The organism is Pseudomonas sp. ML2-2023-6 (genome assembly GCF_037055265.1).
In the GTDB taxonomy this organism is placed as follows: domain Bacteria; phylum Pseudomonadota; class Gammaproteobacteria; order Pseudomonadales; family Pseudomonadaceae; genus Aquipseudomonas; species Aquipseudomonas kulmbachensis.
Genome location: NZ_CP146347.1, coordinates 3,561,937 through 3,616,756, shown reverse-complemented (window position 1 = coordinate 3,616,756; position 54,820 = coordinate 3,561,937). Strand labels below are relative to the sequence as shown.

Here is a 54,820-nt window from a genome sequence, read left to right as displayed (position 1 = left end):
GTCGGAGTTGATGCCGGTGATGCCGATTTTGCCGAAAATCGCCGTCATGGCGGCGAATACCGCCGAAAGCAGTGCCCAGAATGTCCAGCTTGAATAGAAAGACGAGCCCATAAATCTGCCTGGAAGGTAAGTGAAGGTGCTTTGGTGTCAGCGCAGGCCGGTGTTCAACCAGACCGAGACACATAGACCGCTGTGGTTGAGCTTATCCGAAAAATCCAGTTCAACCCTGGCGCCGATGCGTTCGGCAATCGCCTTGACGATTGAAAGCCCCAGCCCGGAGCCCGTCTCGCCGGAGCCCAGGCTGCGATAGAACGGATCAAAAATGCGGGCCTGCTCTTCGAGGGCAATGCCTGGCCCCGTGTCCTTGATCTGCAGGCGCGCGTTGCCCTGGATCAGGTCTACGCAAAGATCGATTTTGCCGCCTTCAGGGGTGTAGCGGATCGCGTTATCGGTGAGGTTTTTGACCAGGGTAAACAGATCCATTTCGTTGATCATGACTTGCACATCCTCCACGCCCTCCACCCCGATATCGAGTTGTTTGCGTTCGGCCAGCGGCAACAAATCTTCCAGTACCCGGCGATACACGGCATGCACTGAAACGCTGGTTTGCGGACGCTGCGAGGTAAATTGCGCGGCGGCCAGGCTGAGTAATTGGTCGATCAGTTGCCTGCTGCGTTCAATGCCCAGGGACAGCGGCTGCAAACGTTCGCGGGCTTGGGGCGGCATCTCGGTCGCGGCCAGTCGCTCGGCTTGCAGTGACAGCGCGGTCATGGGCGAGCGCAGTTCATGGGCAGCATCGGCGACAAACCGGCGCTGGCTGTCCATGGACAGCGCAACGCGTGCGAGCAGGCGGTTGATGGCCACCACAAAGGGGCGGATTTCGGTGGGTAGATGCTGCTCGTCAATCGGGTGCAGCTCCTGCTCGGCACGCTGGTCGATTTGCGCGGCGAGGGTCGCGATAGGGCGAAACAATTTGCGCACCAGATCACTGACTACCAGCAGCAGGACTGGAAACAGAATCAGAAAGGGCAACAAACTGCGCCAGGCACTTTCGCGGGCGTCCTTGTTGCGGGCGTCGACTTCCTGGGCAACGGCAATCCGTTCGCCCCGTGCGGTGGTCCTGACCAGTACGCGAAAGGCCTCGCCACCCACGTCTACCGTGGACAGGCCATCAGCCAGGGTGGTGGGCAATGGCAGCGGCAGGGTTTCATCGGTATTGGCCGAGGCGTTTCTACCGTCGATCAAGTATTGAATGACCACTCGCGATTCTTCGTTATCACCCGCTGGGTCTGGGCCATGGGGGTAGTGCAGGGTCAGTAGCTGCTGGCGAGGCTGCGCCGCAGTCGTAAAACCTAAGTGCCGGAATCTCCTGATACACCGCATGATCTGACTCTACGCCTGCTGCGCAGCCGGACGCAGCCTCGCTACGCTCCTCAGCGGCTACAAAGTAACAATTACGGGCTGAGGTTGTGACTCGAGGCGGCGGGTGTGTACTATCGGCACTGGCCGATGCTGCCCGCCGCTCGCTCCCGATGGGGAAGGTGAAAGCATTCCTTTTCAAGCCCTGTCGTATCTCTCTTGACGGTCGAGGTTTGGCAACGCGAGCACCAAAAGTCTTCGACTCCAGGAGCAGTCATGTTGTCAATCGAGAAAGCCAAACAGATGGCCAAGAGCTTGCGAGCCTCGCTGCAGGAGCGCAATCAGGAGGTCTCTCACTCCATCGCCCTTGAACTGGTCGCCCTGCAATTGGGTTACAAGGACTGGAATACCGCCTGCACCCGGCTCCCCCACGAGAGCACAGTGCCTGCTGTCACGTTCGACAAACCCATCCCCATATTGCGCATGTTCGACGAAGCCAAGGCACGGGAGTTCTATCTGGACTTTCTGGGTTTCAGTGTTGAGTTCGAGCATCGCTTTGAAGCGGATTTACCGTTGTATCTGGGGATTGGCCGCGCTGGTCTGCAATTGCATCTGTCGGAGCATCATGGCGATGCCAGCCCGGGCTCGACGGTATTTGTCCCGATGCACAATATCCAGCTGCTTCGCGACGAGCTGCTAGGCAAACGCTATGGGTATGGTCGACCGGAAATTGTCCAGCAAGGCTGGGGGCAGGTTCTTGAAGTCCATGATCCGTTCGGTAACCGGATTCGGTTCTGCCAGAGCTGATAACACTCCCCTTGATACGACTCAGCACAGTGACCGCTCATACGCAGCGGTCATGGTTTGCCAGGTTTGCGCGTCGGCCGGGATCAAGTGTTCGATACGCAATGAGGTCACGGTGATATCCAGCGGCATGCCGAACGTGGTGAAAGTGGACATAAAGTTCAGCTCGCCCTGGGGTGTTCTGATGCGGGTCAACACCAGCGGCGGCAACTCGCTGGCCATTGATGCGCAGTAGTCCGGGGCGGAGAGGGTTTGCAGAAGGCTGGCCAGTGTGGGGTTGTCCAGAGCTTCGCGAGTTGCTCTCTGCCAGGCCAGGCGTCTTATTTCTTCGGGGTTGATCAAGTGGTCGCCCAGACCACCGGGTTGCAGCAGCGTGGTCAGCAAATTCAATTCCTGTGCTGAATCCGTGGGCAGCCCGACCAAGTCGAACAACACACCGGTGCTGGCGTTGGCGGCCAGGACTTCCCAGTGACTGCCCAGCACAATCGCCGGGGCGGGGTTGTTGGCGTGCAGCACATGGCTAATGGCGTCACGCACCGCTGTCATTGCCGCAGAGGAGAGCTCAGTGGTCTTGTAGCGTGGCGCGTAACCCGCGGCCAGAAACAGGCTGTTGCAGTGTTCCAGCGGGACTTCAAGGGCCATCAACAGGTTATGCAATGTACCGGGGCTCGGTTTGGCCCGCCCGGTTTCAATGCAACTCAAATGGCGCTGGGAAATACCCGTGATCAAGGCCAGATCCAGCTGGCTCAATCGGGCCTGACGCCGCAATAATCGAAGCTGCGGGCCGGCAGTTATCGGGGGGGTGGTGCGGGGGAACGGTTGGATGCTCATGCGTTAACTCTGGCAGTGACACAGGGTTGAGTCCATGACCTGTGAGGTCATTGCTGATGGGGCAAAAGTATCACTTACTTATTGCCCGTACTCCTCAATCGGATAAGCCAATGAACCGACCTTATATCGCCCTCGCTGTACTGCTGGGCTTCTGTGCATACACGGCATTCACGATGCTGCAGGCCGACCAGTCGCTGATTGCGTTCGGGCTTGGGTTGATGTCGAGCCCGGACACGGCTCAAGTTGTCATCGATCTCTATTTGCTCGCGGTCATGGCCTGCATCTGGATGTACCGGGATGCACGTGCCAAAGGCCGATCGCTGGCATCGGTGCTGCCTTACTTGCTGGTGACGGCGGTTTTTGTGTCCATAGGGCCGTTGCTGTACATCGTGATTGATGGTTTCAGGCGCAAGCCGGATTCAATTCGATCGTGAGCAAGCCCACTCCCAGCAGCCCCGTGATGCAGCCAACACGATCTTTTTGAGTATGTGTGCACTCCAGGACCTTGACAGCGAAGCGTTTGCCGCGCGTAATAATGGAGCAAATGTTAACGTTAACTTAAATAAAAATAATTGGGGCATCACATGCAACTGACGGTCAAACGTGAGTACTGGCTTATTAGTGGTTTGCTGTTTTTTTTCTTTTTCGCGTGGTCTTCCAGTTACTCCCTTTTCTCTATATGGCTTCATCGAGTGATAGGCCTCAGCGGTACGGAAACCGGGTATGTGTTCGCCGCCAATGCCGTGGCGGCACTGCTGATTCAACCTTTCTATGGCGCACTTCAGGACCGGCTCGGGCTGTCGAAGAAGCTGCTGGTCTGGATTGGTATTCTGCTCTGTGCTTCGGCGCCGTTCGCAATTTACGTGTATGCCAATTTACTGGCTGAAAACGTAGTGTTGGGGGCGATTGTCGGCGCTGCTTTCCTGGCGCTTGCGATGCTCGCGGGCGTTGGCGTGATCGAGAGCTATACCGAACGCCTTTCACGGCATATGGGGTTCGAGTTCGGCACTACCAGAATGTGGGGGTCTTTAGGTTGGGCGGCGGCGACATGTGTAGTGGGCGTGGTCTTCAACATTGACCCTGACATCGCCTTTTACATGAGCAGTGCAGCCGGGATCGCTTTCTTGCTGATTTTGTCTCAATTGGATCTGAGCAGGTTTCATCAAAAGGGCGTGAATACCGGCGCAGCAGTGGCTCCGGTGCATCTGGATGATCTCTGGCAGTTGCTCAAGATGCCCCGTTTCTGGGCATTCAGCGTGTACCTGACCGGTGTTTGCGGGATTTACATGATCTACGAACAACAGTTCCCGGTGTATTTCTCATCCTTCTTTTCTACACCACAAGAAGGGACCAGTGCCTACGGTTATTTGAACTCAAGCCAGGTATTGCTTGAGGCGGCCTTGTTGTTGCTGGCGCCTTGGGTGGTCAGCCGTACCGGTGCCAAATACGGGTTGATACTGGCTGGCGCCATCATGTTTGTGCGCATTCTTGGCTCCGGGCTGGCCACAGACGTCTGGACTGTTGCGGCCTGCAAGATGATGCACGCCATTGAAGTACCGATCCTGCTGGTTTCGGTATTCAAATATATTTCGCTGAACTTTGATTCACGCCTGTCGGCTTCCATCTATCTGGTGGGCTTCCAGTTCGCCCAGCAACTGACGGCGATGCTGCTGTCGCCGCTGGTGGGTTTTGGCTATGACCAGTTTGGCTTTGCCAACGTTTACATTCTGATGTCCGGACTTGTCGGCATTTGTCTGGTGCTGTCCTGGACCTTGTTGCGCGCGGATCCGCTGCGCCCTGGAGAAAAATCCGCTGCCTTGCAGGTGCGGGAACTGCCCGCCATTGCTCAATCAGTCACCCGTTATGAACCTTAAGTAAGGACCAAGCCATGCACGCTGCACTGCTGGATCAAGCGCATCGCGCCATCGAAAAGAAATTGCCTGAACGAGGTAATGACTATCGCCTTGGCTATCACTTGTCACCGCCAGCGGGATGGATGAACGACCCGAATGGCCTGGTGTTTTTTCGCGGCGAATACCACCTGTTTTATCAACACCATCCCTATTCAGCGCAGTGGGGACCGATGCACTGGGGGCATGCCAAAAGCTCTGACCTGGTGCATTGGGAGCATTTGCCCATCGCCCTGGCGCCGAGTGAAGCTTACGATCGGGACGGCTGTTTTTCAGGTTCGGCGGTGGTGTTGGACGATACCTTGTACTTGATCTACACCGGGCACCTCTGGCTGGGGGAGGTGCGCGATGACGACAAGATTCGCCAAGTGCAATGCCTGGCCAGCAGCACGGACGGGATTAATTTCACCAAGCATGGCGTGGTCCTGCAAACGCCACCGGATCCCTCGGTCATGCATTGGCGTGATCCAAAGGTCTGGAACCGGGATGGCCAATGGTGGATGGCACTGGGTGCTCGCCAGGGCGATGACCCACAGCTTTTACTCTACCGCTCCCGGGATTTGCATGACTGGGAGTATCTGGGCTGCGCGCTGCAGGGGCAACGCGTTCCGGATGGCTATATGTGGGAATGCCCGGATATTTTTGAACTGGATGGGCGCGATTTTTTTCTATATTCGCCGCAAGGTCTGAAACCCGCCGGTTACGATAACTGGAACCTGTTTCAGAACAGCTATCGAACAGGCCAGCTGGATGACAGCGGCTGCTTCCATGTGCGCGGTGATCTGCATGAGCTGGATCACGGTCACGATTTTTATGCCGCACAGACCCTGTTGGCGCCAGACGGGCGCCGCCTGCTGTGGGCCTGGATGGATATGTGGGAGAGCCCGATGCCCACTCAGGCCGATCATTGGTGCGGGGCGCTATCGTTGCCGCGTGAGTTGAGCCGTGACGGTGAACGGCTGCGCATGCGTCCCGCCCGTGAACTGGCGGCGCTGAGGCAATCGCAGACCCTGTTGCAGAGCTGCGAGGTCAAGTCCGGTAGTTGTGTACTCGATGTGCAGGGCGCGCTTCTGGAGTTCGAGCTTGAACTCGACCTGACGGGCAGCAGCGCCGAGCGCTTTGGCTTGGCGCTGCGCTGTAGCGAAGACGGGAAGGAACGCACCTTGCTGTATTTCGATGCGATGGCTCGCCGCCTGGTACTCGACCGGCAAAGCTCGGGGGCCGGTGTGAGCGGTGTTCGCAGCGTACCGATTGCTGCGGAGCAAACCCGTATCGCGCTGCGGATTTTCCTTGATCGCTCGTCGATCGAAGTGTTTGTCGACGATGGTGCCTATACCTTGAGCAGTCGGATTTACCCGCGCCCCGACAGCCTGTTGGCCAGCGCTTTTGCCGTCAACGGAACCGGGTGTTTTAGTGACATATCAGTATGGCGTCTTGCCGATCTGAATATATGAACAAACCCGGCGCCTTTCTTGTGAGAGGCGCTGGTCTCTCGGTCATGCGCAGCACCAAACCCTCTGCAAATTCTTCAAGTACTGTGTCGGTTGTGGTTATTCGAAAGTCGAATCAGGCTCTAACACTTGTTGGCCTTTCTGGATTAAATTCGAACCCACAAAATGCTGGCAAAAAAGCAGCATGTCGAAGCACAAAGGAGATGATGTTTTGTTGAGTGCGGATAAACGCTCGGTCGAGCTGGATTGGAGCGAGGTATGGGATGGCTTCAAACAGCTCTTGCCCATATCCCTGTTTGTGGTGGTCTTCGGGGTAGCCTTTGGTCTTGCCGCTGCGCAGACCGGGCTGGACGATTCGTCGAGTCTGCTGATGAGCGCCCTGGTATTTGCCGGGGCTTCACAATTTGCTGCTCTCGATCTATGGGGCGCGCAGGTTCCTGTTGTTCCTTTGATCGTTACGGTGTTTGCGATCAATGCCCGACACCTTCTGATGGGTGCGACCTTGTATCCCTGGTTGCGCGAGCTTCCCGCTGCCAAGCGCTACGGGGTGATGATGGTGATCTCGGATGCCAACTGGGCGATGTCGATGCAATCGTTCAACAGCGGCAAATCAGGTGTTGGCCTGATTTTGGGCGGCGGCATTGCCCTGTGGGCGGCCTGGGTACTGGGCAGTTGGCTGGGCGTGTATTTCGGCAGCGAAATCCAGGACCCGGTAAGTCTTGGGCTGGACATGGTGATGGGCTGCTTTCTGCTGGCGATGGTGATCGGCGGGCAAAAGAGCCTGCGCATGCTGATTATCTGGTGCGTGGCAGCCGCCTCATCACTGCTGGCACACCGGTATTTGCCGGAAAATAGCCATGTAGTAGTCGGCGCATTGGCCGGTGGTGTGCTGGGTGCGGTCTGGATGGAGAAGAAGAAATGAGCATTGATAGCGCAGGCTACGGCGCATTTATCATCATCCTGATCATGGCCGTGGTGACTCTGGTCACGCGCCTGGGGGGCGTCTTCGTCATGTCCTTCGTGCCCATCAACTACCGGGTGCAGCAGTTTATCAGCGCCATGTCTGGCTCAGTACTGGTCGCACTCCTGGCGCCCTTGGCGCTTAACGGTGATAACGGCGCACGGCTGGCCTTGCTGACCACGGCAGTGGTAATGCTGCTGCTCAAGAAACCTCTGCCCGCGATTGCGGCAGGGGTCATCGCGGCAGCAGTATTCAGGCATCTGTGAATTGCCGGAATTTACCGTTACAGGGTGCTGATGCGGTCGAGTTCGCGCTTTAGTGCCGCGGGCTCAAGTTGGGCAAAGGGCAGGGCGAGGAACGCCCGGCAGCGCGTTTCGATGTGCGCCAGGGTGGCGTGAAAGGCGGCCGCGACGGTTGCCTCGTCGCCCTTGACCTCTGAAGGGTCTTCCAACCCCCAGTGGGCTTTGAGCGCGGGCCCGAAATATACCGGGCACGCCTCACCGGCGGCCTTGTCGCAGACGGTAATGACAATATCCGGCGGGTTGCTCTGGAAGGCGTCATTACCTTTACTGCTCAAACCATCGATATCGATTCCGGCCTCTTGCAAGGTAGTCAGGCTGCGGGGCAAGACCTGCCCCTTCGGAAAGCTGCCGGCACTGATGGCCTGGAAGCCCTGCGGTGCAAGATGGTTGAACATGGCTTCAGACAAGATGCTGCGACAGCTATTGGCGGTACACATAAACAAAACGCGCATGGTCTTTCCTCTTAAACGCTCAGGCGCAAGGCCAGGGCTGACAGGGTGACAAGCAAAATTGGCAGGGTCAGGATCAATCCGGTCTTGCAGTAGTAACCCCAAGTGATGCGGATCCCCTTGCGCTCCAGAACATGCAGCCAGAGCAGTGTGGCCAGGCTACCGATGGGGGTGATTTTGGGGCCCAGGTCAGAGCCGATGACATTGGCGTAGATCATGGCCTCGCGGATCACGCCGCTGGCATCACTGGCTTGAATCGATAACGCGCCAAGCAACACCCCGGGCATGTTATTCATGACCGAAGACAACAGCGCCGCCAGCACGCCCGTCCCCAAGGTTGCCCCCCAGAGACCGAGTTCGGCCATAGAGTTGAGGGCCATCGTCAGCCAGGTGGTCAGCCCGGCATTTTTCATCCCGTAAACCACCAGGTACATGCCCAGCGAGAACGTCACCACCTGCCAGGGCGCTTCACGCAGCACGCGTCGGGTGGAAATGACGTGGCCGCGCGCTGCGACCGCGAACAGCAGGGCGGCGCACACCGCAGCAATGGCACTGATCGGAATGCCCATCGGCTCCAGCGCGAACAGTCCTGTGAGCAACAAGAGCAAAACGGCCCAGCCGACATAGAAGGTAAGTGGGTCACGAATGGCATCCCGTGGCTCGGGCAAGTCTTCCAGCGAGTAATGCCGTGGAATGTCACGCCGGAAGAACCCGTACAGCACCAGCAGCGTGGCGGCTACGGCAACCAGGTTGACCGGCACCATGACCGCAGCGTATTCACTGAAGCCTAGGCCGAAATAGTCCGCCGAAACGATATTGACGAGGTTAGAGACCACCAGCGGCAAGCTGGCGGTATCGGCAATAAAACCTGCAGCCATGACAAAGGCCAGGGTCGAGGCAGGAGAAAAGCGTAAAGCGAGCAGTATCGAAATAACGATGGGGGTCAGGATCAGGGCGGCACCGTCATTGGCAAACAGGGCGGATACCCCGGCCCCCAGCAACACGGTAAACACGAACAGCCGACGGCCGTCGCCTTTGGCCCAGCGCGCCACATGCAGTGCTGCCCACTGAAAGAACCCCGCCTCGTCGAGCAACAGGCTGATGATGATAACGGCGATAAATGTGGCGGTGGCATTCCAGACAATGGCCCACACCAGCGCAATATCATGGAACGACACGACGCCTGCAATCAGAGCCAGCCCCGCGCCGAAGGAAGCGCTCCAGCCCACACCCAGGCCTTTGGGTTGCCAGATAACCAGGACCAGGGTGAGTAAAAAAATCGCGAATGCTATGAACATAAGAAGTCTCGACAGATGCCGGGTCAGCAGCAAGCAGTAGTATTGAGTGGGCGGTCGCCCATGGCATTGAGGCGCAGGCTGTTTTGCTCAAGCCAGTCGGCGTTGGCCAGCAAGGTGACTTCAAGTACGCGGCCTACCCAGTCCGGCAACTCAGGGTTGAGCCGGTAATACACCCACTGCCCCTGACGACGGTCGAGCAGCAATCCGCAACCGCGAAGCTGGGCCAGATGGCGGGATATTTTGGGCTGACTGTCATCCAGTGCACAGACCAGCTCACAGACGCATAACTCCCCCTCGCGGGCGATCAGCAGGGTGGTCCTGGCGCGTGTTTCATCGGCCAGGCATTTGAAAAGTGCCGCGGGATTGAGCATGGGTGGGGCTCTTGATATATGGTTATTCAAATATACGGATATCCATATATTAAATGCAAGATCACAATTCCGGTCTGTGCCTGGGGCATATATCAAAGGACGTCATAAGTAATTACCGGCGCTGTACAACCGTCCGTTAAAAATAATAAAATGAGAAGTATTATCATTAACATCAAGCGAATATCACATGTCTCACGACAGGATCGTCTCGCCCGTCGAGCAGCTGTACGCGAATCATCATGGTTGGCTGCGGGGCTGGTTGCACAGGCGATTGGGGCACAGTGCCGATGCCGAGGACCTGGCTCATGACACGTTTATCCGCGTGCTGCGCTCAAAGCACGATGCGCAGGAACTGCGTCAACCCATGGCGTTTCTGGCGACGATTGCCAACGGCCTGCTGATCAACCGCTGGCGTCGCCAGGCAATCGAGCGGGCTTATCTTGAGGCGCTGGCAGCGCGGCCGATGGCCGAGGAGCCTTCTCCCGAAGAACGCTACCTGACGATCGAAACTCTGTTGCAACTCGATTCGCTACTGATCGGGTTATCTGCCCGGGTGCGGCAGATTTTCTTCTTGTCCCAGCTCGATGGCTTGACCTATCCGCAGATTGCCACGCAGTTGAGCCTGAGCGTGGCCCAGGTGCAGCGGGCCATGGGCAAGGCGTTCAGTGTTTGTTATGCGAGCCGTTTTGAATGAGCGGCGTTTCTGTTGATCCCGGTGTTCGTGATCTGGCCATCGACTGGATTGTGCGGCTGCAGTCCGGGCTTATGAGTGCGGCTGACCATCTGGCTTTGCAGCAATGGCGCCAGGCGAGCGCCGAGCATGAACACGCCTGGCAGCGTGTCAGCAGCCTGGTGCTGTTGTTGCAACCGGGGGCCAGTCTTTTGTCCGATGCCACGGCACGCAGGGCGTTGGAGTCTGCCGGTGCAGATCCGCAGCGGCGTAGGCAGCTACTCAAGTGCTTGTTGGCAATCAGCCTGTTTGGCGGGATTTCCTGGCAAGGCGCGGACTCTACCTATGTGCGCTCGGCTCTGGCCAGTTACCGCACGGCTACCGGTGAGCGTCGCCACTGGCGGCTGGCAGACGGCAGTTTGCTATGGCTGAACACTGCCAGCGCGGCAAATGTGGAGCTGCACGCGGACAGTGGGCGTGTGCAGTTGATTGAAGGCGAACTGGCGCTGGATACGCAAGTCGGATCGGTGGAGCTGCAACTGGTCACACCCGACGCCGTGCTGCGCAGCCGTGGCGCCAATCTGCTGGTTCGCCATGATCGGCAGGGTACTCGGGTGACGGTGCTGCGTGGCCTGGTGCAAGTCAGTTCACGGTATACCCGGGCGCCATTGTTGCTTGGGGAAGGCTGGCAAACTCGGGTAGACAATGGACGTATCCATCCGGCGAGCCCCTCGGATGCGTTTCTGGCCCAGGCCTGGCTACGGGGCATTCTACCGGCTGAGCGCATGCGCCTGGATGCTCTGCTGGCCGAACTGTCGCGTTACCGGCCAGGCATTTTGCGCTGCAGTGCACAGGTTGCGTCCTTGCGCGTGACGGGCAGCTTTGAACTGGACGATACCGATGCTGCGCTGGCATTGGTCGCCCATGCGTTGCCGGTGCGTATTGAGCGGCGCACCCGCTATTGGGTCACTGTGGTGCCGGTCTGAAATTATTTTTTGTTCTACGCGATAGTTTTTCAAAACTGGCGGGGCCTATTGGAATAACCCACCGAAACAGGTGGGTCTTCACTTCCAGGAGCCCTGCATGATTTCCCCCGCAAGTGTTTTATGCGTTCGCACCTTTGGCCTGCTTATTCTGGGCCTGCAACCGCTTTACAGCACAGCTGTATTCGCCGCTGATGAGCGCCAGCATTTCAGCATTGATGCCGGCCCGCTGGATCAAGCGCTCTCGCGTTTCGGCGTGCAGGCGCGAATCAGCATGGCGGGGAGTGCGACGCTGACAGCGGGCAAGAGCAGCAAGGGGCTGCAGGGAGATTTCAGCACTGAGGCCGGTCTGACGCGGCTGCTGGCAGGAACCGGCCTGAGCTACCAGCGTCAGCTTGACGGTGGCTTCGAGCTGTTTCAGGGGGGCGGGGCGGTTATGCTTCCTGTGCAGAAAGTCACAGGTGAAGATCCTGCGATCCAGGAAGTCTACTCGGCACCGCGATCGTCCGTGTATATCTCCGGTGAAGACATGCAGCGCTTTGGCGTGATCTCGGTGGGCGATGTGCTTAAAGGACAACCTGGAGTGCAGGTGGGGGACAGCCGCAATGGCGGTGGCCTGGATGTGAATATTCGCGGTATTCAGGGGCAAAGCCGTGTGGCGGTAACGGTCGATGGCTCGCAACAGGCGCTGGATGTCTATCGCGGTTATGCCGGCACCCAGCAGCGCAGCTACATTGCCCCTGATCTGATCAGCGACATCACCATCGACAAGGGCCCGAGCCTGACATCAAGCGCCATCGGCGGCACGGTACAAATGCGCACCCTGGGGGTGGATGACATTTTACGCGATGGCAACACGGTTGGCCTGCGGCTGAAGGGCGACATGTGGAACAACGGCGTCGCTCCCGCCTCTCGCGATGGCCACTCGGCAACTGAAACACTGTACTCGGAACCGCACCGGGACCGTGGTGGCCTGCTTGGCTCCGAAGCAGAATCCGGCAGTGCCGCCTTTGCTTATACTCACGACTTTTTCGATGTGGTGGCGGCGTATGCCCATCGTAATCAAGGCAACTATTTCGCTGGCAAGAAGGGCCAGGACCGCTACCGTACCTTTGACCGCTATGGTCGGGAAGACATGACGGTAGCCACCACCTACAACCCCGGCGAAGAGGTGTTGAATTCGTCGGCAGAGACCGAGTCGTACCTGCTCAAAACCACGATCCGCCCGGCTGACGACCATACCCTTGACCTAGGCTTTCGTCGCTACGACGGGCGGATAGGTGAGATCATGCCGTCGGACATTTTCCGTTTCGGCACCGGGGGCATTTACCAGTATCCGCTGGGCCATACCAAAATCGATACCTGGACCGCTCGTTACAACTACCTGCCAAGCGGCAATCCGTTGGTGGACCTTAAGGCCAATTTGTGGATGACCGATGCCCAAACCAGCAACCTGACCTCGGTGCTGGCACCGGCTTCGCAGGCCTATCGCTCGGACCGCAACTGGACCCGCCAGGCCGACCGGCGCATTGGTGGCGACCTGGGCAATATCTCGCAGTTCGACACGGACTATGGCGGGTTGAAACTGGACGTGGGTGGATCGTTTCAGGTCGAAGAGCTTCGTCCGCAAAAAGGCGTGGTCACCACTCAGCACGATATCAACGCCAATCGCAGCTTGCGTGATGGTTCCAGGCAGGAGTTCAGCCTGCACGGCAAGCTGGACTACAAACCGGTCGACAGCCTGACGCTGTGGGGCGGCGGTCGTTACACCTATTACCGAACCAAGGATCACGTTGCTCACGCAACGGCGCAGTACCAGGAACGTGAGTTGCGCTATCTGCGAGTTTTCAGCCCGCAAAGTTACGGCAACATGATGTGGTTCCCGGACCAGAACGGCCAATACACCGACGCCACGGACCCGCGTTTGAACAACGGTATCGTCTTCAATAACACCAACTTTCCCTTCGAGGGTACGCGTTACAACGACTTTGGCGCTACCGAATCGACGGTCTATCCGTCCCAGGTTGGCGAGGTGGTCAGCGGGTATGAGTATTCCGGCAAGCAGAGCGACAGCGGCGGCGCTTTTGCTCCCGCCGTCGGCTTCAATATCGAGCTGGCCCCGGACACGTTTTTCTATGCGTCCTATACCCAAGGCCTGCGCATGCCTTCACTGTTCGAAACCAGCCAAGGTGTATTGCAGACCATGCCCGGCAAGAGCCTCAAGCCAGAGCGCGCAAGCAATTGGGAAATCGGCGCCAGTACCCTGCAAAAAAACCTGCTGGTGGATAACGACTCGGCGGCAATCAAGGTTGCCTATTTCAACAACACCATCAAGAACTACATCACCCGTTATTACGACCCGAGCCCAGGGCTGATGGGTCTGATGCAGTTCAGTAATACCGACAGCTTTAAAACCAGCGGCCTGGAGTTGCAGTCGCGCTACGACGCGGGCCGGGTGTTTGCAGACCTGTCGTCAACCTACTACTTGAAGACGCAAACCTGCGATTCGACCTTCGCGGCCCGCTTGCGCGCCAGTTCCAACCCCTATCAGGACTTGAGCAAGACACCGAACTGCACGCCGGGCAGCTTTATGGGGTCTTACTCCAACACCCAAAACCCACCACGCTTCGCGGCGAACCTGACCACGGGGCTGCGCTTCTTTGACCAGACGCTGACGGTTGGCGGGCGCGCCACTTATACCTCTGGCCCGACGGTCAAGGCCGACGAGCAATGGCAAACCGGTGCTACCACACCGCAACTGGTTTATCGCGAGGTAGCGCTTTTTGATCTGTTCCTCAACTACAAGTGGAAGGACCACACCAACCTGAACGTTTCGCTGCAAAACCTGACCGACCGCTATTACCTCGACCCTCTGGCACAGAGTTTTATGCCCGCGCCGGGGCGCACGCTGCGCATGGGCGTACAGACCAGGTTCTAGACGATCAGTCGACTGTGATAGTCGCTGCCCAAGGCTTGCGGGGTGAGGGCGAAGTTTTCGCTGGCGCAATCGTGCAGGTCGATTGGCATGCTTAGTTTAATTATTAATTGTGCTTATAACTTAAGTAGGGAACCGGGCAGTGGTCATTAATAAACGCGGTTGTAAACGTGATAATCAATCGTTTTTTTCGAGCTTTTAATACGTGAGTGTTAATGCTTGAGTTGAGTATTGGTAGCGCTATATAGAGTGTTAATACCAAGGGGTGAATTGTTTGTTGAGGCTCATGGGGTTGTCATGTCTGAACGGATGGAATGTACCGCTGACGTCAGAGCAGGGGGCTTTCGAACTTAGGCATAACAGGTTCAAGGGAGCTGATCATGAGCACTCAACGATGGTTGAAAACGAGCACAGCAGTATTGATGGTAATGACCGCCAGCGTTGCGGGTTGCCATAGTGGCGGTGGGGGGTCGAGAAGCACGGTCTCGACCAGTTCGCCAACTACCCCAGTCACAAGCCAAACGCCCCTGGTTACAGGTCAGGTTGTCAATGAAGTCGGTAACGGCTTGAACGGTGTGGGTGAGCTGGTCAGCAGTGTGGGCACTACGCTGACCACCGTTCCTGTGGTTGGTGCAGCAGGTGGCCTGGTGGTCAATACCGGCAATGCCGTGTCCTCCATTACCGATGGCGTGACCAATGGCCTGGGGTCGTTGGGTACTGACAAGAATTCGCTGGGAATCACCGTGGGTGGTGTCACCAACGGGGTGAGCGATATTGGTAAAGGTGTATCGTCACTCGGCACGGGTGTCAGCGGCCTGGTTGACCAGACGCCGATCAGCCAGGTTCCACTGGTAGGGGGGCTGGTGGGTAAAGTCACCGACACCACCGGCGGGCTGGTGTACAAGGTCGGCACCACAGTGACCATGCTCGGCAATACGCTGACTACCGACGTTACCAGTGGTCAACTGGGCAAGGTGACCGGCGGTGTGAATGACAAGGTTGTAGTGCCCGTGATTTCACTAGTCGAAAACGTGACGGGCAAAGTGGGTACAACCACCGGGTTGGGCGCGCCTGTGGATGGACTGCTGAGTCAGGTTGGCGGCGTGGTAGGCGGGCTTGGTGGCAAAGTGGCGGATACTGGAAAAAACCCGGTCACCCATCTCGTTGGCGGTGTACTTGGCGGGTTGGGTGGTGCGCTGGATAAATCCGGCGGCTATCTGAACCCGGCGTCCGCCACAGGTACAAACACCGGTGGGCTGGGCGGTTTGCTGGGGCTGGGCGGCAGCGGTGGCTTGCTCGGCAGTCTGGGTGGGTACGCCGGTTCGCAAGGCGCTCAGGCAAACACCGGCACTTCTGCTGGAACAGGCACTACAGGTGGTCTGGGTGGGCTTGGCGGCCTGCTCGGCGGACTGGGCAACCTGGGCAAGAAAAACTAGCAGCCCAGCCTGCATGCCCGGCGTCCACCCTGTTGTCAGGGTGGACGTACCTTCAATTGCGTCTTGAACCTGCGCTGGGCATCATCCATGCCCTGACTTCAGGAGGCGTTCCCGTGAGCTCACCGACACTGCACCTCATGTGCGGCAAGATCGCATCAGGTAAATCAACCCTCGCCAAAGCACTCGCAACCGAACACTGCGCCATTGTGCTGAGCGAAGACAAGTGGCTCTCATCGCTCTATCCCGGCGAGATCAACTCGGTAGCGGATTACGTACGTTACGCCCAGCGAATTCGGGGTGTGGTGGGTCCCCTTGTGATCGACATGCTTGAGTCCGGTGTCAGTGTGGTTCTGGATTTTCCTGCCAATACGCTCGCCAATCGCGAATGGCTGCGCAGCCTGGCAGAGGCCGCGCGGGTGCCGCACTGTTTGCACTATCTCGAAGTGGATGACGCCGTGTGCCGTTCGCGGCTGCATATTCGCAACAAGCTCGCCGAGCATGATTTTGCAGCGTCAGATGCCGAGTTTGATTTAATCACCAGCTATTTTCGTGCTCCAGGTGCAGACGAAGGACTGGTTATTGTCACTCACCTCCCGATGTGATTTTGATCGCTGCCCTGCGTTTTTCCTGTAGCTACTCTGTTCCAGGTCAGGCCCCCAGTTGGAGCGAGCCTGCTCGCGGATGTTCTTCGCGAGCAGGCTCGCTCCCACGCTTGAAGTATCTCGTCAGCGGCTACGGGGATTGCAGGCTCTCTTTTATCAGCGTGGCCAGTAACCTGGCTGCAGGCGTGGGTTGCTCGGTTGCCGCGTGAAGCACATACCCCAGGGTCTGTACCGCAGGTAACCCTGGAATGATGGCGAGATGGCCCGGCAGCCCAATGCGGGTGCGCAGTGTCACTCCCAGCCCAGCCGCGACGGCTGCCCAGATGCCTGCCACGCTAGGACTGGTCAGGGCAATGCGCCAGGTGATTTTCGCCTCGTCCAGCGCCTGGATTGCAGCGCTGCGCAGTACGCAAGGGGCGTCGAACATAATCAGTGGCAATGGCGAGTCACTAGGCATATTGCGAGCTGGCATCTCACGCGAACCGATCCAGTGCATCTGCGTTGCACCCAGCCGCGTGGCATAAGGGGAAATGTAGCCAGTGTCCCAAGCCAGAGCCAGATCCAGGCCGCCGTTGTCCATAAGGGTCAGTAGTTCAGCATTGCGCGCGATCCGGACTTCGAGATTTACCATCGGGTAGGTGGTGACAAACCGGCGCAAAATATCGCTCAGAAAATGCTCGCCAAAGTCCTCCTGCAGCCCGAGGCGTACCGTCGTTGCCGTCTGGTTTTCATGCAGGGTCTGGAAGATGCTGTCGTTGAGTTCAAGCAGCCGACGGGCATGGCTCAGCAAGGATTCGCCCATTGCCGTCAACATCAGCCCTCGACCGGATTTGGCCAGTACTGGCGTGCCGATCTGCTCCTCAAGTTTCTTTAGTTGTGCGCTAACGGCAGAGGTCGAGCGGCCTAGGCGGTCTGCCGCCCTGGCAAAGCTGTTGAGCTCCACGCCGGTTACGAAAGTGCGTAACACATCAAGGTCGAAGACTGGGCGGCGCATTTTATCATCCATAATTTTGGAACAATGGCTTTCATTTAATCTGATATTCGAAATGGTTGCGACTTGATAGTTTTTATCTCGCCAGATGATGTCATCACCTATTTGGCGTTCTATTCAAGCTGCCTTGTCACGGCAAAGGAGTAATGACAGATGCCATTTGCACGAATTTCACTGCACCGGGGCAAGTCCGTTGAGTATTTGCAGGCGCTTTCTCAGGGCTTGCACGATGCGTTGGTAGAAAGCTTTGAAGTACCCCTGGAGGATCGATTTCAAGTCATTCACCAGCATGAACCGGGCGAGCTGATTTTTGATCCCGGCTACCTTGGCGGGCCGCGTAGTCATGACTTTGTGCTGATTGCGATTACCGCGGGTCGCCCACGTTCTACCGAGACCAAACGCCGCTTTTATCAGAACCTTGCCCAGAAACTAAAGCGTGCGCCGGGCCTCGACCCGGAGGATGTGATGGTGGTTATTACCAGTACAAAGGCCGAGGACTGGTCGTTCGGGGGCGGGCGGGGCAACTGATTGCAGGATGACCGGCGTATTGTGGCGATTACAGGCGACGCTGATGTTGACGATATCGTCCAGGCTGTTAGCGTAGGCCACGGTATCCGGCGGCATCGTCTCAAATGCCGAAATTATGCCAAGTCCCGGCCTATCCAAGAAAGTTCAGGGCAAAGGAGTATGTAATGAAAGGAAGCCGTGCTGTGCATACGCTGCGTGAACTCTCGGAACTTGATTACCATGACAGCAGATCGATTCTGCTGCCTGTGCAGATCACCGCATTGGAAGCCTGGAACCTGATGACGGCCGAACAGGGGCTGTTGATGCAACTGGCTTTTCGAACCAGAGATGCGATTTCCTCGTTATTTGGTGTTAAACGGATCGGCGGGTTTTCCGGCACCCGCAAAGAGACAGTCCAGACCGGTGATTATCTGGACTTCTTTGTGGTTGAGCACAGTGCCCCGCAGATACTGGTTCTGACCGAGCGTGATCGACATCTGGATGTAATGACCTGTGTTTCGATAGCCGATCGTGTGCTCACGATTACCTCATCTGTCGTAACCCATAACACGTTCGGTCGCCTCTACATGTTGCCGGTTGGCCCGGCGCACAAACTCATCGTCAGCCGCTATCTCAAGCGCCTTAAGCGAAAGCTGGAAGCTAAGGAGTCCTGAACTCATGGATAAGATCATAAGAATCGCCGGTCAGTCGGATATGGTCGACTGCGCCTCGCTTGGGAGCGGTGTATCGAAGAAGTTCTGTTGAACGGAGCGGTCCAGCGGTTCGGCGAGGGTGTCTCGACACAGCGCCTCAAGTCTGTTGTTGTGACCGATGAAGATTACCGAGAGATCGATATCGGCATGAGCAAGTGCTCCAAGTTTGAGCATGACGCGGCAACGGCCGTCGGAAGGCTCCCGACGCCAGAACCTGATGAACTAGAACAGGACGTCGAGAGATTGGCGACATGGAGAGCTGCTTTGGAAAAGCGCTTGAGAGATATATCCAAAGCGAGGAGCTGAACTGAAACCTCTTCGAGCGACCGTCGGCAAATGACAGCTTTTGGCCGAACCCTGCCGTCAAACGCAGGCTGAGGTGCGTAGAAGGACGCCTATTTTCGCGTCCGTGTGATCGAGGGAATGTCGCTGCCTATATGAGCCCGCCACTGAGCGGGCTTTGCCAGTACCAGGGTGCGGTTTTCGCGCCTCACTTGCTAAGGAATGAAAGGCAGCATGGACTACCTCGGCCCCATCGACCTGACCCTGATCTACAGCGCCCCCGGCCGCGAAACGCAAATCACCCACCCCGGCGTCACCGCTACCCTGTTTTTCAACGCGCCGCACCGCACCTGGTCAGTGCTGATAGACCATCCGGTCGACCTCATCGGCAACGGGCTGATCCGCGCCGAAGTGATCCTGTCCGATGGCCGCCGGCTCGTCGGCTCCGCGCGCTACCCGTCCGCCCTGGGCAATGCCTTCGAGCTGGTCGAGGACGGCCAGCCATGAATGCAATCAGGACAGAGCTTGAGAAGGTGGCCCTTGCGTGCCGAGTTGGGCTCATTAGCCTCGTTGATGCAAAGGGCTCAACCTTTAACGGATTTCCCTCAGGCGCGTGCGGGGTCGCTTCCGACATCGTGGGGCGAGTAGTTTGGGAAACGCTTCAATATGAAGGGGAGTAGGTCTGCGGTAAACGCCACCCGAAGCTGAAAGGCGGAGCGTCCCACGCATGGTTTGAGGTCGGTGATTTCATCATCGATATCACATACGACCAGTTTCAAGCTACTGGGCTATTCGGCTGGGTTTTCGACCGAAACGATGGATGGCATGCGCTGTTCCGATCCCAGGAGCGACGTCAGGGGTTTTGCATGCCCTCCGGGTGGCCTGCATACCCGTTGGATGGTTACAACGCCGCCCGCGAAGAGGCCAAGAAACTAGACCTGATCAGTAAGCCGGATTAAGTAGGAAAAGCCTTTGAGTTGGCATTCAAGCATCGCCAGTTGAGCAGCGGGCCGGAGGCCTACCGCGGCTGTGATGCTTTGTAACAGACGCTCACTAGGCTCTACCGTCAGGCCGGTATCAAACAGGGATCTTCCCACAGCGGCAGGCGCTCGCTCGCGGCGAAGGTCCTGGCTACAACGGGCGACGTAGAGACGGTTCAAACAATTCTCGGGCATGCGTGGCAGAGAATGAAACCGTGTTCCCGGCGTCGATTTTGAAATCTGCTTGCACGCTTGCTGCGCACTACATTGCTGCGCGGGAGAGCGGCGACGTTGAAACCACGTCGCGCATTGATGGCGATATTGGCGCGCTACTGAATGAAGAGTTTGACATTGAGCAGTACAACGAACGAGGTCAGTTCCGGGCGCGCTTCATAGTGATGATTCACGACTGCAATGCTGCTTTCGGTCGGCTGGATTATAACCACACGCACTGGGCCTACGACACCTAGCGGGTGTAAGGGAAAACACCGTATAGACGCAATACTTTGGACTGTTGCTCGATATCCCGCAGGCACATGGGACACTGGCGGTAAAATCTCAGACCCTGCTTATGAGTGCTGCGAGGAGTACCAAATCCTCGCGACAGATCGTAACCAAGCCTAGAAAAAAGCGCAGTCGGCCCGATCTAACCTTGTGCGCAAGAGTAGCCCACTGCCGAGCCAGGCTTCGCCTTACAAAGCCAATTAATGAGAAACCATGAATACCGACAATCGAATCGCAGCGCTAAAATTGATCCGCTTGGCCATGGATGAAGTGCAGACCCGCGACGGACTGCTACCGCCAGTTGATCTGGAGGCGGGAGCGCTACCGCGAGTTACGCGAGCATTGGTTGCGCATCCAAGGTGAATCGACTGTGCACCGTGCCAATGGGGTCGATTTGTGGTGTGACAAGCGCCTGTCAGGCAGCGAAGTTCAATCAACGAAAGGTTGAGGGGAAATCGGCTACCGAGCCCATGAGTTTGGTGGCCGATGAAAGACAGGGTGACAAATGACCCTGCCTTTCACCAGCTTCAAACTTCAGACGTAACTAGTAAAATAAGCGATACTTATCATTTTCTTGGTAATGGCAACAGCCAATGTCTACGTCAGGGTTTGGTAGCCAACACCGCATTGACCGTCTGAGATTGTGACATCCAGGCAGCCGTCTGGTCGCAGCGATATTTGACGACCTTCTGGATCCTCGCGTAGTCATGCGCAAGTTGGCGTGCGAAGATGGGCTCATGGTGGGCAATGCGATTGCGAAATTTTCGGGTCGCCTCTAAGGCGCTTCGGATTTCCGCGCGTAGCTTGAAATAAGGAAGAGCAGCCGGAGCGTGTGGGAATAGGCGCTTAATATGGTTGTCCCAGAGCCCGTGATCGTAACGCGCAGTGAACATCGACTCCCAGAAAGCAAAACTCATTTCGGCAATCGCCTTGTCCGCAGACGGCGGGTTACCACCAGCGCTTTGCTCTGCTTTCTGCCTAGCCGCCAATAGAGCTTGACGCGGCTTGAACACTGAGCCGGCTGGTTCAGGCAAACTCAGAAAAAACCCCTGACTCCAGGGCCACTGAGCGCCGTAGGTGGCCGTCAAAGCCTCAGACACAGCGTTTCGGACCACAACCTCACAGAAATGAAGCGGGTGGATGAAAGCAGCCGAAATCGCTGCGTTCCAAGCGTACAAGTGGACGGCGGCGCTCAGCGGCGAAGGCTTGTTGTTGCAAGCGGCCAAGTAGGTGCCCATCCTTGGCATGGACAGGGCAGTCTGCTTGGCAAGATCAGGCGACGTGAAAGACATGAAATTGAGCCGAAGTTGACGAAGCCGTCATTTAGCCATATTATTGTGCCACTAACCACTTGGTTAGGAGTCAAACCTACAGCAGGATTGATTTCGCCGAGGGATGTACGACAGTACACACAAAGCCCACCGAAAGGTGGGCTTTGTGTTTGTGGTACAAAAACTGCTGGATCCTGCTTCGTAGTCGGCAAATGTTGTATGGGCTTCTTTAACTGATCCGTTCACGACCAAACACGGTCGCAGCATCGGTATCCAAGACCTGAAATCGACACGGAGTCGACGCCATGACTTTTGAGCCACCTCAGAAAGGCAATCCGCATCAGTTAACTGTGAACCAACACACCTTCCCCAGTGCCAGCATCGCCCGTTTCGCGAACGAGAAAGGGGCGGTTCAGGTGTTGCGCAAGGCGTCAGTGAAGCACTTTCATGCCAAGCCCACTGACCGGATCTTCTGCGCCCAGCGGGTCTGGGATCAGCAAGCTGAAGGCGGGTTCATGAAGGGTATCGAGGACGCTTTCCAAGAGCTCGCCAGTGCGATTCTCGATGACCCAGCCTTTCGCCTGGGCTCACAGCACTTCGTCGTGATCAACGAGTTCTACTGCCTCTGGAACATCCGAGCGCAGTGGAAAATGAACGAACGGCTTGCCGACCCCTCAATCGCCAGCGCTTTCGAGGTAGCGGGTCTCTTGCGCGAGTACACCCAGGATGAGCAGGAGCAGCTGGAGGCGGCGGGCATCGGTTATATTCGACCCGACTTGACGCTCCCAAGTCGCCAAATCGCCGCACCCTCGATCAGACTTCAGCTTTCCGATTCCGTCAGAATGATGCGCGGCGATATCTGGGAGCTGCTGCAGGCGGACGAAGGGGAGTTTGTCGTACCGGACAATTTCTTTGAGCTGTATGCGGTGCCGTTATCACCTACCGCTATCCTGTGGGCGCATGGCGGCTTTCCTTCCGGGCGCCTTGACCGCCTTGCGGTGACAGCCATCAACGGAGAAGCGGTGGCCACCAGCGTCGAGTACTTCTTTGCCCGTGACCTCTTCCTGTGTCCTCTCTAACGGGGGCCCTCTTGCATGCCGCCTTTCATTCGCATACAGCCCAGCATGCAGCAAGAGTGGGGCCGCGTTTGATGAAACCGTCCGCAACTATCACCGGAAGTAGGAAAATCCTGCTGCACATCACTGGCCCTTGATTGGGCCTTTGGCAATACCAGGCCGCAGGTTTAGCTGCCCCGCAGGAGAAAGCAGATATGGTCCCCGCAAGTCCAGAGGTTAATAACCTGATGCAAGAGTACCGGTACGCGCTGAATGATGGGCTGGGCAACCTGGAACATGCAAACTTTGGCGGTGCCATTCTAACTGGTGTGATCTTCAAAAGCGCAATTCTTCACGGTGCGAATTTTGAAGGTGCCATCCTGGAAGGGGCAACCTTTGTTCAGGCTAGCTACAAGCGGGCTAAAAAACTAAAGCTGTCAGACGATCAACTTCGGGAAATTGACAACGCTTTGCAGGCCACAAAAGCCGCGACACTGGCAGATCTCAATGCTCGAAAGGCTGCGAAAGAAAGCACCGCTGAATCACAAGCCAACTGACCACGGAAAACGAAGCATGGAGCCCCGTCATACGCTGATAGCTTTGGGTTTGATTATCGCCGCCATAATTGCGGCAAATACTTCAGCCTGCAATCCACCGGCACATACAGCATCCTCGACGCAGCAAGCGAAGCAGATCTGCGATGAAGTTTACGCTGACAGCGAGGACGCTAGCGGATACGGCGATTGCGTCAGCTCAGCAAAGCGAAGCCTCGAAAAATACTAATTGACGGAAAAAGGAAAGTCCGCATTGAAATATCTCATCGTTTTAAGCGTCACCGTGCTCTTGGCCGGCTGTGGTCAGGAATCCAAGCCAGCAGCTGTACTTCACCTTGCTCCGATCACACCTGGTGCCATTCCCGAAAAGATCGGCGGCTGCGGGGAAGGTTGCAAGAAACTGGACAAGTTTGCTCAGTGGCAACCGCTGCTCGCTCCGCTGGTTGAAATGCACCGCAGGCAGGAGAAGTGCTCCTCAGTTGAGTATGCGATGCCCGATATCGACTCTGACCCAGTGGACCCGAAGTTTTATGTCCAGTGCAAAGATGTGAGAAGCGGCCAGCTTTACAACACCTTCTACACGCGGACACAGATCGAGATGGACACGCCTGCGACGAGTGAGCCGGTTTCCCGTGCGTATGCTGAACCTCTTTGTGCAGGCCAATTGGCTGAGAAACTATCCGGCGCCACAATTGCCAACCAAGGTTTTTACGAAGCTCCGAATGGCTCAGTACGCCTAACTTATGACTTAAAAGTAAATGGCGTCGACAAGAAGGCGGCTTGTCTAGTTAGCCACGGGTCTGTTGAGTTCAACGTCGTCCGGTAGCTCAGTAATAAAGGAAAATCCCGCACTAGGTCATTCAGCTGTCCCCAAAAGCGGCCCGGTCAGGCGCTGATGCTTTAGCAAAACCGGATGGTACTTTATTTTGCTGCAGAGGGAGCCGCAGCGGGTATTTCAGAAGGCACTGTCACGGGAACCGACGGAAACGATGTTGGTGTGACGGCTGAACCACTAGGAGTATTGACCTGTGCCGCTGCAATTGCCTGCAAGCTGGATGCATCTGCAGATGCGCCAGCCACGCTGCAGTTAAAAGCCATAGATACTGCAATCGAGACCTTTGATCCAGGGGTAGTCGCATTGCTATACGCCAGAATTCCAGTTTTTCCTGCTTCCGCAACGCTTGCTCTGCGGCGTATAGCTGCAGCCTGAGTGAAGTTGTCATCCATAGACGCTTGCAAGGCGTTAGAAGAGCCTGAGATGCCTGACCAAGCAGTGGACGCTGCACCACTTGTGATTGGCGCTAATACAGCTCCAGCAAGTGTGCCCACAGCAGCTGTAGCAAAACGTCCTCCCGCAATGTACTTACCACCACGATAGAAATATTCCTGCGTCTCACTGCAATAGGTCATCGCATCTGAGTAAGCTTTGTTGGCCGCTTCGTCGGTACAGGCTCCTGCACATGGAGATGTTTTTTTCCATGGCCATTCTGGTGTCGGTGCAAAATCCCCGACACAACCAGATAGCAGAGCGGCGCAAGTCGAAGCGACGAAAATTTTTTTCAAGGTATTCTCCAGCAATTCGAGGATGAAAAGATGGCATGTGGCTATCGGGCTCGATCTGAATATAGATTGCAGTGTGAGGTCCGCAAGATTTACTTTTTTCGATCTTAGCTTCGCTATCAAGATAAGTAGGAAACGCCATGACCACAGCTAGCTTGTTCCGAAAATTGATAGCGATCACCGTATTGGTTTACGCCTATTTCGCTTTTGAGGTGGCTCCAGATCCGAGTCAGTGGCATTGGTGGTCCTGGGGTCTCCTTGGCTTCTGGTATGTACTGCTAGTCAGTGTGTACTGGGAGAAAAGAGCAAAGGCCCGATCCTAAGAGCAGCTTTGAGGAAAACGGACCAGGAACCCCCAAGCCCCGACCCTTAAAACCGGGGCGGAGTCAGTAGAACGGTGCTGATTTGGCATGAGCCTTAACTACTTATAAGGAGTAAATATGGCTCGCAAGATTCTGGAAACGCGTGAAGTTGAAGGCGAGAAATAGGTGAAGGAGTTTCGCGATGTGGGTGTTGGGACATTGAGTCCGTTGCGCCTGGTACCAAGCAGGTGGGAAAGCTTACTTCCTGCACCTGATGGCTCGATACTCGGAAGACGAGGATTGATCAAGGAAAATCACAATGGATGGTCTTACCTTCATCGTTGAAATAGCTAAGGCCATAGCATTGCCTGCCGCAGCAGTGTTGCTAGGCGCGCTTTTTCGTAAGCAACTAGCGGATCTATCAAAAGCCCTCACTAAAGGAAAATTTGGCAGCTTGGAATTTGAGTTCGCTCGACGTGTAGCGGACGTGGCTGCATCTGTACCCGATTTACCATCATCTTCGGTGTCTCCTACCACTATCGGTCATGCGGCTGTGAACCCAAGTGGAGCGATATTAGAGGCATGGTTAGCTGTAGAGGAGCAGGCGATAACGTTAGCGCTGTCACGCAATCTGATGCAGCCAACGGCCCGCCGCTACCCACTCGGTGCAAACCAGAGGATCGCTAAATCAGGACTTCTCAGCTCGAATCATGTACTCGCCCTGAGCGAGCTTCAACAATTACGCAACCGTGCAACACATGACCCCGATTTCTCACCAGATCCTGATGCTGTGGTCAGCTATGTCCAGCTAACCAATGATCTAACCAATGAGTTGAGAAAGCTCACGCCACCTGGTTCTGATGTGTATGTATAATTTGATGGCCGTTCATAACCTAGTGCCGGTAGAAGTCCCTATACACCATCAAATCTGAATTTTACTTGAGGTACGGTATGGCGATCATCGGCAATCTTGAACCTAAACCAGAAACTGAAGTTACCGAAGCACTTCAACTGGCAAGTGATGACTATCGTCAATTCATCACTAATATCCTTGAGCCTGCAAAGGAAGATCTCGAAGCGAAGGTCAGGAAGAACGCGGTTGCTCTCCACCAAGCATTCGGAGTTAACCTGCTTTTGGCACACAGCGTTGACTACTTACAAGCCGTAAGATTTGCTGATGGAATAAAAGAATCTCGTAAGGATCTGGTAAAAACTTTTGACGAGAGATTTTCGGTGGCCGGTGCATATCTCGGAAACCGTAAAATGGAACTCATTGACGCGATCAACAACGCCTTGAAGCACATCCGGCTCGATGCCAAGCGATATCAGAGTGTAGAAGAACGGTATGGAGAAATTTCGTACCAAAGCCTTATGGAAGAAGAGGGCCGAGTTATGTGTCACCTGGAGAGCTATCGATTTGATTATTGCAGGGTGGTGCTTTTGCCAGCACTAAGAGCATTATCAGGCTGGCAGTTTGAATGTATTGAAGATGTTTTGAAATTTGCGAGGGGTGATTTCTTAACTATGGAAAGCTCTTACCACCCCGATAGCTACGACCCTGATGACCCTTCAACAGCAATTGATCAGATGATTGAATTGTGTAATCCTCCATGCAAAAACTGTGAGCAGTCAGCGGATCAATGTTTTTGCGAAAAGTATGTGTTTGCCGGTGTTAGCGGCCATTTTGAACCCGCTTTTAGTCCCGCCTCAGGTGAACTCGATGAGCTGTTAAGCCAGATATCTCCTTCATATCGAAGATCCTAGGGAAAATCGCGTTACCGCCCAAGCCCAGCCAAATGCTGGGCTGAAGCTGTAGAAGGATGTTGATTTTCGCGCCTGCAAAGTCAGGCAAAATCAGCAGCGCATTATTCTCGGCGATATCGAGTGGGTGGAACCCGTCTAATGAACAAAAATGAACGTATGTCATCTGAAGATTACATTAGGAGCAAATTGCTCGGATACGGCGTCAGCCTAGACCTAGCAACCCGAGCTCAGGATAAGGGATTAAACCTCCAGACAATTCGAAGCCTTAAAGTGCAGGATCTGGTCAGTAATTATGGATTTACTCATGAAGAGGTCAAGGAGATTAGAGTCTGCATAAAGCGCAGGGCCATACCACAAGAAACAATAGAGTTGCTTTTGAGGCGCTCTAACTACCTATGTTGTCTTTGCAAAGGCGACAAAGGTAGGTCTTATATAATCCACCATATAGTTCCATATGCTGAGACGCAAGATAACTCTTACGATAATCTAATTGTTTTGTGCCCAAATGACCATGATCTTGCGCATGGCGCTGGGCTAACAATGAAGATAACCGCTGTAAATCTAAGAAAAACCAAGCTTACTTGGGAAGTGGAAGTACAAGAGGCCAATGCGAGAAGAGCGGCGCAACTGATCGAGGTTAATGAGCATACGGTTGATTTTATTAATATTAGACGCATGGAACAATTAAGTTTACAGGTCTTGGGTGAGATTCCGGAAACGAGATACACTCGGTCATTGCAGGATGCTAAAATCCTAAATAATAGAAGATCATTCGACCAGAAGTATGTTAGGGATAATTACTCTGGAAGAAACTATCTCTTTGATTATATCACGCATTACGAGGCCGAACACTATAAGGAGATTCTTGAGAAAGTAGCGACTAGAGTTCAGTTTGTTGATCTGCAAGAAGAGTCCAAGGGCGGATTTAGTCGTTTGAAAAAGACTGAGGGGAAAATAGCGTTCTTTATTGGCGGCGTTACCTCTAAAAGTGTGCTAATGCCCATTGCTGAGTCAGCTAGCGCAGTTACAGCAACGTATCGTCGCAAAGACCTTTTGATCGAATGGTTAATTGATCCTAATTATCTGATGTCTTGTTCAGCAATCCTTAGGCTCGGACGGAAATACCGATTTATAATTTATTTCAGAGTTATGAGTGTTGAGTCTACGAATAACGGTGGTTCGTATGTTAGGGGTAGTCCGTTATTGATGGCACAGCCTTCCTGCTATGTTGATAAAACTCCTGCAATAAAGTACGCAATGTCCCCTGAAAGCGAAGACGATTGGTGGCCTGTGTAACGCAAAATACGGACCGATTACTTTCTGACCGCCGGTAAAGCCGAAGGCTGAAGGAAAACGCTCAGCTGAATCCTCAACCTGGCCTAATAAACCGGGGCCAAGTGAGTATAAGGGCTCCCATTTAGCGTCCTAGCATGGGAGAGAACAACGTGACGGACTACTTCAGTGATCGCGAGAGCGGGCCTGTTCCTCGTATAGATCAGGAGATATCGCCGGTTGCTTGGGCCGGTATTGTGGCTGTGGTTCAGGCATATATAGCCAATGGTGGTTTTGGCTTCCGCTTTCCGGTGAATTGTCCCGATGGAGCCGCCCCTTATGGTACTGATGAGAAAGCCCTAGGGGCCAATGTCAGGGCCTTGATGCCAGGCTTAGAATGGCCGCTTCAATATACTCAGACAGATCCTGATTTTAGCTTTGGGTCCCCAATTCTAATGGCACCAGCAACACTGCTAATTCTCGATTTCGTAGAGTATGTGCATGCTGTGGTAGCGAAGCCTTTTGTAGTCAAACGTCACGATTATCACAACCATAATCACCTGGGTTTTAATCAGAGTGAAGGCCAGTTTGAGTTCATGGCAGACGTTAACAGTGTATTTGCACGATGCGGAGTGGCCTACGAGTTGCAATCCAATGGGCGAGTCGTACGTCTATTGCCTCTGATTTTGCGTGAGACGCTAAGTAGAGCAGTCTTCCGAACAGGCGATAAGATTTTGGACAATGGTCTCGAAGAGTCTCGGGCGAAGTTTTCCTCACCAGATCCGATCATTCGTCGGGAAGCACTTGAGCGTTTATGGGATGCATTTGAACGGCTGAAATCGCTTGCTGATGCAGATAAAAAGAGATCGATCTCGATGATTTTGGACGCTACTGCTAGCGAACCCGCCTTCCGTACAATGCTTGATTTCGAAGCGAAACAACTGACCGATATAGGCAACAATTTCCTCATTCGCCATTACGAAAAGCGTCAAGTGCCGGTTATCCATACAGACCATGTTGATTACCTGTTTCACCGGCTGTTTGCGTTTATTCAACTCCTACTCAGACGGGGTTGGATCAACGGCATCGAACGATAGGAAAAATCGCTGTACACCACCGGTCCTGGATTGGGTTTTTAGCAGTACCAGGGCGCTCTGATCGCTCCTACGATGATTGACAGGAGAATCTCATGGTTGAAGTTTTGCTAGGACTCATTGCTGGTTTCTTGGGAATGATATCCATCCTTGCGTTTGGAATCCTCTTCAACGTATCCCAAATTAAAGACCGGAATTTCGTCGCTCATTCAGACCACTGCAGTTCTTCACGACATAAGTGCCGACCAAAGCCAAAGGTTCCAATCGACTACTGCTCACCTCGAGCAATTAGTTGAGGCGTCTGTAAATATTGATCGGAGCATTGCGGAAATCAAAGATGTCACTGACGTTATTTATCGGTAAAAATTACCAAATGCGGCTGAGAGAGCGTTTCTGGACCAGATGGAGTTAGATAACGAGGTTTCTAACGGCATTCTGAACTCTGATGGACGTCAGACATAACAGGGCGACTTAATTATAATTTCGCCATAGCGCAAATAGAACGGTAAAATCTGTATGGCCGTCACTTTGAATCGCCCCTGATTTCATAGATACGTTTTATTGTCTGACTTTTGCCAATTAGTCAGTTCTGAATGACGGAGCGGGTCGGAAGTCGCCTGATCCGACCGGCGGCTTTTGGCCGGTAGTTGCCCTTTGTGGCGGGAATAAAATCGCTAGCGTGACTGGCTTCGGTTGCATATTCCAACACTGAGAAATTGCGAGCGTACGGGAGTCGCCCCCAATCTGTCTCAGAGCTACAGCTAACGCATTTCATTTCGCAGATAATTGAGCACTTGTGACGGGGGTGGGTTGCGATTCAGTCAAACTGATGATTTTCCCGACTGTAGGACAGCCAAATATGTGGGCGGGACTGGCAGACATCCGTTTCCTAAATGCCATGCCGGTCATCCACGAAGTCCAACGACGGTAGTGTCGCGCTGATCGGTAACCGTCCGGCCAAGTCACCTACCGAACTCCAGCATTAAGGACGACGGTGTCCGCGTATTTTTAAGCGAGCGCGATCACCCTTATCGCTAGGATTTCCATGCGCCAACGTAGCTCTTATCCAAAACCGTTCAAAGCCCAGGTCGTCCACAAAGCGCAATGCGACAAGGTGTGATTGCGGGACGCTTACCGCCAATAAGCGGAAAGCCCCAAAATAGTGGTTGCGCGGCCATTTTCGGTTAATATTTTCTGAGTGTTCGGCGCACATTTTAAGAAAATCTTGGCGCGGTTAAGAAAATCTAGCCAACGACAGGGAAAAAATGGGAAATCTAGTGGGTTACGCCCATTTGATCAATGCGATGGAGCTACCCACTCGTGGGGCAGCAACTGTCCAATTTCAATGGCCATCTGTGCCGGCAACCGCGTAAGCACATCCTTGAGATAGCCATACGGGTCATGCCCGTTCATGCGTGCCGACTGAATCAGGCTCATGATTGCCGCAGCCCGTTTTCCGCTGCGCAACGACCCTGCGAAGAGCCAGTTTTTGCGTCCAAGCGCCCATGGGCTAATTTGGTTTTCGGACCAATTGTTGTCTATGGGTATGGCCCCGTTATTGAGGTGGCGCGACAGCGCTGCCCAGCGTTTCAGGCTGTAATCGAGTGCTTTGCTGATGAGTAGATGACTTGGCCGGACGGTTACCGCCATCCCGCGCCGCTGTGAGGTGTCTAGCCGTACGGATACATCTCTCTGACGTTCTAGGGTATCCGTCCGGCCAAGTCATCTACCAGACGTCGCGAGACCAAGACAAGGTATTCACTTAAGTGGCCACCAGCCAATCAGATGAGAAATCGCTGAGGGCAGTTAAGTTGTTGGAACAATCCGAAGCTGGTGAGGGTTCTTGCTTCGGCGTGCTCTTGCTGAGAACGAACCACACAGCTAAACAGATAAGCTCGCCGCCGTACAAATGCGCGACCGAAAGACGTTCACCAAGGAACATCACACCCCACAGCACGCCAAAGGGAGGGAAAAGTAAGGTCACGGACAGCGAACGCACTGGCCCAATATCCGCGATCAAGCGGAAGTACTGTAGTGCTCAATGAGGTCGCGAAATTTCTAGAAGCTAAGGTATCAATTCTCACGCCTTTTAAGAGCGTTCGACATGATCCAGGTATGTTGAGCGATTGTTCAATGGTCGAGATGCTTTAAAGGTGAGCTTAGATTTTTCAACCGGAAAGTCGTCCAATAGGTTCCAGCTTGCTATCATTTTTCGCCGCAATGTCGAGAAGCCTTCCCAGATTTTCAGACCGATTTTGGAGTTGCACTCGGGCTTCAGCTTCAGCTGTTGATTTTGTATACCACTTGCGGATTTTTACTTTTTGTCGGCCTTTCATCGCATTGTCATACCTCATGATACTCAGTTAATACAAAGTAGTTGCGACAAGCCTCGTATACTTGGCTACATCGGATAGATAGCTTGCTCAGTGTTTTTGATCAAGGCCCATAGGAGGATCTCTAGATCGATTTTTTGAAATGGCTAGGGTTAATCGCTCTCAAGAGCTTTAGAAAATGTGTCTGATGGCCAATGGTTTTCAGCTAGGCAATTCCTCACCTGCGTTGACTTAGCTAAATTTTGATCTGCAAAACCGCCTTCTGCTGTCAGCGATTTGATGCTTTAGGCGCATATATTAAATTACGCCTGTGCTGATCGTAGTTTGCAACAGTTGAATACTCTGTTCCTGCCGAGACTTGATATGCATGTCCTACGACCTGCCCTGCGCTATCAACTAGCTCATGAAGGCTTATCAGCGCCTCCATTTTCCAACTACCGGTACCATTGATATCACCGGGGGTGACAACTTGGACTTGGTTGACCCTAGCTGTTTTGCTTTCTCCTCCGATCAAATCCACCAAAAGCGGAACGCTGGCGGCGAGAACAACCCCTCTATGAATATCATTACCACTACAATCGATGGTCTCTATGTGAAACCATGGCCACATGGTTTCTAACTCCACAAGAGACCAGAACTGAAACCTGCTTGCTGCTCTAAACAAATTGGGCATCAATTCAGCTTCACGCATCGTTCTAAACATAATTTTTCCTGAGTGGCACCTACAGCTCGGCCCGTAAAAACGAGTCTGCAGGTCGACTTCCGGGGATCCTGTCGGTGCCAAAATGCATGAATATTCCAATATGAGCATTATAGTGCGTTTATCGGAATGGTCGCAATGTGGCTCTATCCTCATATTTGAGGATGATTGGGTGCTCAATCACGAGATCGCGGCAGCTATCAGGACTATACGAAGGATGAAAGGTCTCGCATATGAAGACCTCGCCGACGTTACTGTACGACGCACTATCAGTTCCCTAGAGCAAGCTCAAGTCAATATCTCTATCGGTAAGCTAGATGATCTTGCCAGCGCGCTGGACTTCGATTTCGTAGCCTTGGTTGCCCTATGTGTGGCCTTGCGAGAAGACGTCGAGCCTGAACAAATACTTCAGCGCGCTTCTTCGATGCTGGTTGCGTTCGCGACCCAAGAAGGAATGGAACAGCTGCGATCTCAGTTGAGCGGTGGAAAGATTCTTCCGAGAAAACCTGGTAAGCCAACTAACAGTGTCAATTTGGCATCTGTAATGAGACTTCGTGCGCGTGGCCTCAACCAAGCAGAGATCTCAAGAGAGCTAGGCCTATCCAGATCAACCGTTAATCGTTACTGGAAGCTTTCAGTCAATCAGCCTCAGTGAGGTTGGTGACTTTGACTTGGCGCCCTGTTCAGATTGCACCGATTGGGCGTCGAGGCGACGATTAAGCATAGTTGCAAACGTCGAGCGGTGAACGAGCCCTGAATCGCCCCTAGTTTCGTAGACGGATCCAAGTCTTAAATGGACTGCCCATCGGCACCGTTACAGGGTTAGTGGACGCTTAAGTGTCCGGCAGTCTTGCTACTCTAGGGCTACATGCTATGGACTTAACAAAGCAGGATCGACAGCAAATGTCTTATCACTATGGACATTTGAATAGAGAGCTGAGACACCGCGCAACATGGTGCGGAGCCATGTCCATAGCTTGAAACCTTTCCTTTACGTCGACGAATCCTTTGCCGACCTGACCGGTATCGCTGATGCCACCGCCATGGGCCGAGCGTTGCGCAGCCGAATCCTGCAATGTGCCGGGATTCCGGTCGGGGTCGGTATTGCGCATACCAAGACCCTGGCCAAGCTGGCCAATCACACTGCCAAACGGTTGCAAGCCCATACGGGCGGAGTGGTGAACCTCTGTGGCGACCATGAGCGAGATTGGGTGCTGCGAAATACCGCCGTGTCAGAGGTCTGGGGAGTAGGGCGGCGCATGACCGCTCACCTGGAGAGTATGGGCATCCGCACCGCAATGGATCTGGCCAAGGCGGACCCGTGGTCGCTGCGCAAAAAATTCAGCCTGGTTATCGAAAAGACTGCCCGTGAGCTGTCGGGTACCTCTTGCCTGGCGCTGGATGAACCCGACCCGCCCAAGCAGGAAATCTGCTGCAGTCGCATGTTCGGCAAGCGCCTGACCGAACTGGCTCCGATCAAGGAGGCCGTGGCCACTTACATGATGCGCGCCTCGGAAAAACTGAGGGCGCAAAAGTCGTACTGTAAAAAGATCCGGGTCAGCATTCGTACAGGCATGTTCAACCCGTACGAGGCGAAGTACGCCAAGGGTGTGGTGGTGACCTTGCCATACCCGACCGATGATGTGCGTCTGCTGACCAAGGCCGCGGTGGATGCGCTGGAGCATGTATTTCAACCCGGTTTCAGATACAGCAAGGCCGAGGTGCTATTGCTGGATCTGCGCCAACCGGGTGAGTTTTCCGATGATCTGTTTGCGGTCAATCAGCCGGCAGAAGCTTCAAGGGTGATGGCGGTGCTGGATGCAATCAATGACCGCTGGGGCCGAGGCACGCTGCGTGCGGCCAGCGTGCCGGGCAATCCGGACTGGGGGATGAAAAGGGAGTTGATGAGCCAGAGCTATACCACGCGGGTGGATCAGCTTTGGCGGGTTTCGTGTGAATAATGGTCAGTTCAGAGCTCGGCGAGAAATCTGTCGTAACTGGCGAAGGAACGAGGCTGCGTTCGGTGGCGCAGCCTCGTAAGGTCTGAGTGCTGATTCTAACTGACACACAACAGTGCCTGATTTCGCGACGGCTTCGCCCTGCGTATAGGCAATACGGATATACGCCCCCGCCCAAAGGCGCTCTTGAATGAGTGGTTTGCCGAATTCTTTGGCCTTCATTGCACCAAGGTTTCGTCTGCGTCGCCAGCCCAATAGTCCGCTAGGGCAGTGCGGCTTCGACCAGTTCGATCCAGTGCCGGACCGGGGTTCTGCCGGCACTGTCGAGATGGGACTGACAGCCGATATTGGCCGTGACAATGACGTCGGGGTGGCCGCTTTCCAGTGCATTGAGTTTATGGTCGCGCAGCTGTCGGGACAGTTCTGGTTGGGTCAGTGAGTAAGTACCCGCCGAGCCGCAGCATAGATGGCTGTCGGGCACGGCAGTGAGGTTGAATCCCAGGCGGGACAGGATGTCTTCAACCGCGCCCCCGAGTTTTTGCGCGTGCTGCAAGGTGCAGGGGCAGTGGAATGCCAGGCGTTGCTCGCCGTGTAACCCAAGCTGCTCCAGTGGCTCATCGCGCAGCACTTCAGCCAGATCCCTGGCCAGAGCACTGACCCTGGCGGCCTTGCTGGCATAAGCCGGGTCGCTGCTGAGCAGGTGCCCATAGTCTTTGATAAAAGCACCACAGCCGCTGGCGGTTTGCACGATGGCCTCGGCTCCCTGCTCAATCCCCGGCCACCAGGCATCGATATTGCGCCGGGCGCGATCAAGGCCAGCCGCCTGGGCGTCCAGATGATAGTCCACGGCACCGCAGCAACCGGCTTCGCGGGCAGGGGTTACGCTGATCCCCAGTCGATCCAGCACTCTGGCGGCGGCCACGTTGGTGTTGGGCGACAGGCTCGGCTGTACGCAGCCTTCGAGCATCAGCACTTGCCGAGCATGGCGGGTGGTCGGTCTCGGTTTCACTGCGGGCACGTTGCGCGGCAACTTGTCTTGCAAGGGGGTGGGTAGCCATGCACGCAAAAGCTGAGCGCTGCCGACCAGCCGTTTGAACAGCGCCGTTCTGGGCACGACGCTGCGTAAACCTTCGCGCAGCAGGCGCTGTGCGAGTGGCCTTGGTACTTGGGCATCGACCACCGCCCGGCCGATATCCAGCAAGTTGTGGTAATCGACGCCGGAAGGGCAGGTGGTTTCACAATTGCGACACGACAGGCAGCGGTCGAGATGCTGTTGGGTTTTTTGCGTCACCTGGTTGCCTTCGAGCACCTGCTTGATCAGGTAAATACGCCCCCTCGGCCCATCCAGTTCATCACCGAGCAGCTGGTAGGTCGGGCAGGTGGCGTTACAGAAACCACAGTGCACGCAACTGCGCAGGATACTTTCGGCCTCTCGGGCGCGGGGCAATTGGCGCGCTTGTTCACTCAAGGTGGTCTGCATGGCTCAAAGCTCCGCGTACAGGCGCCCAGGGTTGAAGATGCCCCGTGGATCGAGTTGTTGCTTGAGGGTGCGGTGGTAGCGCATCAGGGCATCGGGTAGCGGCTGGAACGGACTGTCGACCAGGCCGTGGCTGTAGCAGGTCGCATGCCCGCCGACCTCAGCAACGACATTGCGAACAAAGGCCGCGTCGGCATCCGATTTGAGCCAGCGCTGGGCACCGCCCCAATCGATCAGTTGTCGGCCCGGCAAGGCCAGGCCGGGTGTGTTGTTGGGCAAGGACAGGCGCCAAAGGGGCTGGTCTTCATCGAAAAAAACCAATTGGTGTTCGTTGAGATCGGTCCAGAACGAAGAATCCAGCAGCTCGCCTCCCAGGCGTTCATGGGCCGCGGCCACCGAGCCTGCGCCGCCCTCGAGTCGCAGGTGCAGGCGCTGACCATCATGACAGGCAGCGCTGATCGGCAGTGGTTGCTGGCCCCACTCGGCAAGACGCAGCAGGGCGCGATCGGCGTCTATTTCCAGGCTGATGCTCAGGCATTGGCGTGGCTTGGGCAGGACCTTGAGGGATACTTCGGTCACCACCCCAAGCGAGCCGTAACTGCCTGCCATCAAGCGCGACAGATCGTAACCGGCGACGTTTTTCATGACCTCGCCGCCAAATCGCAAATGCTTGCCGTGCCCGGTAATGACCCGAGTCCCGAGGACGTAGTCCCTGACCGAGCCTGACCAGGGACGGCGTGGCCCCGACAGCCCGCAGGCAATCATGCCACCCACCGTAGCATCCCCGAAGGCTGGCGGCTCGCAGGGCAGCATTTGCTGCGCGGCATCGAGCACGTGCGCCAACTCGGACAGAGGGGTGCCACAGCGGGCCGTGATTACCAGTTCGGTCGGGTCATAGCTGACGATGCCGCGATGGGAGCGGGTGTCGAGTATTTCCCCTGCCACGGTGCGGCCCAGGAACAGCTTGCTGTTGGAACCCTGGATGCGCAGCGGGGTGGCGTACGCCAGTGCCTGGCCGACCTGCTCCAGCAGCACGGCGCTGTCATCGGTATCGTGTGCGGTGCGCATCAGAAACGCTCCAACTCGGGAAAAGGCAACTGGCCCATGTGAACGTGCATGGCGCCAAACTCGGCGCAACGATGCAGGGTCGGAATATTCTTGCCGGGGTTAAGCAGGCCACTTGGGTCGAAGGCAGCCTTGACGGCATGGAACAGGGTCAGTTCATCGCTGTTGAACTGCGCGCACATCTGGTTAATTTTTTCGCGGCCCACACCGTGTTCACCGGTAATGCTGCCACCGACCTTGACGCACAATTCGAGGATCTTGCCGCCCAGGGCTTCGGCGCGATCGAGTTCGCCCGGCTGGTTGGCATCGAACAGAATCAGCGGGTGCATATTGCCGTCACCGGCGTGGAACACGTTGGCTACACGCAGCTCGTACTCGGCCGACAACGCGGCAATGGCCTGCAGAACCCCCGGCAATTCGCGGCGCGGTATGGTGCCGTCCATGCAGTAGTAGTCCGGCGAGAGGCGGCCCACGGCAGGGAAGGCATTTTTGCGCCCGGCCCAGAATCGCACCCGTTCAGCCTCGTCCCTGGCCTGACGCACCTCGGTGGCTCCGGCCTGTTCAAGCACCTGGCGCACAAGGTTGCAGTCGTCGTGGACATCGGCCTCAACGCCATCGAGTTCGCACAGTAAAATGGCCTCGGCGTCGACAGGGTAGCCTGCATGGATAAAGTCTTCGGCGGCACGAATGGCCAGGTTGTCCATCATTTCCAGGCCGCCGGGGATGATACCTGCGGCGATGATGTCACCCACGGCCCGGCCTGCTTTCTCGACACTATCGAACGCTGCCAGCAGCACCTTGGCGGTCTGCGGTTTGGGCAGCAGTTTGACCGTCACTTCGGTGATCACCCCGAGCATGCCTTCGGAGCCGGTAAACAGCGCCAATAGATCGAAACCGGGCGAGTCCAGGGCTTCGGACCCCAGCGTCAGGTGTTCGCCATCGACGGTTAAAATTTCGACCTTGAGCAGGTTATGTACGGTTAAGCCATATTTCAGGCAATGCACGCCACCGGCGTTTTCTGCGACGTTGCCGCCGATAGAACAGGCGATTTGCGAGGAAGGGTCGGGCGCGTAGTAAAGGCCAAACGGCGCCGCCGCCTGAGAAATCGCCAGGTTGCGCACCCCCGGTTGAACCCGTGCAGTGCGGGCGGCGGGATCGATGTGGAGGATATTGTTAAAGCGGGCCATTACCAGCAACACGCCTTTTTCCAGTGGTAATGCGCCACCGGACAAACCAGTACCGGCCCCGCGCGCAACGACCGGCACACGCAATTCATGGCAGATGCGCAGCACCCCTTGCACCTCGTTGAGATAGCGTGGCAACACCACCAGCAAGGGGATAGTGCGATACGCAGACAGCCCGTCGCACTCGTAAGGCTTGAGTTCTTCACGCTGATGCAGGACTTCAAGATCCGGCAAGCGTGCTTGCAAGGTTTGCAGCAGTACGGCTTTATCGACGTCAGGCAAAATGCCGTCGACGCGTTCATCGTAGAGAATGTTCATGGCGGCTCACGACACTCGATTATTTTTGTTAGAGGTCTGTATCCGACAACGTTGGTGCGCGCCACGTTATTGCTTAAAGGCTGGGCGTGATGTCGCCCCCAAACCATAGCACTCGTCAGTGAAGTGTGGCGGTCCGACCAATTTCGCCAATCCTGATCCGGTCCAGCGCCCGATTTAAAGCATCCAGGGCATCGATAAGGGCTTTTGCTTCGGCCTCTCGACCTTCTCCCCAAAGGCGTTCGGCCATCTTGTTGAGGGCCTGGATGGATTTTTCGATGTCTGCAGCAGTTGCTGTCGGGCTCACTACGGCTTGCTTCTTGGGCATTGTCAGAACTTCTTCGGCGCCAGATCACCCGGCTTGAAATACAGGGTTTATGGATCTCTTCAACAAAAGTGATTGAGATCCAGTGGGGCGGACTGTAGCAGACGGGGATGGTTACTTATGCCTGCGCCCCGTGGATACCCCTCAAACACCTTTGTAGTGATACACCTGCGCACTCCAGTACCGGCTGCTACTGCGTTTTTCGCGAGACCATCCATCGGCCTCCAGTTGTTTGGCGATCAATCGATTCATCACCCCGTGACCGAGTAGCAGAACCGTTCCTTCGTCAGCTATGGATTGCAGTCGCTGAGCCGCCGTGCAGGCACGGGTCCGCGTAGTGGTGGCAGATTCGACGCCCGGTGAGTAACCGCATAACCATAAAATGCGCAGGATAAATGCCCAGGTAAACGGCGATAGCCGTGGCCGTTTCCAGCGACCGTACGGCAACTGCGCTTCACAAAAGATTGCGTCGACGAAGGTGGGCTCTAAACCGAGCGCCCGGACGGAGGTCAGCGCGCGGGGGGCGCTGCTCGAGACGATTACCGTGGCGGTTGCCGCGAGTTGCAGGCTGGCCTCCGGAACGGGTTGGTGGGTAATGTGCGACTGGTTGTAGTGTTCGATCCAGTCTTTCATGTCGAGTGCTGACAATTTGCCGACTTCGCCTAGCTGAGGCTGGCCATGTCGCATCAGGATTATTTTCCTGTTCACAGTGTATTGACGTCCTTGTGCCAAGTGCAGTGGATATACAAGAAATGCGGTTTTGATAATACATCCAAGTGTCGACGCAGAACTGCCAATAGCCCCCAGACTATCGGCTTTGGGGTTAGCTAATAATCCCGTGTTTGACCGTTAGTTGTCGGCGGTGACGGATGAGGCTTTTCTCTTTGAAGTAGGCGCCCTGAGGCCTTCAAACCAGCCGTGATCACGGTACCAGGCCACGGTGTCCATGATGGTCAGATCCAGCGCCCGGAAACTCAGGCCAAGTTCTTGTGCACTTTTTTGCTGATTGAAATGGGTACGGTGCTCCTCTCGTACCATCAAACGCAGGGTTGCCATGCTCAACAGAATGGGCTTGCCGGTCAGGCGCGCATAGATCTCCTGCACCGCCGCCAGCGTGTACAGAAAGGGCAAAGGCAGTTGGCGTGTGGGTGTCTTGACCCCTGCAATACGTCCCAGAACAGGTATCAACTGACGCATCGTCATATGCCGGCCCGCCGCGAGATAGCGCTCGCCTCGGCGTCCATGCCTTGCGGCAGCGATCAGCGCTACTGCCACATCACGGGCATCCACCACAGAGAAACTGCCGGGCACCAGCCCGGGCAACTTGCCGTTCACCACATCGTTGACCAACTGTCCCGAGGACGTCGGGCCAATATCGCCAGGCCCCCACATCCAGCCGGGCAGGACCATGCAGGCATGCATCTGGGGATGGTCTTCGAGGAACGACAGCACCACCTGGTCGGCGAGAATCTTGCTGCGGTAGTAGTCATCGGCGTCGGCCTCGGCCCGCAGGCATGTCTCATCGATGGACGAGCCAGGTTCGCCGTTGAGCACCGCAATCGATGATGTATGAACAAACCGCCGTATGCCTGCACGGTAGGCGTGCTCAATCAGGTCTCGAGTACCGGCGACATTGATCTTTTCGAGGTCCTTCCAGTGACTGCCGCCCTTGTAGTTATCGCGAAAAAACGCCGCCGTGTGAAACACCGTATCGCAGCCTTGCAGTGATGCTGCAAATGCACCGACATCGGCCATATCGCCAATGACCAGTTGCACATCCGGCAGGTCGTTGAACTGCTGTTCACCCTTGGCTCTGGAGCGGACCAGGGCTTTGACGCTATAGCCACGAGCGAGCAATTCCCGCACCAGGTTATTGCCCAGCAAGCCGGTCGCGCCAGTCACGAATACGTTGCACGCGGCGTGTTGCACATAGTCCTTGGGGGCGGTTGTCATACAATCCATTCCAGTGGTTTCGAAGGTCGTTAGATATACCGTTCAGAGCGCTTCTGAAAAATAGCGACTACTGCATAATGGTTTTGCACATATGCAGACCAGGGAGGATATGACGCATGGCGTTGCAAGCAAATTGGGACGATCTACGACTGCTGCTGGCGGTCTCGCGGCGTGGCAGCTTTCTTCAGGCCGGGCAGTTACTGGGCATTGCGGCGTCTACGGTATCCCGCAGGCTGACCCAACTGGAGGTAGCGCTGGGCGAGCCACTGGTCGAGCGCGGCGTTGAAGGATGCCGGTTGACTTCACGGGGCCAATCCCTTGTGGACGTTGCGATGGCTGCTGAAGCGGGCCTCAGGCGTCAAACCGCGGCTGACATGACTGGCTTGCACACCGAGCTGTCGGGCAATGTGCTGGTCAGTGCCGGGGAGGGGTTTACTTCCGGGGTACTGGAGGCTGTGAGTCGCTTCACTGCTCTGCACCCGCGCTGCTCGGTGGAGCTGCTGGTCACCGCCGACTTTCAGAAAATCGTCCGCGGTGTGGCCGATATAGCGGTGCGCACCATGCATCTGGGCGAACCCTCGTTGATTTATCGACCCATTGGTAGGTTCACCTACGGTGTATTCGCTGATGCCGGTTACCTGAGGCGATTTCCAGGGGTAACTGTGGCCACAGCAGTCAATGTAGCCTTGCTGCCTCCGCTCGACATGTTGCCGCAAATGCGTGCCGCAAAGGCCGCCGGTCTTGACCGTACGCAATTGAGCGTGAACTCGTTCGCCGTGCAGCTCGAATCAGTGAAACGGGGTTTGGGGGTGGGTGTATTGCCTCGTCTTCTGGCGAAGGACCTGGTCGAATTGTTCCACGAAATTGAACTTCCGGACCTGGAAGTTTATTTGGTGACCCGGCCTCAGGCATTGAAGCAGGCCCATATAAAATGTTTTTTTGCCATCCTGGAGCAGGTGCTGCAAGAGGCCCTCTGCCTGCAAACTGACGAGAGTTGCGACCTGGAGGAACTCCCCGTAATAGGCGCATAAGCCAGTTTACAGGTGGGCAAGGCAGTATTTATATTGCTTGAAAATGGATGGCTCAATGACACTTCGGGAGTAATAGCGTGTTTCCAATCGATATCTGGCTTGCTTACTCCGCAGCCTGTTTGCTCTTGGTGATTGCTCCTGGGCCGGACAATCTGCTGGCTGTAGGCCGCGGTCTGAGCCAAGGCAGGCTAGCGGCGCTGGTGTCGGGAATGGCATCTGGCGCAGGTATTCTGTTCCATGTGGCGACCGCTTCGTTGGGGCTGACGCTGCTTATGCAAACGTCCGTTGTGGCGTTCTGGATCGTCAAGCTGATTGGCGCCGGTTATCTGCTCTGGCTTGGCATCAAGGTACTGCGCTCACGTAGCCTTATCAGTTTCCAACCTGCGGCCAAACAACCACTGACCAGTATATTTTTCACCGGTTTTCTCTCGGCGGCGCTCAACCCGAAGCCGGGGTTGTTTGTACTGGCATTTATCCCTCAGTTCGTTGATCCACTACGCGGGTCGGTGAGCACGCAAATGCTGGTGTACGGTGCCTGGTTCGCATTGCTTACGGCCATTGGCTTCTCGCTTATGGGCGTATTTGCCACAGTCCTGACCCAGTGGTTACGCCCGCGGCCTCGACTGGTTAATGGTCTGAATGTAGGCGCAGGACTGACTTTCGTCGCATCCGGCGTATCGATAGCTGCCCTGAGTCAGAAGTAAGGCGATATCAGGAGCGCCACAGCTGTTGCAAGTGCTTGAACGAGCGGTATTGCAGTGGGAGCGAGCCTGCTCGCGACAGCGCGTATTTACTGGCTGATCGCGACGCTCTTGAGGCCTTCGCGAGCAGGCTCGCTCCCACGTATGCGGTCATACGGCTGCTTTTACAGCAACTGATCAATCAAGACCGCATTGGAATAGATCAAGTTGCCATCGCTCGCACGATGCCCGACCAAATGGAACTGACCGCGTTCGTGGTGCAAGTAGACCCGCATCTGGCAGTCGGACAAGGGGCCGTACCCCTCAGGCATGATCAAGTCCATGGTGCTCATGTCGACATCGACCATAGCTTCGTGCTCCTGGGTCTTCTGCAGACGCTCTTCAGCTTGCTCCAGACGCAAGTGGAGTGGGCCATCAACGTTAAAGTGAATGTCTCCTATTGCAGCAGGTTTGTGATCGCCACTGTTTTCACACCAACCTTCGATTGTCAGGGTCGCCATAACAAAATCTCCAATGCTGATTGCAGAAATCGGGTGGCATTTTTGATGCCATGACTTTCCGACCACTACCAGTTGGCAGGGTTCGTCTTTTCAGACCAGCGTGCCCAATTCTTTCATTCTAAAAACTAATCAACGGCCAGAGCACCGATTACAGGCAGGATCAGCAAGGTACTGATCGCCATCGACAACACATTGCCAATAAAAGGATGCAGGTAGTTGGGCAACCGTTGAGCAATGGCACAGGCCAGTGGCGGTGCAATCAAGGCGCCCAGCACTGCACTGGCGATGATGACGGTAAAGCTGCCGCCGTAGGTCAGCACTGCAGCAGGCACGACTGAAACCAGTGGCACATAAGTGGGATACCAACCGCGTTGCTGCCATTGCTGGCGCCACACAATGACGCCCACCAGTGAGGTCAATGCTTGCGCCGCGACCATGTGTAACAGCAGGCCAGAACCATAAGCAGGGCTTAGCGGGTTCAACGCACAGGCCAGTAATACCCCGGCGAGCATGCCCAGGCTTGCCCATTCGTTGCCGTAGAACGGAGCTTCCGAGAAGTCAGCCAGTACGCGCCGCAAAGTCCAGATCACCCCATAATTCGGTGCTTTTACTGACACTGGCGGCGGGTTTGAAGCTGTTTGCTCGTGTTTGGCAGTCACCAGTATTGGCCAAGTCCGGCACAGCAAAAAGGCCACCACGCTGCCCGATGCCATTCCCAGAACATTGCCTATCACCGCTGGCAAACCCAAGGGCAGGCACACGAAGTTAACGATCAGCAGACAGGATGGCGTGACGAGGAGGGCGCCGAGGATTGCCCCATTGATCGTGACTTTCCAGCCACCTCCAAAGAGCAACACCATAGCCGCGGGCAATGACACGAAAGCGGCGAAGGTGGGTTGCCAGGTGCCAGCCGTCAGGGTCCAGCCCCAGAGTGCATTGCTCAACAGCAGGCCCAACAGAGAACTGGTCACCAGCCAGGGCCACAGCCCCGTGCCATAGCTGATGCTGAACCCTTGCCACACCTGAGCGTAGCGGCTGGCCCAGTATCCCAGCGCACCGCCAAGCAACAAGCCCAGAGAGGAGAGTTCATGTTTGTAGAACGCTACTTCGCTGATGTCGCCCAACACCCAGCGTAACCACGCCAGGGCAGAGGGCATGCTGGTTATCATGTCGCTGTAGGCGGGCCAGTAAGCTGGGGCTGTGGAGTTGTAGTCCACGGCCACCCAAGCTGTGACTACACCAATAATCGCCACGGCGCTAAAAAGCAGGATCAGAAGTCTGACCGCAGCCACTGAGGTTTTTCTTTCGGATAGGGATTCCATGGTGACCACCCGATCAGCGAGGCAAGCGAAGGTGATGGTCATAGCCGAGCATTTCGTCATACAGATCCGTGCGGCGGTCACGGAGCAGGTCGTTCAAGTTGTTCCATACGGGTGCGCTGCGAGCAGCCGACAAATCGATGTCGGCATAAAGAATGGTTTGCTCGTCAGCTGGCGCCACTTCACCGATGGGCCAGCCATTGGTTCCGGCAATCAGCGAACAACCCAGATAACGTGCATCCGGCTCCTCACCAATGCGATTGGCAGCAGCTATAAACACGTTGTTGACGTGGGCGGCGGTCATCGTCAGGTATGAGGCCATGCACTTGCCGGAGTCGTCGAACAGTGGCGGTGGTGTCCATACCCAGTTGTTCAGGCTGCAAATGATGTCAGCCCCTTGCTGGCACAACAGACGGGGGACTTCAGGAAACCAGATGTCCCAGCAAATCAGCAGGCCGATTCGCCCGATCGGGGTTTCAAACACCGGGAACCCGAGATCGCCGGGGGTGAACCAGAGCTTTTCCTTGTTCCATAGATGCGCTTTACGGTATTTGCCGATAAACCCGTCTGGCCCCAGCAATACAGCCGTGTCAAACAAACGCATATCGTCCTGCTCGACCATGCCTGCAACCAGATACACCTGATGCTCTTGGGCAAAACGGGTCCAGGCCTGAACACTTGGGCCATCAGGAATGGTTTCTGCGTGGTTAAAGGCATCCTTGCGACTGCTAAACACATATCCGGTGTTGGCCAGCTCCGGCAGCACAATGAGATTCGCTCCGTTCTCGAACGCTTGCAGAGCCAGATCCAGACTGTTTTGCAGGTTGTTCTGGCTGTTGTGAGTTCCTGTTTGCGGATCAAATTGCACCACCGCAACGCGTACCGCACTGACAGCGATAGATTCGCTCATGACTGACACCTCTTCTTGTTTTTATGGACCGACCTGACGGCGGCCATTTAGTAAGAAGATTTGTCCGAACCAGCGTCTATCGCCGGATTCCTATCCGCCTGTAGTCCATCGGCGTATAGATTGGGAGATTTGTATTTATGTACTACTGGCCTCGAGTGAGAACTTGATCGTGCAGGTTGAACATTTTGGCTCTAAAACGACGCCGATGATGGTTTACTGAAACCAGCGGCTTACATCAGTTTTTACGCCCCTAAAACGCACCTCTGCGCGGAATTAGTTAACGGTTTTGCAGTCTTATTTATGCCCATTACTTTCAGGACACCCACATGAAACGCACAGCCATAATGATCTTGGCCTTTACAGGTTCTCTTCTGCTGGGAGGCTGCGTGCCAATCTGGGACGAGGGCGGCGGGCATGGTCGAGATCGTGACCGGGGTTATGATTCCGGTCGTGGATACGACCGGGGGAATGATGGTCGTGGTTATGATCAAAGGTACGATCGTCGCGACAATAATGATCGACGTTATGACCACAATCGCGATCGCGACGATAGAGACGACTGAGTCTCTTTGGTTTTCCATCAGAGCGGGTCAAGGCCCGCTCTGATCGGCGCATAAAACTTGATTGGGTTTCGAGATCTTCAATCGTCCAACTCTCGCTCGTTCACAACCCAGGAATACTTCTCCGGTTGACATATGGGCTGTAAGCCTTTAAAAAAAGAGGCAATTGATTCAAGGCGAACCTCGGATGTTCCTAATCACTGACCTGTTGCTGTGTGCTGTCGGCTTAAATGCTGAAGCGACAGGTCGTGCCCGCTGCGCCTCCAAATCGAAGAAACAGTCGCTCATTTGACCGGGGCGCGCTGTCCCGTCAGATGGGCTGACAGGACATGAGCGCTACGGACTCCCTCCCTTGCTTACCTCCTTTCTGCGCTTCTGACGGTGACGTAATCGGTCTACCCTAAGGAGAAGGTACATGTCATCGTTTCAAGGCATCTGGGTTCCACTCGTTACACCATTCCACAATAGTGCTATCGACTTTGTCGGGTTGCAGCGTCTGGTCGGTCATCTGCTGGAAGGTGGGATCGACGGCATTGTGGTGTGCGGCACCACGGCCGAAGCAGCAGCACTGAGCAAGCATGAGCAACTGGCGGTGCTTGATGCGGTGCTGGAGCTGGTGCCGGCGCAGAGGGTTGTCATGGGCCTGGCGGGCAACAATTTGACTGAGCTGCTGCAATTTCAGAGCGAAATTCTCAAGCGCCCTGTGGCCGGTTTGCTGGTTCCGCCACCGTATTACATCCGCCCATCTCAGGCGGGGCTCGAAGCTTTTTTCAATACGGTCGCCGATGCCTCCAGCGTTCCCATCATTGTCTATGACATTCCTTACCGTACCGGCGTGGTCTTCGAACAAGCCACTTTGCTAAACGTTGTTGCCCATGAGCGGGTCGTTGCGGTCAAGGATTGCGGTGGCAACCAGGCCAACACGCTGGCATTGCTGGGCAGTGGCAACGTTGATGTCCTGTGTGGCGAAGATAACCAGATTTTCAGTGCATTGTGCCTCGGAGCAACGGGCGCAATTGCTGCCTCGGCACATGTTCATCCCGAGCTCTTCGTGGCGCTGTATCAACAGATCCGCGACAACCAGCTAGCCGCTGGCCGCGCAACCTTCTTCCAGCTAGTGCCATTGATTCATAGCCTGTTCATGGAGCCAAATCCTGCTCCGGTGAAATCCGCCCTGGCCATTGAAGGCTTGATCTGTGACGAATTGCGAGCACCGATGCAGCGTGGCAGTGAAAGCCTGAAAGTACGCCTGCAACACATATTGAAGGGGCTGGAAAACAGCAATTGATGGATTGCCGTAACCCGAAGCAGTTCTTGAATATCAGATGAAGAGGGTGCCGCGCAGGTACAGCGAGCCGTAGCCGCTGATAATGACCCGGTCATTGTCCAAGACTTCGCAGTGCAGTTGGCCCTTGCGCGCCCCACCTTGCTCGGCACTCAGGCTACGCTTGCCCAAACGCTTGGCCCAGTACGGCGCGAGGGAAGTGTGGGCCGAGCCGGTAACCGGGTCTTCATTTACCCCCACTCGAGGTCCGAACCAGCGAGAGACAAAATCGAAGTCACGACTCGGCGCGGTAACCGCGACACCACGCACGTCGAACGAGGCCAGTGCAACGAAGTCGGGATTGAGGCCAGCGATGATGGCGGCATCCTCCACCACCACGATGTAATCATCTGTGCGATAAAGTGCATCGATCCGATCCAGGCCCAAGGCTTGCAAAAGGCCTGGCGGGACAGCTACGGCTTCAGGCTGCTTGGCAGGGAAGTCCATCGCCAGGCAGCCGTTTTCGCGCCGCACACGCAATTCACCGCTGCGAGTGGAAAAACGCAGTATGTCGCGGCTTTCACCAAGCTGTTCGAACAGCACCCAAGCTGCTGCCAGGGTAGCGTGACCACACAAGTCGACTTCCACCGTGGGAGTAAACCAGCGTAACTCGAACACCTCACCGTTACGCACTACATACGCAGTCTCGGACAGGTTGTTCTCTGCTGCGATGTGTTGCAGCGTCGCATCAGGCAACCAGGCCTGCAGCGGGCAAATCGCAGCCGGGTTGCCGCCGAAAACCTCAGAGGAAAAAGCGTCCACCTGGAAAATATCGAGTTGCATTTTGATCATTCCTGCTCGTCAGCGTTTTCTGAAACCCGGATCTGTTCCAGATAGTTGTAGATGGTGTATCGGGTCACGCCGAGCGCGGAAGCAGCTTTTTCAATACCGCCTTTGACGATGAAAATCCCGCGATCCTGCATTTGCCGTACAGCTTCAAGTTTTTGAGGTTTTCTCATCCCTACGACCCCGCCGGGGCATGCTCCCTGGATGATTTGCGCCATCAATTGCTCCATATCTCTCGGTTCATCAACGAGTGACCTGGGCGCGCGCTCCAGCCCCAGAAGCCCTCCGAGAATGGTGTGTGCGGCAGCAACCCCGCTCAAATCCGCATTGATACACAGACTGGCGAAAGGCTGCCCGCTGCTATCGCGATACACCACGGTGGAACTGCGTAGCGGGCGGCCATCAGGCGCGAGTGTCGGGTAATTTTCCACCACTACGGGCTCAGCGCTTGAGCGATTTTCCATCGCACGCCTGACAGCCGTGACCCCTAAGTCCTGGCTTGGGCCGCCCAGCACTGAGCCGCCCACTTTGCGCCCAGTGACATGGCCATTGGCGATGGCAAGGATGGATCGCTCCGGGTTCGTCAAGTCATGCAACACGATTTCAATGTGATGACCAACCGCATTGCTGAGCATTTTCAGGGTGCTGTGAAGCACGTCAAGAATCAGCTTTCGCTCAGCTGGTAATGCTTCAGAAAGCTTCATGGACGCCTTCAAGTGATTTGTCGTAGGCGTCAAAAATATCAACGAAATGTTGAATTATCAATTAAATGTTTAGATCTTTTGCCAGTCAACAACCCTGTTGGTGGTTTTGTCTGGCGGACCGCTTTCGAGTCAGCCGCCATCCGCTGGGTACGCGCAGCAGCTACTCGGTGCTCTTGCGAGGTAGGGTGAAATATCAGGGCTGCATACATGGGTAGTTCAGGTCCGCAAGGTCGCACTCTGTTGGGGTGGGAAAGAAGTCGGGTGCTAACGCGTTCGCTACCGATGCAGGTCAGTTCAAGAAAATTCAGCATTCTTGCAAGAAAATTCCTGGTCGCTTATTTGCTAGGGTGTCCCACCATGATTTTTAACCCGAGGTCCGGATGTATGCGTTCTCTTGATGTAATTGTGTTTTGCTCTATTGGCGCCAGAGTCAAACATATTCTTGAACGCTTAAGAATGACGGGAGTAAACCATACTCACGTTATATCCGGCGCGGGTGAACAGCATTCACTGGACCTGTCGACATTAACGGTTGATCTGGTGATTTGTGACTCTTTCGGTTCACATGATGAAATTTCATTTTTCAGAATGCTCTGTGAAACCAGTGGCTTTTTTTCAATCCTCAAGAGCGATGAGCTCGAACCCGGCGTCAGATGGGGCATCTCCAGTTTTCTTGCCAAGGCGCGCAAATATAACGCCGGTGGTTATAGCGCCAGCCTGGAGCAGGCACCGTTCAACAGCTTGCTCCTCAAGGTGGCAACCGTGAAAAGATGCGTCAATGATCACTCTCGTTCAAGCCACATGCGCCCGGTGCATGTCCCGTCTGAAAGCACCGGCGATCTGGGCGGGAGTGCGGTGGTACAGGCGCTGGAGGCACAACATATGGTTCCCTATTTCCAGCCAAAAATATGCTTGAAAACCAACAGAATGCTCGGTGTTGAAGTATTGGCCCGCTGGCAACATCCGGAAAAAGGCCTGTTGTTGCCTTCGTTGTTTTTGGATGTAGTTGAGCAGGATCAACTTCATGATCAACTGTTTGAGTGCTTGTTGGAGCAAGGTTTAAAACTGCATAAGTATTTGTATTCCATCGGTGAGTCGCTGGTGTTTTCGTACAATATCGAAGCGTCGCAATTACTGATTGAGGGCTTTGCCCAACACTTGATAAAGAAAGTCCGCAAGGCAGGGCTTCCCGTACGTTTTATTACCCTGGAAATAACCGAAAAACAGACGCTGCCCCTTGATATGGCGAGCATCGAAAATATTACAACCCTGATCAGAAGCGGCGTCAGCTTGTCGCTGGATGACTTCGGAAGCGGATTTTCGTCCATTACCCGTCTGGCTCAATTACCGTTCCATCAGATCAAACTGGATGCCGGGTTTGTAGCGCGGTCGTCAGGTTTCAAGGAAAGCCGGATTATTGAATCTATCGTTTCGCTGGCCAGTTCTTTGAATCTGGAGATCGTTGCCGAAGGCGTCGAGACCGATAAGCAGAGAAAACACCTTACGCAGTTGGGTATTGATTCTGCGCAGGGCTATCTGTTCCACAAGCCCATGGACGGTGCAGCCCTGGTCAAAGTGTTAGTGGCCGACAGCACTGCGCCACAATTTATGGCGCAGGGTTAAGGATCGCAGTGGGGTAGCTAGGGCTGCAGGTCATAGGCATCCGCGCCCGCAAACCTGGCCTCAAGCATCAGCAAGCCGCGTTTTTTGTCCAGCCCACCGCTGTAGCCGGTGAGCTGGCCCGTGGCGGCGATGACCCGGTGGCAGGGCACTATGATGGAGATGGGATTAACCGCGTTGGCCATGCCGATTGCCCGTGCCGCCGTACGTGGTTGTGGTGGCGTAGGGTATGCCCCTGAGCAGCGCCCAGGCCTCCTTGAGAAACGCACTGCCGGTAGGCGCCAGAACGACATCAAATTCCCGGCGGATACCCTTGAGGTACTCGCTCAATTGCCGGCGAATGTCAGCAGTTGCCTCCTGATCCAAGGGTACGTCGCGGTATTCAGGTCGGGCATCGACGAGGCCAGGGAGGCTGAAGTCCAGTCTTATTAGGGCCCCATCGGGGTCGATCAACAGGTTGATCCTGCCCAGATGGCTATCGAGATAGCCCCTGAGCAAGCGAGGTTCTGCAAAGGGCATGGTGACTTACCAGTGCTGAGGGTAGGGCGCAGGACCTGTGCGCGAGGGGAATAGTGGCAGTACGTCCTGCGCCAGTTCCTGAATAATGTCGGCTGCCGGGCGCTGTGCCATCTGAATCCCCAAGGCCGCGTGGTTGACTCCCGCTTCGCGCCATTCCCCCAGCAGATCAATGAGCCCATTGCGTCCAGTCTTGAGTACATAACCGCCGCGCAGAGGAGTGCGCGGAAAGTTGGGGTCCTCTGCCAGATCGATCCATTCGTTGGTCATGTGCGGGCGGAACCCACCCCCTGGAATGCTCGAACGCCAGGTGCGAATTCTTTCCGCCAGGCGTTGTGGGCCCCTGCGGTCCTGGGTGGAATCAGGATAGGTCAGCCAGCCATCAGCTTGAGTACCCAGCCACTGCATGCTTTGTTGCGAGCGCCCTGTCACGATCAACGGTATGCGGCCGGTCACCGGTTTTGGCAGCAACTGAGCGTCGCTCAGACTGCCCAGTGCCGACTGGATCGCTGTGGGTCTTGCCTGCAGCAATTGCCGGAAGTAATCCACCGAGTGGGCAAAACGCTCCCCGCGTTCGCCATGTTCGAGACCGTAGGCCGGAAATTCTATCGGCCGGTCACCGGAGGCGATACCCATTACCAGGCGCCCGCCAGACAGTTGGTCGAGGGTGGCCGCGGCCTTGGCCAGGTCGATGGGGTGACGCAAGGTGAAGATCGCACTGCCCGTCACCAGCGTAATCTGCTTGGTGCGTGCGGCGAGGTAGGCGAGGTAGGTGAAGGGGTCGAACACCTGGCCCGCGTCGCCAAAAGAAGGGTCGTACAAAGGCACGTCGCGTACCCACGTGGCGGCGAAGCCCAGCCGGTCGAGTTCACTGACCAGATCAGCCTGGCCGGCCAGGACCGACATATCGCCTTCGTAGAACCGCAGGGGCAAGAAAATGCCCAGGGTCAGTTGATCCTGCTCAAACATCCGGCGGTAGCCGGGGTGATGGGCAAAAGCCGTCGCATCCGCGCCGCAGGTCAAGGCCTGGGCCGGGGGTATCGCAATCTGGTTCATTACCGGTTCCTTGGTGTGTAGTGTCAGGCGCCCGTCGCGGGCTGGGGAAGCGCAATGCCTCGTTGCACGGCCGGGCGCAGGGCAATTCGCTCGTACCATGCGCTCAAGTGGCGAAACCGGCTGAAGTCAAAGTCGATGATGCGGGCGATATGCATCCAACCGAAGGTCGCGATATCGGCAATCGAGTATTGCGCACCCGCCAGCCATAGCTGGTTGGACAGATGTTGATCGAGTGTCGCGAACGTCGATTCCGTCAGTTGTCGCATGCGGGCGATGGCGGTGGGGTTCGCAGGTTGATCAAACAGTTCGAAATGCACGCGCTGGCCCAGGATGGGGCCCATGCTTGAAGTATGAAACATGAGCCAGGTAATGGCCGCCCAACGCTCTGAGGGCTCTACAGGCAATAGTCGTACTGTCTTTTCGGCCAGGTAGAGCAGGATGGCGGCAGACTCGAACAGAGTGATGCCCGTCGCGTGGTCAACCAGTACCGGGATGCGCCCATGGGGGTTGAGCTTTAGAAACTCCGGCTGGCGCTGTTCGCCCTGCTCGATATGAACGTGGTGCAGGGTATAGGGCAGGTCCAGCTCTTCCAGGGCAATGGTGATCTTGAAGCCGTTGGGCGAACTGTCGGTATAGAGCGTCAGGTCAGGGGCGTTCATGGCGGGGCCTTTGGAGAACGACGGGGCAGTCAAAAGGTGAAGGGGCACCCTAGCCGTTGGCGCGCAGAATTTAAAACGATGTTTTATCCATCATGAGGTTAGTTTTTCTAAACCATGGTTCGCGCGAGGGGGGGGCGACAAACGATCCTCTAGAGCAGGAGGTGTTGCCCGTGGCAAACGACCCTGAAAAGTCTGGGTCGATAAATAAGTTGCCTTGACTACCTGCGTTTGCATGGCGGCTGTCGTGCTGACTGACTCTCTGGTTCAGCGCCCACGGCGATCTGCCAAGGTTCGCTAAACCACGTCCTGAGCTTCTTCCATGATCCAGTCCACGAACGCCTTAACCTCTTCTCTGTGCATGGCGTCCTGGCGGGTCACCACGTAGTAGGCAAAGCGCGCAGGCCAGGGTTTGTCCAGGACTTGAACGAGACGGCCGGCGTTGATTTCTTCCAGCGCGTATTCCCGGGGCACCAAGGCCAGCCCTTGACCGGCCTCGGCGGCGCGGATCAGCAGGAAATCATCCTCGAACGCAGTGCCGCGTTCGGCGCGCGGGTCTTTGGCGACATCGTGGGCCGTGAGCCAGAGGGACCAGTCTGCCCGGTCAGAGTCGTGCAACAGCGCAAATTCAAGACAGTCCACGGGGTCTGTGATTTTCGGGCTGGTGGCCATCAGGGCAGGGCTGGCCACCGGCACCATCACGGGCGCCATCAGACGGGTGACCTGCAAACCGGGGTAGATCCCAAGCCCATGGCGCAGTGCCACATCGACGCGGTCCCGGCGCATGTCGACCACGGCGGACGTCGCTTCGACCCTGACTTCAATGTGTGGATGGCGCAGGTTGAAACGGCCAAGACGCGGCACCAGCCAGGAAGCTGCAAACGTCGCGACTGTACTGACGGTCAAGGTCTGCCGGGACTTGATGCCCTCCAGCGACTGCAACGCCTGCTGCATGTTTTCAATGGCCTGGAGTAACGCAGGGTGAACGCTGGCCCCGGCTTCTGTCAGGCGCAACCCGCTTCGCTCCCGTGTGAACAGCGCCATGCCGACCCGTTCTTCCAGCAGACGAATCTGCTGGCTGACAGCGCCTGAAGTGACACTCAGCGCTTGAGCAGCGGCCTTGATGCTGCCTCGTTGCCCTACTTCGACAAAGGTACGCAGCGCGAGAAGGGGCAGTGACGTGGCCATGGGGTTTAGTTTTCCTGACTGTTGTGGGCACAAATGATCGTTTCCGCTATCCAGGCGTGAGGGCGATGATACAGCGTGTTTAGAGGTTCTAAACAAATTTAGTAAAACTAAATCAACAAGGATGTACCAATGAATAATCCTCGCTGGCGGCTTTGCCTCATTTTGTTATGCACGACTCAATTTGTGGCATTGCTCGACTTTTCTATCACCATGATTCCCTTGCCACAGATTCAGGAAAGCCTGGGGTTCACCCCTGGGGCCTTGCAGTGGGTCATCAATGCCTATGGCGTCGCCATTGCGGGGTTTCTGCTGTTGGGTGGGCGCGCTGCCGACATGTTTGGCCGTCGCCGGGTATTTTTGCTGGGCCTGGTGATCTTCACCCTGGGCTCGTTGCTCGGCGGCTTCTCGCAGAGCCCCGCAATGCTCATCGTGACCCGGGCCATGCAAGGCTTTGGCGCGGCACTCTTTTCACCGGCGGCCTTCTCGCTGCTGCTGGCGCTGTTTCCTGACGAGAAATCGCGCAACCGCGCGTTAGGGGCCTGGACGGCCGTAGCTGCAAGCGGTTTCGTCGCAGGGTTGATTTTGGGTGGGCTGATCACCGACGCGCTGGGCTGGCGCTGGGTGCTCTGGATCAACGTCCCCGTGGGTGTGCTGGTGATTGCCCTTGCAGGGTATTTGCCAGAAGGCAAGCGCGAGGCTTCAATGGCTGCGATGCGCCTGGATATCGGCGGCGCGATTCTGGTCGCAGCGGGTGCTGCAACATTGGTGTTCGCGTTTGCCAACAGCGAGCACGTAGGTCTTGCATCTCCCGTCACATACGGGTTGATTGCTCTGGCCGTGGGGCTGCTCGCGATATTTGTGTGGGTTGAAAGCCGGGTCGAGTATCCGCTGATGCCCATTCCGATTTTTTGGCGGCGCATGACCGGCGGCGCAAACCTGGTGTCGCTGCTGGCGAATACCGCGTTGGGGCCGACTTTTGTCGTCGTGGCTCTGTATATGCAGGAAATCCTCGGTTTCAGTGCTACTCAGACAGGCCTGGGGCTGTTGCCGATGGCGATAGCCTTCACGCTCTCCAGCGCCTGGGTCGGACCTACCCTGATCGCCAGGGTCGATACCAAACCGGTGATTCTGGGCGGTATGACGCTGTTTATCTGTGGCCTGGCTTTGCTGGGCGTTTCCTTGGCCGTGGATACTTCCTGGGCCGGTTCGATTCTTCCCGGAACCTTGTTGGCGGGCATTGGTTACGGCATCGCATTCCCGGCCTGGACCGTGGCCGGTATCGAGGGCGTCGATGCGGTCGATCATGGTTTGGCGGGCGGCATGCTGACCACGACCCAGGAAGTCGGGTCTGCAGTCGGTCTGGCCGTGGGTGTCGCGGTGAGCATCGCCGTGCTGGCGGACGGGGGTAGTGCAGTGCAAGGCTTCAGC

The 54,820-nt window shown here is 55.8% G+C and carries 58 protein-coding genes and 3 pseudogenes (2 of these 61 running past the window's edge); 32 read left to right on the top strand and 29 right to left on the bottom strand.

Translation table 11 applies throughout. From position 1 onward, the window contains the following. On the bottom strand, positions 1-111 hold the beginning of the coding sequence (locus tag V6L79_RS16605; RefSeq protein WP_338579197.1) for an EamA family transporter. Its footprint begins 330 nt before the window's first position; only the first 111 of its 441 coding nucleotides appear in the window; the start codon lies at positions 109-111; the stop codon falls past the left edge of the window. 36 nt (positions 112-147) lie between these two features. Further along, positions 148-1,326: pseudogene (locus V6L79_RS16600) on the bottom strand (ATP-binding protein); the annotation flags it as partial. A gap of 309 nt (positions 1,327-1,635) precedes the next feature. Here V6L79_RS16600 and V6L79_RS16595 point away from each other — a divergent pair. After that, a complete protein-coding gene (locus tag V6L79_RS16595) occupies positions 1,636-2,166 on the top strand; it encodes a VOC family protein (protein ID WP_261738402.1) in 531 nt (176 codons plus the stop codon). Positions 2,167-2,187: 21 nt separating this feature from the next. Here V6L79_RS16595 and V6L79_RS16590 read toward each other — a convergent pair whose 3' ends face one another. Next, positions 2,188-2,994 (bottom strand): helix-turn-helix domain-containing protein, encoded by an 807-nt coding sequence (locus V6L79_RS16590; protein ID WP_261738401.1) that lies wholly within the window; start codon positions 2,992-2,994, stop codon positions 2,188-2,190. A 110-nt stretch (positions 2,995-3,104) separates the two neighbouring features. Here V6L79_RS16590 and V6L79_RS16585 point away from each other — a divergent pair, with 110 nt between their 5' ends. The 5 genes from V6L79_RS16585 to V6L79_RS16565 all read left to right on the top strand — a co-directional run bounded on the left by V6L79_RS16585 (position 3,105) and on the right by V6L79_RS16565 (position 7,582). Continuing rightward, the gene (locus V6L79_RS16585; protein WP_338579196.1) at positions 3,105-3,428 is read left to right on the top strand and encodes a DUF2834 domain-containing protein; all 324 of its coding nucleotides are present in this window, start codon (positions 3,105-3,107) and stop codon (positions 3,426-3,428) included. Between the two features lie 150 nt (positions 3,429-3,578). Next, positions 3,579-4,868 carry an MFS transporter gene (locus V6L79_RS16580; RefSeq protein ID WP_261738399.1) on the top strand — a complete coding sequence of 430 codons (1,290 nt, stop codon included), beginning with the start codon at positions 3,579-3,581 and terminating at the stop codon, positions 4,866-4,868. A 14-nt stretch (positions 4,869-4,882) separates the two neighbouring features. Further along, positions 4,883-6,358: a sucrose-6-phosphate hydrolase gene (locus tag V6L79_RS16575; RefSeq protein ID WP_338579195.1), complete on the top strand. Its 1,476-nt coding sequence runs from the start codon at positions 4,883-4,885 to the stop codon at positions 6,356-6,358. Between the two features lie 208 nt (positions 6,359-6,566). Then, complete coding sequence (locus V6L79_RS16570) at positions 6,567-7,277, top strand: AzlC family ABC transporter permease (protein WP_338579194.1); 711 nt, start codon at positions 6,567-6,569, stop codon at positions 7,275-7,277. Then, a complete protein-coding gene (locus tag V6L79_RS16565) occupies positions 7,274-7,582 on the top strand; it encodes an AzlD family protein (RefSeq protein WP_261738396.1) in 309 nt (102 codons plus the stop codon). Before V6L79_RS16570 ends, V6L79_RS16565 begins: the two co-directional genes overlap by 4 nt. Before the next feature lie 17 nt (positions 7,583-7,599). On the opposite strand, the gene V6L79_RS16560 is transcribed toward V6L79_RS16565, so the two are convergent. Genes V6L79_RS16560 through V6L79_RS16550 form a run of 3 tightly spaced genes read right to left on the bottom strand, consistent with a single transcriptional unit; the run spans position 7,600 to position 9,736 of the window. After that, the gene (locus V6L79_RS16560; protein WP_261738395.1) at positions 7,600-8,070 is read right to left on the bottom strand and encodes an arsenate reductase ArsC; all 471 of its coding nucleotides are present in this window, start codon (positions 8,068-8,070) and stop codon (positions 7,600-7,602) included. An 11-nt stretch (positions 8,071-8,081) separates the two neighbouring features. After that, entirely contained in the window at positions 8,082-9,365 is a 1,284-nt protein-coding gene (locus V6L79_RS16555; RefSeq protein ID WP_261738394.1) for an arsenic transporter, read from the bottom strand. Positions 9,366-9,388: 23 nt separating this feature from the next. Continuing rightward, entirely contained in the window at positions 9,389-9,736 is a 348-nt protein-coding gene (locus V6L79_RS16550; protein WP_261738393.1) for a metalloregulator ArsR/SmtB family transcription factor, read from the bottom strand. Positions 9,737-9,923: 187 nt separating this feature from the next. On the opposite strand from V6L79_RS16550, the gene V6L79_RS16545 reads away from it, so the two are divergent. From V6L79_RS16545 to V6L79_RS16525, 5 genes are all read left to right on the top strand, one after another. Then, complete coding sequence (locus V6L79_RS16545; RefSeq protein WP_321836977.1) at positions 9,924-10,430, top strand: sigma-70 family RNA polymerase sigma factor; 507 nt, start codon at positions 9,924-9,926, stop codon at positions 10,428-10,430. After that, positions 10,427-11,392 (top strand): FecR domain-containing protein, encoded by a 966-nt coding sequence (locus V6L79_RS16540; protein ID WP_338579193.1) that lies wholly within the window; start codon positions 10,427-10,429, stop codon positions 11,390-11,392. The genes V6L79_RS16545 and V6L79_RS16540 overlap by 4 nt, the downstream gene beginning before the upstream one ends. A 97-nt stretch (positions 11,393-11,489) precedes the next feature. After that, a complete protein-coding gene (locus tag V6L79_RS16535; RefSeq protein ID WP_338579192.1) occupies positions 11,490-14,327 on the top strand; it encodes a TonB-dependent receptor domain-containing protein in 2,838 nt (945 codons plus the stop codon). A 377-nt stretch (positions 14,328-14,704) separates the two neighbouring features. After that, entirely contained in the window at positions 14,705-15,760 is a 1,056-nt protein-coding gene (locus tag V6L79_RS16530) for a collagen-like triple helix repeat-containing protein (protein ID WP_321836979.1), read from the top strand. Between the two features lie 113 nt (positions 15,761-15,873). Next, positions 15,874-16,362: an ATP-binding protein gene (locus tag V6L79_RS16525; protein ID WP_261738388.1), complete on the top strand. Its 489-nt coding sequence runs from the start codon at positions 15,874-15,876 to the stop codon at positions 16,360-16,362. 130 nt (positions 16,363-16,492) lie between these two features. Here the strand turns inward: V6L79_RS16525 and V6L79_RS16520 are convergent, their stop codons facing one another. Then, a complete protein-coding gene (locus V6L79_RS16520) occupies positions 16,493-17,356 on the bottom strand; it encodes a LysR substrate-binding domain-containing protein (protein ID WP_338579191.1) in 864 nt (287 codons plus the stop codon). Between the two features lie 150 nt (positions 17,357-17,506). Between V6L79_RS16520 and V6L79_RS16515 the strand changes: the two genes are divergently transcribed. Continuing rightward, positions 17,507-17,881, top strand: coding sequence for a tautomerase family protein (locus tag V6L79_RS16515; RefSeq protein ID WP_261738386.1), 375 nt, complete (start codon positions 17,507-17,509; stop codon positions 17,879-17,881). A gap of 164 nt (positions 17,882-18,045) precedes the next feature. Further along, positions 18,046-18,534, top strand: a complete 489-nt coding sequence (locus tag V6L79_RS16510) for a DUF2867 domain-containing protein (RefSeq protein WP_321833304.1) — start codon at positions 18,046-18,048, stop codon at positions 18,532-18,534. A 30-nt stretch (positions 18,535-18,564) separates the two neighbouring features. On the opposite strand, the gene V6L79_RS16505 is transcribed toward V6L79_RS16510, so the two are convergent. Next, positions 18,565-18,747, bottom strand: coding sequence for a hypothetical protein (locus V6L79_RS16505; RefSeq protein ID WP_338579190.1), 183 nt, complete (start codon positions 18,745-18,747; stop codon positions 18,565-18,567). A gap of 342 nt (positions 18,748-19,089) precedes the next feature. On the opposite strand from V6L79_RS16505, the gene V6L79_RS16500 reads away from it, so the two are divergent. From V6L79_RS16500 to V6L79_RS16485, 4 genes and pseudogenes are all read left to right on the top strand, one after another. After that, positions 19,090-19,362 carry a hypothetical protein gene (locus tag V6L79_RS16500; RefSeq protein WP_338579189.1) on the top strand — a complete coding sequence of 91 codons (273 nt, stop codon included), beginning with the start codon at positions 19,090-19,092 and terminating at the stop codon, positions 19,360-19,362. A gap of 455 nt (positions 19,363-19,817) precedes the next feature. Next, positions 19,818-20,072, top strand: a pseudogene (locus V6L79_RS16495) (site-specific integrase); the annotation flags it as partial. After that, the gene (locus V6L79_RS16490; protein WP_338579188.1) at positions 20,033-20,305 is read left to right on the top strand and encodes a hypothetical protein; all 273 of its coding nucleotides are present in this window, start codon (positions 20,033-20,035) and stop codon (positions 20,303-20,305) included. The pseudogene V6L79_RS16495 and the gene V6L79_RS16490, both read left to right, overlap by 40 nt. 247 nt (positions 20,306-20,552) lie before the next feature. Beyond that, positions 20,553-20,702, top strand: a complete 150-nt coding sequence (locus V6L79_RS16485; protein ID WP_338579187.1) for a hypothetical protein — start codon at positions 20,553-20,555, stop codon at positions 20,700-20,702. A 239-nt stretch (positions 20,703-20,941) separates the two neighbouring features. Here the strand turns inward: V6L79_RS16485 and V6L79_RS16480 are convergent, their stop codons facing one another. Beyond that, on the bottom strand, positions 20,942-21,631 hold the full coding sequence (locus V6L79_RS16480; RefSeq protein ID WP_338579186.1) for a hypothetical protein: 690 nt from the start codon (positions 21,629-21,631) through the stop codon (positions 20,942-20,944). 284 nt (positions 21,632-21,915) lie between these two features. Here V6L79_RS16480 and V6L79_RS16475 point away from each other — a divergent pair, with 284 nt between their 5' ends. The 3 genes from V6L79_RS16475 (at position 21,916) to V6L79_RS16465 (ending at position 24,045) form a co-directional block, all read left to right on the top strand. Next, a complete protein-coding gene (locus V6L79_RS16475; RefSeq protein WP_338579185.1) occupies positions 21,916-22,689 on the top strand; it encodes a hypothetical protein in 774 nt (257 codons plus the stop codon). Between the two features lie 191 nt (positions 22,690-22,880). Beyond that, complete coding sequence (locus tag V6L79_RS16470; protein ID WP_338579184.1) at positions 22,881-23,222, top strand: pentapeptide repeat-containing protein; 342 nt, start codon at positions 22,881-22,883, stop codon at positions 23,220-23,222. Positions 23,223-23,472: 250 nt separating this feature from the next. After that, positions 23,473-24,045 (top strand): hypothetical protein, encoded by a 573-nt coding sequence (locus V6L79_RS16465; RefSeq protein WP_338579183.1) that lies wholly within the window; start codon positions 23,473-23,475, stop codon positions 24,043-24,045. Positions 24,046-24,140: 95 nt separating this feature from the next. On the opposite strand, the gene V6L79_RS16460 is transcribed toward V6L79_RS16465, so the two are convergent. After that, positions 24,141-24,782 carry a hypothetical protein gene (locus tag V6L79_RS16460; RefSeq protein WP_338579182.1) on the bottom strand — a complete coding sequence of 214 codons (642 nt, stop codon included), beginning with the start codon at positions 24,780-24,782 and terminating at the stop codon, positions 24,141-24,143. Between the two features lie 618 nt (positions 24,783-25,400). Between V6L79_RS16460 and V6L79_RS16455 the strand changes: the two genes are divergently transcribed. The 4 genes from V6L79_RS16455 to V6L79_RS16440 all read left to right on the top strand — a co-directional run bounded on the left by V6L79_RS16455 (position 25,401) and on the right by V6L79_RS16440 (position 29,214). Then, positions 25,401-25,955, top strand: a complete 555-nt coding sequence (locus V6L79_RS16455) for a hypothetical protein (RefSeq protein WP_338579181.1) — start codon at positions 25,401-25,403, stop codon at positions 25,953-25,955. A 77-nt stretch (positions 25,956-26,032) separates the two neighbouring features. Then, positions 26,033-26,845 (top strand): hypothetical protein, encoded by an 813-nt coding sequence (locus tag V6L79_RS16450; RefSeq protein ID WP_338579180.1) that lies wholly within the window; start codon positions 26,033-26,035, stop codon positions 26,843-26,845. A gap of 138 nt (positions 26,846-26,983) precedes the next feature. Continuing rightward, complete coding sequence (locus tag V6L79_RS16445) at positions 26,984-28,141, top strand: HNH endonuclease signature motif containing protein (RefSeq protein ID WP_338579179.1); 1,158 nt, start codon at positions 26,984-26,986, stop codon at positions 28,139-28,141. A 149-nt stretch (positions 28,142-28,290) separates the two neighbouring features. Beyond that, positions 28,291-29,214, top strand: a complete 924-nt coding sequence (locus V6L79_RS16440) for an AbiJ-NTD4 domain-containing protein (RefSeq protein WP_338579178.1) — start codon at positions 28,291-28,293, stop codon at positions 29,212-29,214. A 1,293-nt stretch (positions 29,215-30,507) separates the two neighbouring features. Here V6L79_RS16440 and V6L79_RS16435 read toward each other — a convergent pair. From V6L79_RS16435 to V6L79_RS16425, 3 genes and pseudogenes are all read right to left on the bottom strand, one after another. Further along, positions 30,508-30,843 (bottom strand): annotated as a pseudogene (locus V6L79_RS16435) (transposase); the annotation flags it as partial. Between the two features lie 130 nt (positions 30,844-30,973). Continuing rightward, on the bottom strand, positions 30,974-31,210 hold the full coding sequence (locus tag V6L79_RS16430; protein ID WP_338579176.1) for a hypothetical protein: 237 nt from the start codon (positions 31,208-31,210) through the stop codon (positions 30,974-30,976). A 602-nt stretch (positions 31,211-31,812) separates the two neighbouring features. Then, complete coding sequence (locus tag V6L79_RS16425) at positions 31,813-32,247, bottom strand: hypothetical protein (protein ID WP_338579175.1); 435 nt, start codon at positions 32,245-32,247, stop codon at positions 31,813-31,815. Between the two features lie 82 nt (positions 32,248-32,329). On the opposite strand from V6L79_RS16425, the gene V6L79_RS16420 reads away from it, so the two are divergent. Continuing rightward, positions 32,330-32,899, top strand: a complete 570-nt coding sequence (locus tag V6L79_RS16420; RefSeq protein WP_338579174.1) for a helix-turn-helix domain-containing protein — start codon at positions 32,330-32,332, stop codon at positions 32,897-32,899. A gap of 322 nt (positions 32,900-33,221) precedes the next feature. Next, the gene (locus V6L79_RS16415; RefSeq protein WP_405046599.1) at positions 33,222-34,205 is read left to right on the top strand and encodes a DUF4113 domain-containing protein; all 984 of its coding nucleotides are present in this window, start codon (positions 33,222-33,224) and stop codon (positions 34,203-34,205) included. A gap of 259 nt (positions 34,206-34,464) precedes the next feature. Here V6L79_RS16415 and glcF read toward each other — a convergent pair whose 3' ends face one another. The 6 genes from glcF to V6L79_RS16385 all read right to left on the bottom strand — a co-directional run bounded on the left by glcF (position 34,465) and on the right by V6L79_RS16385 (position 40,521). After that, a complete protein-coding gene (gene glcF / locus V6L79_RS16410) occupies positions 34,465-35,682 on the bottom strand; it encodes a glycolate oxidase subunit GlcF (protein ID WP_338579173.1) in 1,218 nt (405 codons plus the stop codon). 3 nt (positions 35,683-35,685) lie between these two features. Next, positions 35,686-36,747, bottom strand: a complete 1,062-nt coding sequence (gene glcE, locus V6L79_RS16405; protein WP_338579172.1) for a glycolate oxidase subunit GlcE — start codon at positions 36,745-36,747, stop codon at positions 35,686-35,688. Continuing rightward, positions 36,747-38,246, bottom strand: coding sequence for a glycolate oxidase subunit GlcD (gene glcD / locus V6L79_RS16400; RefSeq protein WP_338579171.1), 1,500 nt, complete (start codon positions 38,244-38,246; stop codon positions 36,747-36,749). The genes glcE and glcD overlap by 1 nt, the downstream gene beginning before the upstream one ends. Before the next feature lie 115 nt (positions 38,247-38,361). Beyond that, positions 38,362-38,571: a hypothetical protein gene (locus V6L79_RS16395; RefSeq protein WP_261738378.1), complete on the bottom strand. Its 210-nt coding sequence runs from the start codon at positions 38,569-38,571 to the stop codon at positions 38,362-38,364. A 141-nt stretch (positions 38,572-38,712) separates the two neighbouring features. Then, entirely contained in the window at positions 38,713-39,255 is a 543-nt protein-coding gene (locus V6L79_RS16390) for a histidine phosphatase family protein (RefSeq protein WP_338579169.1), read from the bottom strand. A gap of 162 nt (positions 39,256-39,417) precedes the next feature. Further along, positions 39,418-40,521 carry an SDR family oxidoreductase gene (locus V6L79_RS16385; RefSeq protein WP_261738376.1) on the bottom strand — a complete coding sequence of 368 codons (1,104 nt, stop codon included), beginning with the start codon at positions 40,519-40,521 and terminating at the stop codon, positions 39,418-39,420. A gap of 116 nt (positions 40,522-40,637) precedes the next feature. Here V6L79_RS16385 and V6L79_RS16380 point away from each other — a divergent pair, with 116 nt between their 5' ends. Then, a complete protein-coding gene (locus V6L79_RS16380) occupies positions 40,638-41,552 on the top strand; it encodes a LysR family transcriptional regulator (RefSeq protein WP_261738375.1) in 915 nt (304 codons plus the stop codon). Positions 41,553-41,629: 77 nt separating this feature from the next. Further along, positions 41,630-42,256 carry a LysE family translocator gene (locus V6L79_RS16375; RefSeq protein WP_261738374.1) on the top strand — a complete coding sequence of 209 codons (627 nt, stop codon included), beginning with the start codon at positions 41,630-41,632 and terminating at the stop codon, positions 42,254-42,256. A 161-nt stretch (positions 42,257-42,417) separates the two neighbouring features. On the opposite strand, the gene V6L79_RS16370 is transcribed toward V6L79_RS16375, so the two are convergent. From V6L79_RS16370 to V6L79_RS16360, 3 genes are all read right to left on the bottom strand, one after another. Further along, a complete protein-coding gene (locus V6L79_RS16370; protein WP_261738373.1) occupies positions 42,418-42,753 on the bottom strand; it encodes a hypothetical protein in 336 nt (111 codons plus the stop codon). 125 nt (positions 42,754-42,878) lie between these two features. Next, positions 42,879-44,075, bottom strand: coding sequence for a hypothetical protein (locus V6L79_RS16365; RefSeq protein ID WP_338579168.1), 1,197 nt, complete (start codon positions 44,073-44,075; stop codon positions 42,879-42,881). A gap of 13 nt (positions 44,076-44,088) precedes the next feature. Continuing rightward, positions 44,089-44,982, bottom strand: a complete 894-nt coding sequence (locus V6L79_RS16360) for a nitrilase family protein (RefSeq protein ID WP_261738371.1) — start codon at positions 44,980-44,982, stop codon at positions 44,089-44,091. 414 nt (positions 44,983-45,396) lie between these two features. Between V6L79_RS16360 and V6L79_RS16355 the strand changes: the two genes are divergently transcribed. Together V6L79_RS16355 and dapA are read left to right on the top strand one after the other, a co-directional pair. Next, complete coding sequence (locus tag V6L79_RS16355; protein ID WP_321836990.1) at positions 45,397-45,588, top strand: hypothetical protein; 192 nt, start codon at positions 45,397-45,399, stop codon at positions 45,586-45,588. Positions 45,589-45,957: 369 nt separating this feature from the next. Further along, entirely contained in the window at positions 45,958-46,830 is an 873-nt protein-coding gene (dapA, locus tag V6L79_RS16350; RefSeq protein WP_338579167.1) for a 4-hydroxy-tetrahydrodipicolinate synthase, read from the top strand. Between the two features lie 33 nt (positions 46,831-46,863). Here the strand turns inward: dapA and V6L79_RS16345 are convergent, their stop codons facing one another. Both V6L79_RS16345 and V6L79_RS16340 read right to left on the bottom strand, forming a co-directional pair. Next, a complete protein-coding gene (locus V6L79_RS16345; protein ID WP_261738368.1) occupies positions 46,864-47,649 on the bottom strand; it encodes a PhzF family phenazine biosynthesis protein in 786 nt (261 codons plus the stop codon). A gap of 5 nt (positions 47,650-47,654) precedes the next feature. Beyond that, entirely contained in the window at positions 47,655-48,356 is a 702-nt protein-coding gene (locus V6L79_RS16340; protein WP_338579166.1) for a PAS domain-containing protein, read from the bottom strand. A gap of 384 nt (positions 48,357-48,740) precedes the next feature. Here V6L79_RS16340 and V6L79_RS16335 point away from each other — a divergent pair, with 384 nt between their 5' ends. After that, a complete protein-coding gene (locus V6L79_RS16335) occupies positions 48,741-49,979 on the top strand; it encodes an EAL domain-containing protein (protein ID WP_261738366.1) in 1,239 nt (412 codons plus the stop codon). 17 nt (positions 49,980-49,996) lie between these two features. Here V6L79_RS16335 and V6L79_RS16330 read toward each other — a convergent pair whose 3' ends face one another. The 5 genes from V6L79_RS16330 to V6L79_RS16310 form a co-directional block, all read right to left on the bottom strand. Further along, positions 49,997-50,161 carry a methylated-DNA--[protein]-cysteine S-methyltransferase gene (locus V6L79_RS16330; RefSeq protein ID WP_338579165.1) on the bottom strand — a complete coding sequence of 55 codons (165 nt, stop codon included), beginning with the start codon at positions 50,159-50,161 and terminating at the stop codon, positions 49,997-49,999. Then, positions 50,145-50,495 (bottom strand): hypothetical protein, encoded by a 351-nt coding sequence (locus V6L79_RS16325; protein WP_338579164.1) that lies wholly within the window; start codon positions 50,493-50,495, stop codon positions 50,145-50,147. The genes V6L79_RS16330 and V6L79_RS16325 overlap by 17 nt, the downstream gene beginning before the upstream one ends. Before the next feature lie 6 nt (positions 50,496-50,501). Further along, complete coding sequence (locus V6L79_RS16320; protein WP_338579163.1) at positions 50,502-51,548, bottom strand: LLM class oxidoreductase; 1,047 nt, start codon at positions 51,546-51,548, stop codon at positions 50,502-50,504. A 23-nt stretch (positions 51,549-51,571) separates the two neighbouring features. Next, positions 51,572-52,207 (bottom strand): glutathione S-transferase family protein, encoded by a 636-nt coding sequence (locus V6L79_RS16315; RefSeq protein ID WP_338579162.1) that lies wholly within the window; start codon positions 52,205-52,207, stop codon positions 51,572-51,574. 294 nt (positions 52,208-52,501) lie between these two features. Next, on the bottom strand, positions 52,502-53,392 hold the full coding sequence (locus tag V6L79_RS16310; protein ID WP_261738362.1) for a LysR substrate-binding domain-containing protein: 891 nt from the start codon (positions 53,390-53,392) through the stop codon (positions 52,502-52,504). Between the two features lie 129 nt (positions 53,393-53,521). Here V6L79_RS16310 and V6L79_RS16305 point away from each other — a divergent pair, with 129 nt between their 5' ends. Then, on the top strand, positions 53,522-54,820 hold the 5' portion of the coding sequence (locus V6L79_RS16305; protein ID WP_338579161.1) for an MFS transporter. The gene runs 99 nt beyond the window's last position; the window shows 1,299 of its 1,398 coding nt (coding positions 1-1,299); the start codon lies at positions 53,522-53,524; its stop codon lies beyond the right edge, outside the window.

Excerpts from the sequence above, each read along its gene's own strand:
- V6L79_RS16520 (WP_338579191.1), bottom strand. The coding sequence starts at position 17,356 with ATGCGCCGCCCAGTCTTCGACCTTGATGTGTTACGCACTTTCGTAACC.
- V6L79_RS16540 (WP_338579193.1), top strand. The coding sequence starts at position 10,427 with ATGAGCGGCGTTTCTGTTGATCCCGGTGTTCGTGATCTGGCCATCGAC.
- V6L79_RS16515 (WP_261738386.1), top strand. The coding sequence starts at position 17,507 with ATGCCATTTGCACGAATTTCACTGCACCGGGGCAAGTCCGTTGAGTAT.
- V6L79_RS16450 (WP_338579180.1), top strand. The coding sequence starts at position 26,033 with ATGGCGATCATCGGCAATCTTGAACCTAAACCAGAAACTGAAGTTACC.
- V6L79_RS16535 (WP_338579192.1), top strand. The coding sequence starts at position 11,490 with ATGATTTCCCCCGCAAGTGTTTTATGCGTTCGCACCTTTGGCCTGCTT.
- V6L79_RS16425 (WP_338579175.1), bottom strand. The coding sequence starts at position 32,247 with ATGTTTAGAACGATGCGTGAAGCTGAATTGATGCCCAATTTGTTTAGA.
- V6L79_RS16475 (WP_338579185.1), top strand. The coding sequence starts at position 21,916 with ATGACTTTTGAGCCACCTCAGAAAGGCAATCCGCATCAGTTAACTGTG.
- V6L79_RS16510 (WP_321833304.1), top strand. The coding sequence starts at position 18,046 with ATGAAAGGAAGCCGTGCTGTGCATACGCTGCGTGAACTCTCGGAACTT.
- V6L79_RS16575 (WP_338579195.1), top strand. The coding sequence starts at position 4,883 with ATGCACGCTGCACTGCTGGATCAAGCGCATCGCGCCATCGAAAAGAAA.
- V6L79_RS16545 (WP_321836977.1), top strand. The coding sequence starts at position 9,924 with ATGTCTCACGACAGGATCGTCTCGCCCGTCGAGCAGCTGTACGCGAAT.
- V6L79_RS16565 (WP_261738396.1), top strand. The coding sequence starts at position 7,274 with ATGAGCATTGATAGCGCAGGCTACGGCGCATTTATCATCATCCTGATC.
- V6L79_RS16485 (WP_338579187.1), top strand. The coding sequence starts at position 20,553 with ATGAATACCGACAATCGAATCGCAGCGCTAAAATTGATCCGCTTGGCC.
- V6L79_RS16560 (WP_261738395.1), bottom strand. The coding sequence starts at position 8,070 with ATGCGCGTTTTGTTTATGTGTACCGCCAATAGCTGTCGCAGCATCTTG.
- V6L79_RS16500 (WP_338579189.1), top strand. The coding sequence starts at position 19,090 with ATGGACTACCTCGGCCCCATCGACCTGACCCTGATCTACAGCGCCCCC.
- V6L79_RS16455 (WP_338579181.1), top strand. The coding sequence starts at position 25,401 with ATGGATGGTCTTACCTTCATCGTTGAAATAGCTAAGGCCATAGCATTG.
- V6L79_RS16585 (WP_338579196.1), top strand. The coding sequence starts at position 3,105 with ATGAACCGACCTTATATCGCCCTCGCTGTACTGCTGGGCTTCTGTGCA.
- V6L79_RS16550 (WP_261738393.1), bottom strand. The coding sequence starts at position 9,736 with ATGCTCAATCCCGCGGCACTTTTCAAATGCCTGGCCGATGAAACACGC.
- V6L79_RS16395 (WP_261738378.1), bottom strand. The coding sequence starts at position 38,571 with ATGCCCAAGAAGCAAGCCGTAGTGAGCCCGACAGCAACTGCTGCAGAC.
- V6L79_RS16335 (WP_261738366.1), top strand. The coding sequence starts at position 48,741 with ATGCGTTCTCTTGATGTAATTGTGTTTTGCTCTATTGGCGCCAGAGTC.
- V6L79_RS16310 (WP_261738362.1), bottom strand. The coding sequence starts at position 53,392 with ATGGCCACGTCACTGCCCCTTCTCGCGCTGCGTACCTTTGTCGAAGTA.
- V6L79_RS16445 (WP_338579179.1), top strand. The coding sequence starts at position 26,984 with ATGAACAAAAATGAACGTATGTCATCTGAAGATTACATTAGGAGCAAA.
- V6L79_RS16580 (WP_261738399.1), top strand. The coding sequence starts at position 3,579 with ATGCAACTGACGGTCAAACGTGAGTACTGGCTTATTAGTGGTTTGCTG.
- V6L79_RS16360 (WP_261738371.1), bottom strand. The coding sequence starts at position 44,982 with ATGAGCGAATCTATCGCTGTCAGTGCGGTACGCGTTGCGGTGGTGCAA.
- dapA (WP_338579167.1), top strand. The coding sequence starts at position 45,958 with ATGTCATCGTTTCAAGGCATCTGGGTTCCACTCGTTACACCATTCCAC.
- V6L79_RS16315 (WP_338579162.1), bottom strand. The coding sequence starts at position 52,207 with ATGAACGCCCCTGACCTGACGCTCTATACCGACAGTTCGCCCAACGGC.
- V6L79_RS16355 (WP_321836990.1), top strand. The coding sequence starts at position 45,397 with ATGGTCGAGATCGTGACCGGGGTTATGATTCCGGTCGTGGATACGACC.
- V6L79_RS16555 (WP_261738394.1), bottom strand. The coding sequence starts at position 9,365 with ATGTTCATAGCATTCGCGATTTTTTTACTCACCCTGGTCCTGGTTATC.
- V6L79_RS16330 (WP_338579165.1), bottom strand. The coding sequence starts at position 50,161 with ATGGCCAACGCGGTTAATCCCATCTCCATCATAGTGCCCTGCCACCGG.
- V6L79_RS16470 (WP_338579184.1), top strand. The coding sequence starts at position 22,881 with ATGGTCCCCGCAAGTCCAGAGGTTAATAACCTGATGCAAGAGTACCGG.
- V6L79_RS16345 (WP_261738368.1), bottom strand. The coding sequence starts at position 47,649 with ATGCAACTCGATATTTTCCAGGTGGACGCTTTTTCCTCTGAGGTTTTC.
- V6L79_RS16505 (WP_338579190.1), bottom strand. The coding sequence starts at position 18,747 with ATGCTCAAACTTGGAGCACTTGCTCATGCCGATATCGATCTCTCGGTA.
- V6L79_RS16420 (WP_338579174.1), top strand. The coding sequence starts at position 32,330 with ATGCATGAATATTCCAATATGAGCATTATAGTGCGTTTATCGGAATGG.
- glcF (WP_338579173.1), bottom strand. The coding sequence starts at position 35,682 with ATGCAGACCACCTTGAGTGAACAAGCGCGCCAATTGCCCCGCGCCCGA.
- glcD (WP_338579171.1), bottom strand. The coding sequence starts at position 38,246 with ATGAACATTCTCTACGATGAACGCGTCGACGGCATTTTGCCTGACGTC.
- V6L79_RS16530 (WP_321836979.1), top strand. The coding sequence starts at position 14,705 with ATGAGCACTCAACGATGGTTGAAAACGAGCACAGCAGTATTGATGGTA.
- V6L79_RS16320 (WP_338579163.1), bottom strand. The coding sequence starts at position 51,548 with ATGAACCAGATTGCGATACCCCCGGCCCAGGCCTTGACCTGCGGCGCG.
- V6L79_RS16595 (WP_261738402.1), top strand. The coding sequence starts at position 1,636 with ATGTTGTCAATCGAGAAAGCCAAACAGATGGCCAAGAGCTTGCGAGCC.
- V6L79_RS16380 (WP_261738375.1), top strand. The coding sequence starts at position 40,638 with ATGGCGTTGCAAGCAAATTGGGACGATCTACGACTGCTGCTGGCGGTC.
- V6L79_RS16390 (WP_338579169.1), bottom strand. The coding sequence starts at position 39,255 with ATGCGACATGGCCAGCCTCAGCTAGGCGAAGTCGGCAAATTGTCAGCA.
- V6L79_RS16365 (WP_338579168.1), bottom strand. The coding sequence starts at position 44,075 with ATGGAATCCCTATCCGAAAGAAAAACCTCAGTGGCTGCGGTCAGACTT.
- V6L79_RS16370 (WP_261738373.1), bottom strand. The coding sequence starts at position 42,753 with ATGGCGACCCTGACAATCGAAGGTTGGTGTGAAAACAGTGGCGATCAC.
- V6L79_RS16590 (WP_261738401.1), bottom strand. The coding sequence starts at position 2,994 with ATGAGCATCCAACCGTTCCCCCGCACCACCCCCCCGATAACTGCCGGC.
- V6L79_RS16385 (WP_261738376.1), bottom strand. The coding sequence starts at position 40,521 with ATGACAACCGCCCCCAAGGACTATGTGCAACACGCCGCGTGCAACGTA.
- V6L79_RS16325 (WP_338579164.1), bottom strand. The coding sequence starts at position 50,495 with ATGCCCTTTGCAGAACCTCGCTTGCTCAGGGGCTATCTCGATAGCCAT.
- V6L79_RS16340 (WP_338579166.1), bottom strand. The coding sequence starts at position 48,356 with ATGAAGCTTTCTGAAGCATTACCAGCTGAGCGAAAGCTGATTCTTGAC.
- V6L79_RS16480 (WP_338579186.1), bottom strand. The coding sequence starts at position 21,631 with ATGTCTTTCACGTCGCCTGATCTTGCCAAGCAGACTGCCCTGTCCATG.
- glcE (WP_338579172.1), bottom strand. The coding sequence starts at position 36,747 with ATGCGCACCGCACACGATACCGATGACAGCGCCGTGCTGCTGGAGCAG.